The following is a 57359-nucleotide window of genomic DNA, read 5'->3' as shown; positions in this document are numbered from 1 at the left end:
GGCGGCGAGTGCCTGGATGCCGTCGATCATCTGCGTGCCGACGGTCAGGGCGTTCTCCTGCAGGCGCTCCGTCTTGATGACGCGCAGCACGGCATGCGCCACGGCGCAGGACACCGGGTTGCCGCCGAAGGTGTTGAAATAGCGCTGGCTGCGGCCGAACGCCTCGATCACCTCCGGGCGGAAGATGGCGCCGGCCACCGGGTGGCCGTTGCCCATCGGCTTGCCCACCGTCACGATGTCGGGCACCAGCCCGTGGCGCGCGAAGCCCCACATGTGGGTGCCGAGCCGGCCGAAGCCGGGCTGTACCTCGTCGGCGATGAAGATGCCGCCGGCCTTGCGCATGACCTCGACCGCCGGGGCCAGGAAGCCGGCCGGATCGGTGAAGACGCCGCTGCTGGAGAAGATGGTGTCGACCAGCAGCGCCGCCGGGGCGATGCCCTTCTCGCGCAGGTCGGCGATGGCCTCCTCGACGGACCGGGCGAAGGCGGCGCCGACCTCCGCGGCCGGAATGCGGTAGCTGTCGGGCGACGGCACGACGCGGACATGGTCGCCCAGCTTCACCGCGGCGCCCAGCGAGGGCGACATCTCCGCCAGCGCCGAGGTGACGCCGTGATAGGCGTTGTGGGCGATGACGACGCCGGTGCCGCCGGTGTGGACGCGGGCGACGCGCAGCGCCAGATCGTTCGCCTCGCTGCCGGTGCAGGTCATCATCAAGTGCGACAGCTCGGCCGGGAATTCCGCCAGGAAGGCTTCGGCGAACTCGACGATGCCGTCCGTCAGGTAGCGCGTGTGGGTGTTCAGCACCGCCGCCTGCTTGGCCATCGCCTCCACCACCTCGGGCCGCGAGTGGCCGACCGAGGCGACGTTGTTGTAGGCGTCGAGATAGCGGTTGCCGTCGGCGTCATAGAGGGAGGAGCCCTCGCCGCGCACGACATGGATCGGATCGGCGTAGAACAGGCGGTAGGCCGGGCCGAGCAGCCTTTCGCGGCGGGCGATCAGGGCGCGCTCGCGCTCCGGCAGGGAACCGGCGGCGTCGGGGGCGTAGGCGTTGATCATGGTCATGGCGGGTCACACTTCCTGGCAGGCGAGGTGGAGCAGAGTGCGTGCGGTGGCGGCCTCCTCGCCGGTCAGCTTTTCCAGCCCGGCGAAGGCACGTTCGGCATTCCGCAGGATGTAGGCGGCGTTTTCGGGATATTCGGCCGCCCGCCAGCCGGTGATGGAGATGGTCAGGGCGAGGCGGGCGGCGATCAGGTCGGGCAGCAACTCCGTCTCATCCGCCGTCAGCGGCAGCACGGCGTTGTAGGCGCGGGTCATCTCGACGATGGAGCCGAAGGGCGTCTCGCCGCTGGTGACGTGGTAGGCGAGCGCCGTCGCCAGATCGTTGATCAGCGGCGCCTTCAGCGCGTCGCCGAAATCGATGATGCCGGTGACCGCCTGATGCCCGGCCGGATCGACCACCGCATTGTGCGGGTTGAGGTCGTTGTGGATCACCTGATGGCGCAGGGCGGGCAGGCGCGGGGCGACCCGGTCGGCGAAACGGGCGATGAAGCGCTCCACCATCCGGCGGCGCGGACCGTCGGCCAGATAATACAGCTTGTCGGCGACGCTGGCGGTGCGCGTGATGTCCCACAGCAGGTCGCGCTGCGAGCCCGGATGCTCGCAGTCGGCCAGCGCGAGGTCGAGCCGGGCCAGCGTCGTTCCCAGCGCCCGCATCAGTCCCGGTGAGGCCGGTGCCGCATGGAGCGGCGTGCCGTCGAGATAGGTCAGCAGCCGCAGGATCATCGGATGGCCGTCGATCAGGACCGTCGTCTGCGCCTCGCCCTCCCGGGTCGGCACGACGCGCGGCACCGGCAGGGACGGGTCGCGGGAGGCCACATGCTGCATGGCGCCGGTCTGGAAGGCGGTGACCGGTTGCGGTTCGGCCGGGTTGGTGAACTTCAGCACATAGCCCCGCCCGTCGGGCGTGGTGATGTGGAAGTTGCGGTCGCGCTCGCTGCTCAGTTCACGGACGTCGCCGGTCAGCCCGAAATGCCGCAGCATCATGGCGCCTGCCTCGTTCCCGGAGATCGGCGGCGCGACCGTGGTCAGTACGTTACCCTGTGTCATGGCCGCGCTCTCCTCGTCAGTCGAAACGTCAATGTTTGATGCATCATCGTCATGCGGGGGCCCGGCTTCGGGTGCCGGTGGAATGTATCAGGAAACCAGGGGTCCCGGTTGGGCTTGCGGTTGGGCGTCCCGGCGCTCGGCATCGATCCTTTCCAGGATCGGTCCGCTGGCCAGTTGGATGTCGTCCTGGATGGCGCGGGCGGCGGCCGGGCCGTCATGACGGCGGATGGCATCCATCAGCGGGTAGTGATGGTCGATCATCGTGCGGCCGGCTCCGCCATAGACGTCGGCGATCAACGGCCCCATCTGGAGCCAGAGCCGCCGCAGAATGTCGCCCAGCACCGGCATGTCGGCGATTTCCGCCAGCTTGAAATGGAAGATCTGGTTGAGTTCGGTCGCCAGCGCGGTGTTGCCGGCGGCCATCGCCTCCTCGTTGTGCGTCAGCAGCGCTTCCAACTGCTCGATCTCGGCGGGTGTAGCCCGCTCGGCGGCGCGGGCGGCGGCCAGCCCTTCCAGATTGACGCGGATGTCCCGGATTTCCAGATAGGCGGCGCGGGTCAGCATCGGGACGCGGATGTCGCGCGGCGAGCGCAGCACCAGCGCCTGATCCTGCACCAGCCGCAGGATGGCGTCGCGCACCGGGGTGACGCTGGTCCCCAGCCGTTCGGCCAGATCGCGGATCTTCAGCCGGTCGTTCGGCTTGAACACGCCCCGCATCAGCGCCTCGCACAATTTCTGGTAAATTGTGCTGCCGAGATTGTCGTGTTCAAGAAGGCTGAGGTCGAACCCGCTCATCGTCTGCCCGCCACCCGGCCATCTTGTGTTGCTGTATGATGCATCATATTGACCCGGTCGCGGAGGAAGGTCAAGCTGTCCCTGCCGCGCGCCTCCGTGCCCGGCCGTCTTTTCGATCCTTTTGCACAGGAGTGCTCTCGCAATGCCGCCACCTCCGCCGTCCGCCACGCCCGTTGCCGTGCTTGGCTGCGGGTTGATCGGCGAAAGCTGGTCGGCTCTGTTCCTGGCCCACGGGCTGGACGTGGTCGCCTGGGACCCCGACGGGTCCGTGCTGGCCGCCTTGCCGCAGCGCGTGGAGCGGCTGCTCGGCCAGTTACAGGCGCTGGGGGCCGCCGCCGCTCAATCCGGCCGCCTGTCCGTCGCGCCGTCGGTTGCGGCGGCGGTCGGCGATGCCGGCTGGATTCAGGAGAACGCGCCGGAAAAGACCGCGGTCAAGCACAGCCTCTATGCCGAGGTGGAGGCGGCGGCAAGGCCGGATGCGGTGATCGCCAGCAGCACCTCCTCGCTGACCTGGAGCGATCTGGCGGCGGGCGTGGTGCGGCGCGAGCGCCTCATCACCGCCCACCCCTTCAATCCGCCGCACCTGATGCCGCTGGTCGAGCTGTTCGCCGCCGATGCGCAGGTTCTGGCGCGGGCCGAGGCCTTCTATCGCGGTCTCGGTCGCGAGACGGTGGCGTTGAAGAAGGATGCGGTCGGCCACATCGCCAACCGGCTGGCGTCCGCCCTGTGGCGCGAGGCGGTCAACATCGTGGCGGAGGGCATTGCCGATGTCGCCGACGTCGATGCGGCGCTGGTCCATGGTCCGGGATTGCGCTGGTCGGTGATCGGCGCCCATATGGCCTATCATCTGGGCGGCGGCCCCGGCGGCATCGCCCATTACCTCGACCATCTCGGACCGAGCCAGGAGCGGCGCTGGGCGACGCTCGGCAGCCCCAGCCTGACGCCGGAGGTCCGCCAATTGCTGGTCGATGGAATCGCAGAGGAAGCCGCCGGCCGCTCCATCGCCGCGCTGGAGGCCGAACGGGACCGCGGGCTGATGCTGGCCCTGGCCGCCCGACAGACCGCAAAGCAGGGAGAGGATGCATGATCGCCGAAACGGGTGCCGTCATGCCGGGGCCGCGCATCGCGCTCATTCATGCGCTGGAGGAATTGGTGGCGCCGGCGCGGGCCGCTTTCCGGGCGCATTGGCCGGAGGCGCGGATTTTCGACCTGCTCGACACCTCGCTGGCCGTCGATCTGGCGGAGGCCGGCCGGCTCGACGAGGCGATGATGGGGCGGTTCCGGACGCTGGCCGACTATGCCGCCGGCACGGTGGGCGCGAGTGGACGCACGGCGGGCATCCTGTTCACCTGTTCCGCCTTCGCGCCGGCCATCGACGCGGTCAAGCGGCAGCTGCCGATCCCGGTGCTGCGGCCCAACGAATCCGCCTTCGAGGCGGCGATGGCGGTCGGCGACCGGATCGGCATCGTCGTCAGCTTCGGCCCGTCCGCCTTGTCCCTGCGCACCGAGCTGCTGGCGATGGCCGCCGCTGCCGGCCGCCGGATCGAGGTGACCGTCGCGGTTGCCGACGGCGCGCTGGCGGCGCTCAAGAGCGGGGACGGCGAGGGCCACGACGAGCGCGTCGCAGGGACCGTGGAGCAGCTGCGCGGCTGCGATGTCGTCATTCTCGGCCAGTTCTCGATGGCGCGGGCGCAGCCGAGGCTTCAGCCCCTGCTGTCCGTCCCGGTGCTCACCACGCCCGCGGCGGCGGTGGAGGCGCTGCGCCGCCTGACGCAGCCGGCCGGCGGCGTCCCGTAACCGGTATGGCCTCAGCGCAGGCCGATGGCGCGGTCGCGGGCGCTGAGGATGTGGGTGCCGATGGCATCCTTGGCCCGCTCCGGGTCGCGGGCCTGGATGGCGTGGATGATGGCCAGATGCTCGCGCATGGTCGGCACCAGCACGGCGGTGTTCAGCCTGGTCTTCGACTGCTTGATCAGCCGGATCTTGATCTGGTTGACCCGGTAGGCGTCGGAAATGATGGCGTTGCCCAGCGCGTCGATGATCGTCAGGTGCAGCGCCCAGTCGATGTCCTGCGCCTCCTGCAACAGGGCCGGCCGGATGCCGCCGGCGCCCAAGTCGGCTTCCGCTTCGGCGCAGGCGGCGATGATGCGCTCGTGATCGTCCAGCAGCGCGCGGACCGTCGCCTCCGGCGCCTCCCGGGCGAAGACCGCCACCGCTTCGCGTTCCAGGAACAGGCGGAACTGGAAGGCGTCGCGGATGAGGTTCAGGTCGACATGGGCGACCTGCATCCCCCGCTGCGGCACGGTCTTCACCAGCCCTTCGGCCTCAAGCCGGGGGATCAGTTCGCGGATCGCCCCCAGCGGCAGTTCGGTCAACTCGACCAGCTCGCGCTGCGAGATGAACTGCCCGGGGCGGATCTCGTCCGCCAGCAGCCGCTGCGTGAAGCTCTCGTAAGCCCGGCTGCGCAGGTTGACCGAGTCCCGGTCTCGCTTGGCCAGATCCGGTTTGGCCCGGTCGCTGTTGGCGGAGGTCGTCATCCGTGTGCTGTCCCGTCAGGAGGGCCCCATCAGGCGGCCCTATCCGCGAACACCCGGTCGAAGAGATGCCCGAGCGTCGCGATGTCCGCCACCGACATAGGCAGCAAAGGCGCCCTCACCGTCAACCATGCGCTGTCGCCGGTGGCGTGCGACACCAGCGCCTTGACCGCCGGGGTGACTGGGTAGCGCAGCACGGCGTCCACCAGCTCGACCAATGCGGCGTCGTCGCGGCCCTGATGGACCACCGTCCGCAGCCGTCCCGGCACCAGATTGGCCATGCCGGAAATGGCGCCCTGGCCGCCGTCGCGCACCGCCTGGGCCAGCACCCGCTCGTCGCCGATCAGCACGGCGAGATCGTCGCGGTGGGCGGCGAGAAGCTGCTGGCTGTAACCCCAGTCGCCGGCCGAATCCTTCACCCCGGTGATCGCCTCGGGGAAGGCGGCCTTCAGCCGGCCGATCAACTCGATCGACAGCGGAACCGCGGTGACCGACGGGATGTGGTAGAGGATGATGTCGCGCGCCCGGTCGCCCAGCTTGGCGATGAAGCTGGAGAACCACGCGAACAGCCCGTCGTCCGACACGCCCTTGAAGTAGAAGGGTGGGGCGACCAGCAGCGCCCGCGCGTCCGCATCGAGCAGCTGGTTGGCCTGGGCCAGCGCGTCGTGCAGCGACGCGGCGATGACGCCGCCGACCACATGGCTGCGGAAATCTATGCCGGCGCCTTTCAGCGCGCCGATCATCTGCTCGCGCGCCACATGGCCGAGCAGCGGACCCTCTCCCGTGGTGCCGAACAGGGTCACCGAGTCGCAGCCGCTGGCGAGGCACCAGGCGACATGCCGGGTCAGGCGGGCCAGATCCACGCTGCCGTCCTCATGGTAGGGCGTGGTCAGCGCGCAGGACAGACCGAAGCGGCCAGTGGATTGATTCACTTTGCATTTCTCCCAGGGGCGGCTGGACGGACGGCCGAACGGCCACCGCGTTACGACTAACATGTTACTAGGATGTTTTTCGTTTGCAAGGGGGCTGCCCTGGATTTATACGTTGACCAAGCAATCAAATCGGTGGCGGCGCGGATCCGTGTCGCTCACAGTATCCGCCGGTCAGGACAAGGCCGGGCATCAAAGGCCCGGGCGATAACGGGGAGGAGTGCATGTCGATGTCGAACGGAATGTCTTTGTCGCGCCGCCGGCTTCTGGCGTCGGGCGCCGCGGCCGGTGCGCTGGGCCTCAGCGGTATCGGCTTGCCCGCCTTCGCCCAGACCGGCGGGGTCAACTGGCGCAAATATGCCGGCACCAAGATCGAGGTGAACCTGATCAAGAGCCCGCGCGGCGACACGCTGACCAAGTACCAGAAGGAATTCGAGGAGCTGACCGGCATCACTGTGGTGTCGGAACAGACCCCGGAGCAGCAGCAGCGCCAAAAGGCGGTGATCGAGCTGACCTCCGGACGGCCGAGCTTCGACGTCGTGCACATCAGCTACCATGTCCAGAAGCGCCAGTTCGAGAAGGGCAAGTGGCTTGCCGACCTGACGCCCTTCATCAAGGACCCGGCGCTGACCGACGCCGGCTTCCTCGACGACTTCTCCGAAGCCGGCGTGACCTTCGCCCGCAATCCGGAAGGCGGGATCGGTGCCTTGCCCTTCTCGGTCGATTACTGGATCGTCTATTGGAACAAGGACCTCTTCGCCAAGAAGAACCTGTCCTTCCCCAAGACCTTCGACGAGATGGTGGCCGCCGCCGCGGCACTGACCGACCCGTCGAGCCAGACCTACGGCTTCGTCGCCCGCGGCATGAAGAACGCCAACACGCCGGTGTGGACCAGCCTGCTGCTGGGTTACGACCAGTACAGCGTCGACGCCAACCGCAACCTGCTGACCGACACGCCGGAGGCCATCGAGGCGGCGAAGCTCTACCAGACGCTGATGACCAAGTCGGCGCCGCCGGGCGTCACCGGCTTCAACTGGGCGGAATGCCAGTCGGCCTTCCTCCAGGGCCGCGTCGGCATGTGGTTCGACGGCGTCGGCTTCGCCCCGCCGCTGGAGGATCCGGAGAAGTCGCGCGTCGTCGGCAAGGTCGGTTACGGCCTGATGCCCAAGGGGCCGAAGGCGCATGCCGCCGCCACCACCGGCGACGGCATCGGCGTCACCGCGGCGTCGAAGAACAAGGAAGCCGCCTATCTCTATTGCCAGTGGGCGACCGGCAAGCTGATGGGCGCCCGCCTGTTGCAGGCCGGGGCCGGCGTGCCGTTCCGCACCTCCGTCCTGTCGGACGCCGAGGTGCGCAAGGGCGTCAAGATGCCGGCGGCCTGGGTCGATGCCGTGGTCGAATTGGCCAAGATCAGCCGCCTCGCCTTGCCGGTCATCATCCCGGTCACTGAATTCCGCGACGTGCTGGGCGGGGCGCTGACCAACATGATCTCCGGCAGCGACCCGGCGGCGGAATTGAAGCGCGCCACCGCCGACTTCAAGCCGATCCTCGAGCGTAGCGAGAAGACGTGAGCATCCTGACCTCGTCTGACCGTGTGGTCGGCGCCGCTTCCGTCGGCAGGACGAAGCGGCTCCGGCCTTCCTACTGGCCCTTCGTGGTGCCGGCGCTGATCGTCGTCATCGGGGTCATCGTCTTTCCCTGGGTCTTCACCCTGTGGATGAGCGCCATGGAATGGCGCATCGGCGAGGAACAGCGCTTCGTCGGTTTACAGAACTATGCCCGGCTGTTCACCGACGTGCGCTTCCTGGAGGCGATGCTCCACACGCTGGTCTACACCGCGCTGTCGGTCCTGGCCCCGCTGGTGCTCGGCACCGCGGCGGCGCTGGCCTTCAACACCAAGCTGCCGGCGAGAGGCCTGCTGCGCGGCATCTTCGTCATGCCGATGATGGCGACCCCGGTCGCCATCGCGCTGGTGTGGACGATGATGTTCCACCCGCAGCTGGGCGTGCTGAACTACCTGCTGTCTCTGGTCGGAATCGGACCGCTGCAATGGGTCTACCACCCCAGCACGGTGATCCTGTCGCTGGTGCTGGTGGAAACCTGGCAATGGACGCCGCTGGTGATGCTGATCGTGCTGGGCGGTCTGGCGGCGCTGCCGACCGAGCCGTACGAGAGCGCGCAGATCGACGGCGCCACCGCCTGGCAGCGCTTCCGCTATCTGACCCTGCCGATGATCAAGCCCTTCCTGATGGTGGCGGTCATCATCCGCACCATCGACGCGCTGAAGAGCTTCGACATCCTCTACACCATCACCCAGGGCGGGCCGGGCACGGCGTCGGAGACGATCAACCTGTATCTCTACAGCGTCGCCTTCACCTATTACGACATCGGCTACGGCTCGGCCATCGCGGTGGTGTTCTTCGTGCTGATCATCCTGCTGTCGCTGATCCTGCTGTACCTGCGCCAGCGCAGCGCCTGGAATACGGGAGACGGGCAATGAGCCGGCCGCTGAGGAAGCTTCTGGACAAGGCCGGCATGGCCGTCTGCGTCCTGCTGCTGGTGTCGCCGGCGCTGCTGTTCTTCATCTGGATGCTGTCGCTGTCGCTGAAGTTCGAGATCGACAACGGCGCCTACCCGCCGATCCTAATCCCGGAGCGCTTCGCCTGGAAGAACTACGCAACGATCTTCGAGGGCAACAGCTTCCTGCTCTATTTCTGGAACAGCCTGATCGTCACCGGGGCGGCCACCCTGTTCGCGTTGCTGGTCGGCGTGCCGGCCGGCTACGGCATCGCCCGGATGCGCGCGCACAAGTCGGCGGTGGTCATCATGATCGCCCGCATGACGCCCGGCCTGTCCTTCCTGATCCCGCTGTTCCTGCTGTTCCAGTGGCTGGGCTTGCTCGGCACGCTGTGGCCGCAGATCATCATCCATCTGGTCGTCACCGTGCCCATCGTGATCTGGATCATGATCGGCTATTTCGAGACGACGCCGATGGAGCTGGAGGAGGCGGCGATGGTCGACGGTGCGACGCGCTGGCAGATCTTCGCCAAGGTGGCGCTGCCGATCGCCAAGCCCGGCATCGTCGTCGCCTTCATCCTGTCGGTGATCTTCTCCTGGAACAACTTCGTCTTCGGCATCGTGCTGGCCAGCCGCGAGACGCGGACCCTGCCGGTCGCCGTCTACAACATGCTGTCCTTCGAGCAGGTGAGCTGGGGCCCGCTGGCCGCCGCAGCCCTGGTGGTGACGCTGCCGGTGCTGATCCTGACCGTGGCCGCCCAGCGCCAGATCGTGGCGGGCCTGACCGCCGGCGCCGTCAAGGGCGGCTGATCCATCCCAAGAAAGAGACGACCCCATGGCCTCCGTCAGCATTCGGAACGTCCGCAAATCCTACGGTCCGGTCGAGATCATCAAGGGCGTATCCATCGACATCCAGGACGGCGAGTTCGTCATCCTCGTCGGCCCGTCGGGCTGCGGCAAATCCACCCTGCTGCGCATGATCGCCGGGCTGGAGGAGATCAGCGGCGGCACCGTCGCCATCGACGACCGCGTCGTCAACGACGTGCCGCCGAAGGACCGCGACATCGCGATGGTGTTCCAGAACTATGCGCTCTACCCGCACATGACCATCGCCGACAACATGAGCTTCGCGCTGCGGCTGAAGAACACCGCCAAGAGCGAGATCGCGGCCAAGGTTGAGCGGGCGGCCGGCATCCTCGGCCTCGGGCCGCTGCTCGGCCGCTTCCCGCGCCAGCTCTCCGGCGGCCAGCGCCAGCGCGTGGCGATGGGGCGCGCCATTGTCCGCGACCCCAAGGTCTTCCTGTTCGACGAGCCGCTGTCCAACCTCGACGCCAAGCTGCGCGTGCAGATGCGCACCGAGATCAAGGAGATGCACCAGCGGCTGAAGACCACCACCGTCTATGTCACCCACGACCAGATCGAAGCCATGACCATGGCCGACAAGATCGTGGTGATGCATGACGGCATCATCGAACAGATCGGCGCACCCCTCGACCTCTACGACAATCCGGCCAACATGTTCGTCGCCGGCTTCATCGGTTCGCCGGCGATGAACTTCATCCCCGGCAGCATCGGCGGCGACGGCTTCACCACCGACGGCGGCGACCGCCTGCCGCTTGCGGGCCGCGTGCCGGCGGCGTCGGACGGGCGACCTGCGGTCTATGGCGTGCGGCCGGAGCATTTCCGCCTCGCCGACGAAGGGATGGCCGCCGAGGTGGTGGTGGTCGAGCCGACCGGGTCGGAAACCCAGATGGTGCTGCGCCCGCTGGGAGGGAAGGCCGGTCAGGTGGGAGTAGGCCGGGAGGATCGCAAGCGCGAGCTGACCTGGGTCCTGCGCGAGCGCACCGGCGCCAAGCCCGGCGAGGTGGTGCGCATCGCCCCCGATCCGGCGCTGGCCCATCTGTTCAACCCCGACACCGGGCTGCGCCTGTGATGACACCGATAGCAGAATCCTTGCCAACCAGAGCCCTGGGCCGCACCGGCATCGCCGTCTCGGAGATCGGCTTCGGCGCCGCGCCGCTGGGCGACCTGTACGGCCGTCTCGACGAGGCCGTCGCGGTCGGCACCGCGGTCGCCGCGCTGTCGGCGGGCGTCACGCTGCTCGACACCTCGCCGCTCTACGGCCACGGGCTGGCGGAGGCGCGTTGCGGTGCCGCCTTGCGTCAGGCCGGGCGCGACGGCGTCGTGCTCTGCACCAAGGTCGGGCGCTGGATGGACCCGCGGCAGGGCCGGGGCGACGGGTCGGGCTATGCCGGCGGACTGCCGCACCGGGCGGTGATCGACTATTCCCATGACGGCACGATGCGGTCGGTGGAGCAGTCGCTGCTGCGGCTGGGCACCGACCGCATCGACGTGCTTCTGATCCATGACGTCGATGTCTGGACGCACGGCGCCGACCGCATCGAGGCCCGCTTCGCCGAGGCGATGAACGGCGCCTATCGCGCGCTCGACCGGCTGCGGGCCGACGGCACGGTCAAGGCCATCGGCGTCGGCGTCAACGAGGCGGAGATGTGCGTCCGCTTCGCTCACGCCGGCGATTTCGACGCCATGCTGCTGGCCGGACGCTATTCGCTGTTGGAGCAGCCGGCGTTGGACGAGTTCCTGCCGCTGGCCGAGGCCAGGGGCATCGGCGTGATGCTCGGCGGCGTCTTCAATTCCGGCATCCTCGCCAGCGGTGCGGTTCCTGGCGCCAAGTACAATTACGGTCCGGCGCCGGTCCATATTCTGGAGCGGGTGGAGCGGATCGAGGCGGTCTGCCGGGTCCATGGCGTGCCGCTCGCCACCGCGGCGCTGCATTTTGCCCTGGGGCATCCGGCGGTGTCGTCGGTGGTGCTGGGGGCGGTGACGGCCGGGGAGGTGAGCCGCAACCTCGCCGCCATGGCGGCGGTTGTGCCGGCTGCGCTGTGGTCTGATCTGAAGGGCGAAGGGCTGCTGGCGGCGGACGTGCCGGTGCCGGCCTGAACCGATAAGGATAAGAGCCATGCTGAAAGGACTCGACCCGCTTCTGTCCCCCGACCTGCTGTGGGTGCTGGCCGCCATGGGTCACGGCGACGATCTGGCGCTGGTCGATGCCAACCACCCGGCGGAGACCATCGCCCGCGCCACCATCTCGGGCCGGCTGATCGTGCTGCCGGGGGTGACGATGGCGCGCGCCGCCCGCGGCATCCTCAGCGTCTTCCCGCTCGACGGCTTCGTGCCCGACCCGGTGCGCCGGATGGAGGTGGTGGGCGATCCCTCCGCAATCCCCATCGTGCAAGAAGAGGTGCAGGCGGAGATCGACCGCGCCGAGGGCCGTCCGCAGCCCTTGCGGGGGATCGAGCGGTTCGCCTTCTACGACGCCGCCCGCCGTGCCTTCGCCGTCGTGCAGGTCGGCGATCCACGGCCCTATGGCTGTTTCCTGCTGCGCAAGGGCGTCATCGCCGGCGACGTGCCGTAACCCGACCCAATTTCAAGATTCGGACTCCGACATGACCCAGTTCCCCGTGGATGTGACCCGCTCCCTTCCCAACGACGGCTATGCCGGCACCCTGGCCGGGCGGGTCTGGCGGCCGGGCACCGGCCCGTCGGTGGTGGCGGTGCGCGCCGACGGCGTGTACGACGTGACCGCGACCTTCCCGACCATGAGCGAACTGGCCGCCCGGCCCGATCCGGCGGCGGAGCTTGCCGCGGCGGCGGGGGAGCGCATCGGCGCGCTGGCCGACATCCTCGCCAACACGCCGCCGGACAGCCGTAACACCGACGCTCCCTGGCTGCTGGCGCCGACCGACCTGCAGGTCTTGAAGGCGGCCGGCGTCACCTTCGCCGTGTCGATGCTGGAGCGGGTGATCGAGGAGCGCGCCCGCGGCAACCCCGACGCCGCCGAGGCGATCCGCGCCGAGGTGCAGCGGCTGGTCGGCGACGATCTGGCGGCGCTGAAGCCCGGTTCCGAGGCGGCGATGAGCCTGAAGGAGGTGCTGATCGCCCAGGGCGCCTGGAGCCAGTATCTGGAGGTCGGCATCGGCCCGGATGCGGAGGTCTTCACCAAGGCGCCCGTCCTGTCGTCGGTCGGCACGCTGATGGACGCCGGGCTGCACCCCAAATCGACCTGGAACAACCCGGAGCCGGAGGTGGTGCTGATCGTCGCCCCCGATGGCCGCATCACCGGGGCGACGCTGGGCAACGACGTCAATCTGCGCGATTTCGAAGGCCGGTCGGCCCTGCTGCTGTCGAAGGCGAAGGACAACAACGCATCCTGCGCCATCGGTCCCTTCATCCGCTTCTTTGACCAAACCTTCACGCTGGACGATGTGCGGAGCACCGACGTCGCCCTGACGGTCGAGGGGCCGGAGGGCTTCCAACTGGCCGGCCTGTCCTCGATCTCGCGGATCAGCCGCGATCCGGAGGATCTCGTCGCCCAGACGGTCGGGCCGGTCCATCAGTATCCCGACGGCTTCGCCCTCTTCCTCGGCACCATGTTCGCGCCGACCCAGGACCGCGACAACCCCGGCGGCGGTTTCACCCACAAGGAGGGCGACATCGTCACCATCGCCGCCCCCAAGCTTGGCGCGCTGGTCAACCGCATGCGGCCGAGCGACGCCTGCGAACCCTGGACCATCGGCATCGCCGACCTGATGCGTTCGCTGGCACGGCGGGGGGCGCTGAAAGGCTGAGCAGCGCCCCCGGTCGAGCGCCGTCACATGACGGCGCCGATCTGCCAGGGCACGAACTCGTTGTCGCCGATGCCGTTCTCCTCGCTGCGGGTGCGGTGGCCCGACGCGGTGTCCAGCATCAGGCGGAACAGGGCAGCCCCCGCCTCCGCCACGCTGGTGCCGCCGTCCAGCACGGCGCCGCCGTTGAAGTCCATGTCGTCGCCCATGCGGGCATAGAGCGCGCTGTTGGTGGCGATCTTCAGCGACGGCGTCGGCTTGCAGCCGTAGGTCGATCCGCGGCCGGTGGTGAAGGCGATCAGGTTGGCGCCGCCCGCCACCTGTCCGGTCGCCGACACCGGGTCGTAGCCGGGTGTGTCCATGAAGACGAGGCCGTGGTCGGTCACCGGCTCGGCGTAATCGACCACCGCGTTCAGACGGGTGCCGCCGCCCTTGGCGACCGCACCCAGCGATTTCTCCAGGATGGTGGTGATGCCGCCGGCCTTGTTGCCGGGCGACGGGTTGTTGTTCATGTCGCCCTTGTGCAGGCGGGTGTAGTCCTCCCACCAGCGGATGCGGTCCATCAGCCTGTCGGCGACGGCCGGGGAGGCGGCGCGGGCGGTGAGCAGATGCTCGGCGCCGTAGATCTCCGGCGTCTCGGACAGGATGGCGGTGCCGCCATGGGCGACCAGCAGATCGACCGCGGCACCCAGCACCGGGTTCGCGGTGATGCCGGAATAGCCGTCGGAGCCGCCGCATTGCAGACCGACCGTCAAATAACTGGCCGGCACCGGCTCGCGCCGGACATCGTTGGCGATGGGAAGCATGGCGCGGACCAGGGCGACGCCGCGGTCGATGGTCTCGCGGGTGCCGCCTTCCTCCTGGATGGTCAGGGTGGCGATCAGCCCGTTCGGGCGCGGCGCCAGGGTCTGGGCCAGCGGTGCGATCTGGTTCATCTCGCAGCCCAGCCCGACCAGCAGAAGCCCGGCGAAATTGGCGTGGTCGGCATAGCCGCGCAGCGTGCGGCGCAGGATCGCCATGCCCTCGCCGGTGCCGTTCATGCCGCAGCCGCTGCCGTGGACGATGGCGACCACCCCGTCGACGTTCGGATAGTCGGCCAGCGCGTTGCCAGTGAAGGCATCGGCGATGCGTTTGCAGACGGTGGCGGAGCAGTTCACGCTGGCGATGACGCCGATGTAGTTGCGGGTGGCGACCTGCCCCGACGGCCGGCGGATGCCGAGGAAGGTCGCCTCCTCCGCGCCGCGGTCGGCCTCGACGATGCGGGTGGCGCCGTGGTCCAACCGGGCCTCGCCCATGCCGAGATTGTGGACGTGGACATGCTGGCCGGGTTCGATGGGCTGGGTGGCTGTGCCGATCACCTGCCCGTACTTGACCACCGGCTCGCCCAGCGCCACGGCGCGGATGGCGATCTTGTGGCCGCTGGGGATGGTGGCGGCGGCGGTGCCGGCGAAGCCGCCGACGGCGACCGGGCTGCCCGCCGGGATTTCACGGGTGGCGACCGCGACGCTGTCCGACGGGTTCAGCAGGAGAAGTTCGGGAACGGAAGACGGCATCGGTCTGGTCCTTGAGGATAGAATGGGACGGCGGACGTGGGATCAGCCCAGCCGGTAGAAGGTTGCGGCATTGCCGCCGAACACCGCGTCATGCGCCGCTGCGGGGACCAGCTGGCGGCACATCTCCAGCCAGCCGGGATAGTCGCCGGCCAGCCGCAGGACCGGCCAGTCGCTGCCCCAGAGCAGCCGGTCGGTGCCGAACAGGGCGATCAGGCGGTCCACATAGGGCCGGATGTCGTCGATCCCGGTGCGCTCGCCCGCTTCGGTCAGCAGGCCGGACAGCTTGCACCGGACATTGGGCAAGGCGGCGAGGGCGGCCATGTCCTCCGCCCAGCCGGGAGTGCCGCCGTGGGCAATCTCCGGCTTGGCGGCGTGATCGATGACGATGGACAGGGCCGGATGCCGACGGGCGAAGCGCAGCAGCGACGGCAGGTGAGGCGGCAGGACCAGCGCGTCGAAGCTCAGTCCCCCTTCGGCCATCGCGGTGGCGGCCGGATCGATGGCCGGATTGTCCAGCCAGTCGGCGGCCTCGGTCTGCACCATCGGCCGCAGGCCCTTCAGCTTGGGATGGGCGGCCAGCGCCTGCACCCGCTGCGGGGCGTCCGGTGCCTTCAGGTCGGTCCAGCCGACGACGCCGCGGATGAAGCTGTGCTTTGCGGCGAGGTCGAGCATGAACAGGGTGTCGGCCTCGCTGGACAGGGTCTGCACCAGGACGGTGCCGTCGATGCCGTTTTCCAGCAGCAGCGGCAGCAGGTCGGGCGGCAGGAAGTCGCAGTAAATGGGACCGAGCTCCGGCGGCGGCCATTCGCCCTGGCGGGCGGCCATCAGCCAGAAATGCTGGTGGGCGTCGATGCGCATCGCTTACCCCTCCACCGGAACAGGCGCCACTTCATTCAGCAGTCCGCGCGCCTTCAATGCCTGCCGGAAGGCGGCGGGGATCGGTGCCTGCAGCAAAACGAGGTTGGTCGCCAGTTCGCCAGCGTTGCGCACCCCGGTGACGCAGGAGGCCACCGCCGGATGGGCGAGCGGGAATTGCAGGGCGGCGACGAGGCGGTTGGCCTCGGCCGGATCGGTCGGGCGGTAGAGCCCGCCAAGCTGCGCGCAGCCCAGCCCGATCATCGGAAGCGACAGGCCGGAGCGTGGCAGGGTGCGGCGGTCGGTCAGGTTCATGCGGGACGCCTCGACTGCGGAAACCAACTGTGAAAACTCGATGGCGAAGAAAATGGCGCGCGCGGCGAGGGACCGGGCGCCGTGCACGCCCAAGGTCAGGAGAAGGGGGCGCTGCTCAGTACAGAACGTTCTGCGCCTCCGGCGTCGCCAGATTGGCCTTGGTCACCAGCACCACGCCGGTGTCGAGCGCCTTTTCGACCTTCTCGCGCTTGGTCAGCTTGACCGCCGTCTGCACCCCCAGATAGCCCATCTGGTAGGAGCCCTGGACGGCGATGGCCTCCAGCGTGCCGTCCTTGACGAAGCCCTGCAGATCCTGGTTGCCGTCGAAGCCGACCGCGGCGATGTGGCCAGCCTTGCCGCTCTGGGCCAGCGCGCGGCCCATGCCGATGGCGGTCGGCTCGTTGGCGCCGAAGATGCCCTTCAAATCGGGATTGGCGGCCAGCACGTCGGTGGTCTGGTTCAGCGCGGTCGCCATCTGCGACTGGGAATAGAAGGGACCGACGATCTCCAGCTTGGAATGGTCCTTGATGTATTTGGTGAAGCCGCCGACCCGGCCGATCTCCGAACCCGCACCGGCGACATAGGACATGACGGCGATCTTGCCGCTGGTGCCGACCTTGTCGATCAGCGCCTTGGCGCACAGTTCGCCCGCCTTGACGTTGTCGGTGGACAGCATGGCCTGGTAATACTGCTTGCCGGCGTCCGAGACGGGTGAGTCGATCAGCACCACCGGGATCTTGGCCTCCCACGCCTTTTTCAGCACCGGGACCAGCGCGTCGGGGTCGGAGGGAGCCAGCACGATGCCGGCGACCTTCCGGTTCACCGCGTTCTCCACCATGTTGACCTGATCGGCGATGGCCGATTCCGCCGCCGGACCCTGGAAGGTCATGGTGTAGCCGTCCGCCTCCTTCTGAGCGGTGGCGGCTCCCTTCTGCACATTCTGCCAGAAGGTGGAGTTCACCGTCTTCACCACCACGGCGATTTCCTTATCCGCGGCGAGTGCCGAACCGGCTGCGAGAGCGATGGCGGACGCCAGACAGGCCGAAACGAAGCGCTTCATGGTTTCACTCCCTGTTGGATTATTGGGGTTGGTTTGTTTGCTTTTCGGAAAACGCCGGTCAGCGCCGGTTGCGGATCTGGTCGATCCAGACGGTCAGCAGGATGACCAAGCCGATGATGATCTGCTGGGTGAAGGCCGACACGCCGTTCATGTTCAGCCCGTTGCGCAGGATGCCGATCACGAAGGCGCCGATGGCGGTGCCGGAGATCGTCCCCACCCCGCCGATCAGCGAGGTGCCGCCGATGACGGCGCTGGCGATGGCGTCCAACTCGTACATCACGCCTTCGTTGGGCTGGGCAGTGACGAGGCGGGACATCAGGACGCAGCCGGTCAGCCCGGCCAGCGTGCCGGACAGGACATAGGTGAACAGGGTGACGCCGGCGACATTGACGCCGGATAGCCGTGCCGCTTCCGCGTTCGATCCCACGGCATAGATGTGGCGGCCCAGCGTGGTGCGGCTCAGCATGATCGCCACGGCGATGGCGATCACCACCATCAGCACCACCGGATAGGGAATGCCGGGGAAGACCACGTCGGGGAAACCGTCCTCGCCGATGCGCACGATGCGGAACATCGCGCCGTTGCCAAGCTCGCCGAAGGAGTCGCCCAGGCCCGACACGGCGCGCGCGCCGGTGATCTGCAAGGCGACGCCGCGCGCCACCATCATCATGCCCAGCGTGGCGATGAAGGGCGGCAGCTTCAGCCGCGTCACGCACAGCCCGTTCAGCAGGCCGCAGAAGGCGCCGACCAGGATGCCCAGCCCCATGCCGAGCGGCACCGGCGCGCCGGCCTTGACCGCCAGCGCCGCCACCACGCCGGACAGCGCCAGGACGGAGCCGACCGACAGGTCGATGCCGCCGGTGATGATGACGCAGGTCGCGGCGATGCCGAGATAGGCGATGGAGGTCACCTGCAAGGCGATGGTCATGCCGTTGCCGACGCTGAGGAAGGCGTCGCTGGTCGCGGAGAAGACGGCGACCAACACCAGCAGCCCGGCGAGTGCCGCGAATTTCTGGATCAGATCTTTGCGCCGGTCGTTCATCACCCGGTTGTTCATGGTTTGTGGACCGTCGCTCACCAGCTGGCGCGGTGCGGCGGACGGCGCGGCGTCGAGGGTCTTGGTGGTGGGATTGCTCATGGCGTTCCGGCTCCCGGCGCCGCCGGGCGGCCATGGCCCGAGGCGAAATGCATGATCTCTTCCTGGCTGGTCGCGCGCGTGTTCAGAACGGCGGTGATCCGGCCTTCATGGAAGACGGCGACGCGGTCGGTCAGGCCGAGGATCTCCGGCAGTTCGGAGCTGATCAGCACCACTCCGATCCCCTCGGCGGCCAGCCGGTCGAGAAGCTGGTAGATCGCGAACTTGGCGCCGACGTCGATGCCGCGCGTCGGCTCGTCGAAGAACAGGATGCGCGACTGGCGGAACAGCCACTTGGCGATGACGATCTTCTGCTGGTTGCCGCCCGACAGCAGGCGCGCCACCTGATGCGGCGACGGCGTGCGGATCGACAGCATCTGGATGTAGCGCCAGGCCGCCTGCTCCTCCGCCTTGCGGTCGATGAAGCCCAGCGCGCTGGACACCGCCCCCATGTTGGCGAGCGTCAGGTTCTGGCTGACCGACATCTTGACCGCCAGCCCGTGGCTCTTGCGGTCCTCCGACAGATAGGCGATGCCGTGGGCGATGGCGTCGCGCGGGGTCTTCACCGCGATCTCGCCGTCGCCGAGCCGGATGGTTCCGGCATCCAGCGGGTCGGCGCCGAAGATCGCCCGCGCCACCTCGGTGCGGCCGGCGCCCATCAGTCCGGCGAAGCCCAGGATCTCGCCGCGCCGCAGTTCGAAGCCGACATCGTGGAAGACGCCGCGGCGGGTCAGGCCGCGCACCTCCATCAGCACGTCGGCGGTGGGAACGGAGGTGCGCTCCGGGAATTTGTCGTCCAGCGAGCGGCCGACCATCAGCGCGACGATCTCGTCCACGCAGGTGTCGGCGAAGGCGCGGGTGTCGACGTAACGCCCGTCGCGCAGCACCGTCACCCGGTCGACGATCAGCGCCATCTCGTCCAGCCGGTGGGAGATGTAGACGATCCCCACCCCCTGCTCCTTCAACTCCCGGATCACCTGGAACAGAAGGGCGGTTTCGGATTCGGTGAGGGACGAGGTCGGCTCGTCCATGATGACGATCTCGGCGTTCAGCGACAGCGCCTTGGCGATCTCCACCATCTGGCACTGGGCAACCGACAGGGATTTGACCTGCGCGTCGGGGCGGATGTCGACGCCGAGACGATCAAGGCAGGCCTGGGCCTGCCGGCGCAATGCGCTGCGGTCGATGAACCAGGCGCGCTTCGGCTCCCGCGCCAGGAAGATGTTCTCGGCCACGCTCAGATGTGGGACGAGGTTCAGTTCCTGGTGGATGATGGCGATGCCGGCCCGTTCGGCGTCGAGCGAGGAGGCGAAGCGCCGCATCTCGCCCTTGTAGGCGATGCTGCCCTCGTCGGGCTTGTACTGGCCGCTGATGATCTTCATCAGGGTCGATTTGCCGGCCCCGTTCTCGCCGCACAGCGCATGGACCTCGCCGCGGCGCAGGTCGAAGCCGACGCCGTCCAGCGCCAGCACGCCGGGGAACCGCTTGGTGATGCCGTCCAGCCGCAGCAGCTCGGCCCCCGCCACCGCTGCGGGGAACCGGCCGGGGGCCGTGTCGAGCGACGCTTGCTGCATGGCGCCTCCCCATCCGGTGCGGTCCCTCGTTCCAGGGCGCGCCGTTTGGCTGCTTTGTCGAGCAAACCGCTGCCTATCCCGGCCGTGCCGTTGTTCGGGGCACGACCGGGGAAGGCGTTACTCTGCCGCGTACACCTGCTGGCGCTGGCGGCCGAGGCCCTGGATCTCCAGCTCGATCCGGTCGCCGGGCTTCAGATAGGTCGGCGGCTTCAGCCCCAGCCCGACGCCCGGCGGCGTGCCGGTGGAGATGACGTCGCCGGGATGCAGGCTCATGAACTGCGACAGGTAGGAGACGATGTGGGCGACGCCATAGACCATCGTCCGGGTCGAGCCGTTCTGGTAACGGTGGCCGTTGACCTCCAGCCACATGTCGAGCGCCTGCGGGTCGGGAACCTCGTCCTTGGTCACCAGCCAGGGGCCGATGGGTCCGAAGGTGTCGCAGCTCTTGCCCTTGGTCCACTGGCCCTGGCGTTCGATCTGGAATTCGCGTTCCGACAGGTCGTTGACGACGCAATAGCCGGCGACATGGTCCAGCGCCTCGGCCTCCGACACATATTTCGCCGTCTTGCCTATGACGACGCCCAGTTCGACCTCCCAGTCGGTCTTGGTCGAGCCGCGCGGGATTTCCACCGGGTCGTCCGGCCCTTGGATGGTGGAGGTCGCCTTCATGAAGATCACCGGCTCCGACGGGACGACCGCCCCGGTTTCCGCCGCATGGTCGGAATAGTTGAGGCCGATGCAGACGAACTTGCCGGTGCCGGCCACGCAAGGACCCAGCCGGGTCGAGGCGTCGACCTGCGACAGGCTGTCCACCGGCAAGGCCGCGATCTCCGCCAGCCCTTCCGGCAGCAGCCAGCGGCCGGCGATGTCGTCGACATGGGCGGACAGGTCGCGGATACGCCCTTGGGCATCCAGCAATCCCGGCTTCTCGGCCCCTCGCGGGCCATGGCGCAGAAGCTTCATCGAGCGTTTCCCCAGATCTAGGCGTTTCTTGTCGTTTCCGCGGCCCGGCCAAAGGGGCCGTTGCCGGTCGGAGCCTTGGCGGTCAGGTATTCGTCCAGCCGCCGTCGATGGCGATCGCCTGTCCGGTCATGAAGGAGGACTCGTCCGACGCGAGGTAGACGGCGAGCTTCGCCACCTCCTCCGCCGTGCCCAGCCGGCCCATTGGCTGGCGCGCGATGAAGGCGGCGCGCGCGGTGTCGTAATCGCCGAGCGCCCGCATGCGGTCGTGCAGCGATGGGCTGTCCACCGTGCCGGGGCAGATGGCGTTGACGCGGATGCCGCGGGTGACGTAGTCGGCTGCGACCGACTTGGTCAGGCCGATCACCGCGGCCTTGGTGGTGCCGTAGATGAAGCGGTTCGGCGCCCCGATGATCGACGAGGCGACGGACGACATATTGACGATGGAGCCGCCGCCGGCCTCCAGCATTCCTGGCAGCAAGGCGCGGATCATCCGGTACATCGACCGGACATTCAGCGTAACGGCGAAGTCGAAGGCGTCTTCGTCGCACTCCAGCACCGTGCCGGCATGAACGAAGCCGGCGCAGTTGAACAGAACCGACGGAGCCGGCACCTCGGCGGCAAAGGCGCGGATCGCCGCCGGATCGCAGACGTCCAGGCGGCGGGTGACGATGCCGGGTATCCCCGACAGCTCCGCCAGCAGCCCGTCATTGATGTCCGTCGCCACCACGCTGGCGCCTTCCTCCGCGAAGGCGAGGGCGGCGGCACGGCCCATTCCCTGTGCCGCAGCGGTGACGATGGCGGTCTTGCCCTGCAATCTGCCGGTCATGGCGGTGTGTTCTCCCCAGGCGTTGTTCCCCAGGCGCGATGTCCGGTGCGGTTGCCGATCCGCCGGTTGCATCGCCGTTGCCACAATCCGCAGCGCGGATCGTATATTTTATATACACATCGCCATTGCGCCTGTAAATCGATCCGTCAGTCCAACGAAAAGATTTCCGATATACGCCGGCTGGCTTCGTCGAGCGCGGCCAGGATTTCCGCCGGTTCCTTGGGAACCTGCCGGGTGCGCAGATAGGGACAGGTCAGGGCGGCGACGGCGCCGCCTTCCCGCCGGTCGATCACGGGACAGGAGAGATCCACAACCGCTTCGGTGATGCCGCTGGGGCGGGCGACATGGCCGGCGGCGCGGACGGCATCCAGGTTGCGGTCCAGCGCATCCAGGTCGATCCACGGATCCTCCCGCCGCAACTCCTCATACAGGCCATGGCGGCGGCGGGCGCCGATGAAGGCCATCAGGCAGTGGCCGGACCCGGTCAGCACCAGGGGCTGGCGGTAGCCGATGCGGACGGTGAAGCCGATGTGGCTGGTGCTTTCCACCCGCGCCACCACCGCGATCTGCGTGCCCGACATCACGGCGAGATGGCAGGAATAGCCGGTCTTCTCGGCGAAGGCGTTCATGAAGGGCAGGGCGATTTCGATCAGGGAGCGGTTGACCGGCCGGTTCATCCCCAGGCGGAACAGCCGGTCGGTGACGCGGAAACGGTCGTCGCCCTCCAGCCGCTCGATGTAGCCGCGCTGTGCCAGCACCGAAACCATGCGGAAGATCTCGCCCTTGGTCCGTCCCACCCCGTCGCCGATCTGCTGCAACGACTGGGGATCGCGGCACTCGGACAGGAATTCCAGGATGTCCAACCCCTTTTCCAGCGCCGGGGCGGAGTATCGCCGCTCGCGGTCCGGTGTGTCCGGCAGATCGGCGGACAGGTCGGTCGGGTCGGCGTCGGTTCCGGTCATGGTGGCGTGCCCTCTTTTGCCGGTGCGGCTTCGTTTTATATATGATTCTCCCACTTCACCGGAAAAACAATGGAGGAGTTGGTCGCCGGCGCCATACTCTAGAAGCAACGGGAGCCTCGGGTCTCCGAGGCTCCCGTCTTGCCTGACCGGTGCTCCGTTCCCTTATTTGACGGTGGTGTTGGACACCTTGACCGCTGTCGGCTGTGCCGCCGAAGGCTTGGCCAGATCCTGGCGCAGATCGCTGGGCTTCAGCGGTTCGCCCTTGCGCCAGGAAATGTGGTAGTAAAGGCTCGCGACCTCCGGGTAGGTTTCGAAATTGTCGAGGTTTGCGCGGGCCTTCGTCTGGTTGCGCTGGGCGCACACCACGTCCCCCCGCTCCGTGCACAGTTCGGCACGCAGCGACGGCACCAGGGCGCTGGTCGGATCCCAATATTCGGCATCGTCGAGCGCCGTGATCGCCTGATCGTAGCGGCCCGTTGCCATGAAGGCGCCGGCCCGCACCAGATCCCCGGCGGCGAGCAGCGTGTAGGCGCGCTGATAGCGGGCGGACTCCATCGCCGGCTTCAGATAGGTTTCCACCGACTTCTCATCGTCCTTCACCAGCATGACGAAGGCGCGGTTCACGCGGGGGAACAGCAGGGCCGGGTCGGTCTGGTCGGCTTCCTCGAACAGGCGGGCGGCCTCGTCGGGCTTCTGTTTGTGAAGGGCGACGATGCCCGCCATGTTCAGAATGCTGGCCCGCTCCCTGTAGTAGGTCTTCGAGGCGTAGGTCTTCAGCTCGCGGGCGATCAGCTCGTCGACCTCGGTGTAGTCGTGCTGGCGGTCGGCGCTCTGGAGCGCGTAGACCACCGTCACATAGGGGGCGAGATGCTCCATCACCTCCTGTGCCGCGCGGCCCATCATGTCGGGCAGCGACTCGCCGTCCTTGCGCTTGACGATCACCGGGAAGGGCGGCTCGTCCGGGTCGCGCACCATGGCGACGAGCTGGAGCTTGCCCTCCTTCTCGTCCTTGGCAAAGCTGCCGTTCACCGTCGCCGTCTTCATGCCGAAGGTGTGCTGAACGGCGGCGGTCATATCCTCCAGCTTCAGCGTCTTGGCCAGGACCGCCCCCATGGTCTTGGCCTTGGTCGAGCGCACGCTCGGGCTGCCGAAATAGGACTTGGTGTCGCCGATCTCCTGCATCTTGGCGATGAACATGTCCTCCATCACGTCGCCCTTGGCGGTTCCCTTGGACAACTCGTCGGGCATGTACAGGCTGACGGAGACGCTGTCGGCATGCAGGACGGCATCGGTCGAGATGATGCCGAAGGCGGCCATGAAGGCGACCGCGAGCGAAATGGGATCCATGGTGTCACCTCTTCCTTGGCGTTTTCGTTGAAATTGTCCGGCGGTGCCGGGTGTCGGTGGTGTCGGCCGGTGTTCGTCAGCCGGTGTTCGCGACCGGGCCGATGGTTGAGCCCTGCCGTCCGACAGGGGCGGGAAACAGGTGCCGCATCTGCCGCAGGGTGTCGGCGACCCGTTCCTCATCCTCGGTGGAGCGGTTGGCGGAACCGGCGACGAGGTTGCGGGCCACGCGCTCCATCGCGCCGGCACCGGCGCCGAACTCCATTCCGCCGGCACCGGCGCCGAACAGGGATTGCAGGGCGTCGGGGCCGAATTCGCACAGCAGGACCGCCGTGCGGCAGCGCACGGTGCTGCCATGGGCTTCGCCGCGCAGGATGGCGGGATCGAACAGGTCGCCGGGGCGCAGCGTCGCCGGCAGCGGATCGCGGACCGACCGGCGCCCGGCATCCGCCGACAACAGCCCCTCCAGCACGAGATAGAGCGAGGTCCCGGCCTCTCCCGCCTGGATCGCCACCTGACCGGCCGGCAGTTCCCGCATCGCCGCGTGGGAGGCCAGCAGGCGCAGCGGCGCATCCCCCACCCCGCGGAAGAGGGCGGTGGCGCGCAGCAGGGCGGTCAAGGCCGCCGTATCGGGGCCGGCGCCCCCCGCCTGCCGGAGCGTGCCGTCCGCAGCGGATGGGCCGTCCGTCAGGACGGTCGCGGTCTCCAGCCCGGCGAAGGCGAGATGGGTCAGCACCGTCTGCAGGATCGTCGGCGATGCGTTGCCCAGATGACGCCATTCCGCCTTGTAGAAGATGGCGTACTCGACGCCTTCCAGCCGGATCGCCTTGACCTCGACCCAGGGGACCGGTGTGTCGGGGCCGGCAAGTCCGGTCATCGCCTCCAGCGCCGCCGCCTGGAGGATGCGGGTGGCGCGGGCGAGCGGGACGCGCGCGTCGAGAGTCAGGGTCACGAAGCGGAAGCTGTTGGCCTCCGGCTGGCTGAAGTTGGTGATGGTGAAGGCGCTGAACTTGCTGTTGGGGAAGATCACCAGATCGCCCATGAAATCGCGCACGCGGGTGGTGCGCCAGCTGATCTCCAGCACCTGGCCGCTGATCTTGCTGTCGCCCGACCGGTGGATCTGGATGTATTCGCCGATGCGGATCGCACGGTCGATGTTGAGCGCGATGCCGGCGAACACGTCCTGCAGCAGCTCGCGCAGGGCCATGCCGAGCACGAGGCCGGCCACGCCGGACGCGGCCCACAGCACCGTCAGATCCTGTTCGAACACGATGCCGGCGCAGGCGGACACGGCGATGCCGAAGATCACCAGACCGGACATCTGGCTCAGCAGCTTCGGCACCGGCGACCCGGTGGCGGACGCGACGATGCCGTCGAAGATCACATACTGGACGATCCGCTGCACCAGCACGGCCAGCGACAGGAAGGCGGCAACGCCGAGCACGTATTTCAGCACGCGGCGCGTGCTGTCCATCGCGGCCAGCCCGAACCCCTGGAAGCTGTCGCCGCCGAGATAGAAGCCGAACAACACCACCAGCGTGATGACGAACGGCGCGGTCAGTTTGCCGGCCGCACGGCGCAACCCTTCCTTCATGGCGTTCCTGTTGCCTCCTCTCCGGTGCGGCTGTGGTCAGGCGGTGCGGATGCGGGCGGTTTCCGCCTTCAGGCGCTGCGCCATGTCGGTCAGCGCGGCCATGGTCGCGGAGATCTCCTCCGCAGCGCCGGCCGTTGCCTGCCCGGTCATGGAGAGCTGCTCGACCCGGTCCTTCAGCAGGCTGGCCATGGCGTTCTGCTCGTCGATGGCGGCGGCGATGGACTGGGCGGTGAAACCGCTGTCGCGCGACGCCTCGACGATGCGTCCGATCGCGTCCGCCGCTTCGCCGGCGGCCCGCACACCGGTTTCCACCCCCGCCGACGCCTCGCGCACCAGCGTGCCGATGTCGCGGGTGGCGGCGGTGACGTCCTCGGCCAGCGACGAGATCTTGGCGGCGATCAGGCCGAAGCCGCGGCCGCTCTCTCCCGCCCGGACCGCTTCCAGCCCGGCGTTGAGCGCCAGCACATAGGTCTTGTCGGCGATCCCGGCGATGAGCGCGCTGATCCGTTCGATCCCCGCCGTCCGTTCGGCGATTCCGTCGACCGCCCGGCTGAGCGAGATCAGCGTCCGCTGCCCATCCTCGGCAAGGTCGGCCGTGCCGCGCGCCAGGGTGCTGCCGCGTTCGGCGTTGCGGGCGATCTCGCCGATGGCACCGGCGGTCTGCTCGATGGCGCCCGATACGTCCGCCAGCGTCATCATCTGGCCGGCCGCCTGGCGCGACACGTCGATGGCCGCCGCCGCCGTCTCCGTCGCCGACGTGGCAACCTGCTCGGTGGAGCCGTTCACCGCGCGCAGCACGGCGGCGAGCTGCTCGACCGCGCGGTTCAGGTTGTTCTTGATGGCCGCGAAGTCGCCCTGGTGCGCACCGTCGACGGTCCGGGTCACATCGCCCTGGGCCAGCGCCCCGGCGAAGCCCGAGATCTCGTCGAGCAGCAGGGCCAGCGCGTCGATGCTGCGGTTGACGTTGCCCTTCAGCGCCCGCAGGTCGCCTTCATAGGAGCCGGTCATGCGGCCGCGGATGTCGCCGGAGGACAGCCGCGCCATCACCGACGCCACCTCGAACAGCGGGGTGGTCAGCACCTCCACCAGTTCGTTGGCGCCGCGCACCAGAACGGCGAATTCACCGGCATGGCGTTCCGGCTCCACCCGCACGGACAAAGCACCGCCGCGGGCCGCCTCGATCAGGTCGCGCAGGTCGCCGGCCACCGCCTTCAGCGTCGCGGCGATGCCGGCGGTGGCGCGCAGCATATGGCCGATCTCGTCCCGGCGGCCGTCGTCGGCGACGGTGACGGTCAGATCGCCCCGCGCCATGCGGTCGATCACATCGCGGGCCTGGCCGAGCGGCACGGTGATCGAGCGGATGATCGCCACCCCGAGCGCCACCCCGACCAGCACCGCACCGATCAGCAGCCCGATGGTCCGGTGGACCGTGAGGTCGTACAGGGCGTCGTTCTGCTGGTAAACCGACTTGGCGACCGTCAGCTGCAACTCGATCAGGGCCGACATCGCGTCGGAGACCGGCTCGATTGCCGGATACAGCTCGTCGATGACGAAGCGGTCGAGCCGTTCGGAACGGCCGGCGGCGAGGATCCCGCGCAGCCGGTCGGCGGCGCGGTCGGCGTCGGCCATCAGCGGTTCGGCCTTCGCCACCAGCGTCTTTTCCTCGTCGACAAGATATGTGGCCAGATAGGCGCGCCATTTTTCGCGGATCCCGGTGCGGGCGGCGTCGATGGCGGCGAGCGCGGCATCGGTTTGCACATTGCCGTTGCGGGCCTTGTGCGCCATATCGACGATGTTGACCGCATAGAGGTCGGCGATCACCTTCAGATCGCGCAGCGGCACCACCCGGTCATTGTAAACCGTGTCGAGCGCGTCGTTTCCCATCTTCATGCCATGCAGGGCGATGAGGCCGATGATGGCGGTGAAGGCATTGAGGACGACCACCAGGACCGCCAGCTTCTTGCCGATTTTCAGGTTCTTGAACATTGCGCCAGGGCACTCCTGCAGGGTCCGCTCACCAATTTGAAAGCCAGCCGGCGAATGACGCCCGCATGGCCGTCCGCACGACATCTCCGGGGTCCGCCCGCCACGGACGGCGGAAGGCGTCGGGCCGCACCAGACATTCCAGGACCGGCCTGTCGTTACCCAACTTTCCGGTCGCCGGACGGACCGCCCCGGCCAGCACGGCCATCGCATGCGGCAGCGGCGGCGGCGCATACCAGCCGAAGCCGCCATCCGCCGCTTCGATCCGTCCCGTCAGCAGGGCGATGGGGCGCCGGCCGTTGCGCTTCAGCACAACGCAGCCGGCCGGACCGGCCGTGCCGCCGAACGCCGCGTCGATGTCGAAGGCGGGGATCGATCCGACGCGGCGCGCCCGGTGGAGGTCGCCGGGGCTGGGCGTCCCCCTCACCTCCTGCACCATGGCGGCCGGTGCGGCCAGGATCACGGGGCCCGCCGCCATGGCGACATGGGTATGGCCCGCCGAAGGCGCGGGCAGGGGCCGGACTGCCGTGCAGGCCGCGTCGCGCGCCGCCGGCCGGTCTATCGGCAGGAGCCCGCCCGCCCCCGGATGCAGGACCTGGATCGGGCGGTTGCCCGCATCGTCCCGCCACCACAGGGAGGTTTCGCCGTCGGCATCGACGGCGACCAGATCCCGGCGTGGCAGGCTGTGCAGACCGAACAGTTCGGCGACCGTCAGGGCGATGGTCCCGTCGGCCGTATGCAGTCGCAATGCCCAGCTGTCATCTTCCGGCGACCCGCCCCCGACCCAGGAGGCAAGGGAGCGGGCCGGCAGCAGGTCGCCGTCCAGCATCACCATCTGACGGGGCACGCTGCCATGTGCGGTCAGAAAGCCATCCGGACGGCCGACGCTGTCGACCAGCGTCGCAGGGATGGCGACACGGTGTCCGCCACCGGCGACCAGCAGTACGTCCAGCTCTTCGGTCGCCCGGTCCATATGATCCGGTGCCGGTTGTGCCGGCTGCGGCCCGCAGGGGGCGAGCCCGTCGAGCAGAGCGTCCGGATCGATGGGCAGGGCCGGGCCGGGGGCCGGTTCCGCCATGTTCGCGTCGGCGGTCTTCACCTCCTCGACCCGCAGCGACAGCGGCCCCGCCGCGTGGTCCAGTTGCAGGCTCCATCGCCCGGCACCCGGTTGCCCGCCGTTCCGGACCCCCAGATCGATCTGCGCCGCGGCCACCCCGTGGCCGAAGACCACGCCTTCATAGCCGGGCGGAGCGAACGCCACCGGTGCGGCGGGGACCGCCAGATCGACGGCCGCCACCTGGCTTGCCGGCACTGCGACATGCCGCCCGGCGACGAGAACGGTCACCGTCGCCGGGCGGGCGACCGGCGGCAGCGCCGTCGGGCCGGCAATCGGGAGCGGGGCGGTCATGGTCGTCTCCACCGTTCCATCAGGCAGCCGAGGCGACGGCGTAGCCGTTGACGCCGATGTATCCGGCGAAGGTCGCCAGACACAGCAACAGGTTGGCGATGCGGGCGAAGCGCGGAGCACGCTTGTGTGTCAACTGCATCAGGACGACGGCAAGCGCCGCCAGCAGGATGGAGGCGAAGGTCGTGCTGACGATCACATCGGCGAGCGTGAAGGTGGAGGCGGGCGGCAGATAGCCGTCCAGCGCGTATTTGTTGCCGACCGCCGCGAAAACCGCTGCGGCGCACAGGCCGATCCGCGATCCCGCCATCGAGTCGAAATCGAGGAAGAAGGTGAGCAGGGCCAGCAGGAACGCGACGCCGAAGCCGACGAACAGGCTGCACAGCAGGCGGATGCCCTGGCGCTTCACCGTGATGGTTGCCACCACCCGCGAATAGACGCTGTCCTCCGACAGGGTGGGGTCGCCGTAGGAGGTGTTGTAGGTCACGTCCTGGGCCGAGAGGTCGAAGCCCTCGATTGTCCAGCCCGGCACGGTTGCGGCCGGATCGATGCGGCTGTTCTTGCTGTCTGCGACGAAGCGGATGCGGCCGGTGTCGGACTGGCCGTCCTCGACCATGATGACCAGTTTCTGCCGGTCGAACGGGAAGCGGGTGATTTCCCAATCCTCCGCCAGCACCGCGCCGTGCTTTTCCTGATGCCAGCGGATTCCCTTGCTGGTGTCGAACGAGGCGAATTTCACGCTGTCCGACTTCGCGTTCGCGACTTCGACCGTCGCATGCGGATCGTAATCGGGGTTGTCGTGCAGGTACCAAAGCCAGAACGAGGCGTAGTAGGACCGCTTCGACATGTCGAAATCGAGCAGCTGGGTCAGGTACATGCCCACCTTAACCTCCGTCGGCCCGTCCGGTCGTGCCGGTGCGGCGGCGGGCGGCGTTGTGCCATCGGAGGCCGGCGGCGGCGAGGCGGTGCCGGGTGGGGTGGCTGTGCCGGCGGGAGCTGCTTCGGTTGCCGCCCAGGACGGCATGGCGAATTGGGCGAGGGCGACGATCAGCAGCACGGTCAGAATCGCACCGGCCAGTCCGTTCCGCCGGCCGCATGTCTGACCGCGTCTGCGGTCGCGGCATCGACCGTTCCGACCCGGTTCCGTCATTGTTGGGTCTGTCACAGCGCTTCCTCTCCCTCAGGACATCTTTTCAGCGTGCGGGGAAATTTTTGAATGAGATCGCCGATAACAAATTGCGATCTGAAAGAGATAATATTCAGTCCAAACGAAGATCTTCGGCGGTATTCATTCTTCTGCTGTAAAAATGCTTAAGTGATTAAATCACTATTGGTAGAATTTTATTTATAAAGGAGAGGTTAAGTCAATTCGGACAACCCCTATCAGGCTTCCAATCTTCAGTTTTAAATAACATAAAAAGCACAATTTTTGAATTGATCTTTTTGAAAAGGTGCAGAATCACAGGTTATTTCAAATAATGATGCGGGTATTTGCCGATACGGGCAACGATCGTTGAGTATAGTTTTGTGAAGTATTTAGGAAAACTTCTATGGCTGATGGGGAAGTCTTTCAGGATTTGATCGACCTTGCCGCCTTGGAAAGCGGAGCAACCTGTCGGGAGGGAGGCGGAAGAGCGGTGGGACGGTTGCTCTTCGACGCGCGCAACCGCTTATTGGGCGGCGACCGCGTACGCCCGCTGCACGGAAAGTCCTTTGCGAGGACCTGGGCGGTCGTCTTCCGGGAAGGCCATCTCTGGCGACGAGCGGCCCCGGCCCGGTGGCGTCCGGTCGAGCGCGGGGGGAGCGGAAACCGGCCCCTTGGCGGGCGGTGTCTCGATCGGCTGGGCGCAGCGTTCCCGCCGTTGCTTCAAATAGGCCGTGCGGGTGGCATCGTAGTCCGGCAGGCGGATGTTCTTCGCTTCGATGTCGAATTGCCGGGTCGCGGTGATGTCCGCCACCACCTCGACCGATTCGGCGATGACGATGGTCTGCAAGCTGGCGCCGGTGCCGGCCGCCACCCCGGCGAAGGTCCAAAGCACGGCGTTCATCAGGACGATGTCGGCGATTGCGTCGCGACCGGTGCGCGGACCGATGAAGGGCAGGACCACATACCCCATCTCACCCACGCCGGAGCGGCACAGGCTGAGGCCGAGGTCGGTGTGGGTCGGGGTGAATCCCCATTGGCTCGCGGTGTCGTAATAGCCGAGAACGCCCACCGTGCTGTTGATGCCGAAGCGTTCCACCGACCGCCATGCGTTGCCGAACTCGCCGATCATCGTGCTGGTGACGGCGGTCAGCGGCTCGTTCACCAGGTTGGTGACGACGTTCTGAACGCTTCCGGCCGCCGGATCCGGCGGTGCGGCGGGCGCCCCGCCCCGCATCCAGCCGCCGACCGCATCGATGCCGTCGTAAAGATGCCGATTGAAATCGAAGACGGCGCGGCTGTAGCTGTCGAGCCAGCCACCTTGTTCAGCAGCATCCTTTGCCGGACCCGCCGGAGCCGCGGTGGCCGGCGCGGCGGTGCCCTGGGGCGACGCCGCCGTCGGGGGGCTGGCGCAGGCGGCCGAAGCGGTCCAGAGCGACGCGGCGATCACCGAGCCGAGCAGGCGAGACACGAGAAGGTCGCAACTCATCCAGCCATACCTTGCCAGCCATATTTTGCCAGTTGGACCCTGACGCCCGGAGCGTGAAACCACCGCCCGAGCATGGGCCCCGCACGGATCCCGATGCAGTCCTGTCAGGATTTCGGAGACATCCGCCCGGCCGCCGTCACCACCATCTCGGCGATGCGGTCGACCGCCTGGTTCGCCGCGATCCGCGCCCGTGCATCCTCCATCCAGGCCCGGGCCGGAGAGGTGGAGCCGAGGTCGATGGCGCTCAACTGCGCCATGGCGGCCGGCAGATTGCCTTCGGCCAGCAGCGCCTGGGCCTGTTCGGCAATCGTCACCGGCCGGATCGCCTCCGGTTCGACCGCGACCGGCGTCCAGCCGGTGACGTTGGACAGCCATTTGATCGGCGTCGGCCGGGGGTCGGTGCGGCCCGCAGCCTCGGTGACCGCCGCGAAATCCTGCCGGAGCTGGCTTTCCACCGGAATGCCGTTTGCGGCATAGGCCTCCACCGCGGCCAGCAGCGGCTCCAACTCCTCCATCTTGCCACCCAGGGCACGGACTGCCTTCAGCTCCGCATCGAAGGGAACCGGCCGGCGCAAGGTCGCGCGCAGCTGCAGAAGCGCCACCATCCGGAGCCTGGCATCGGCGTTGGCAAGCACCGCATTGGCCGACATGCCCTGTTCGGTCGTCCTGACCAGTGTCGCCGACAGATCGCTGACCTTGCGGTCCAGCTCCGCGACGGACCGGGCGAGGCGGCCGGTTTCGACCTCCTGCCGCGCCTGCCATTCCAGTCCGGCCGGCTGAAGCCGGAGAAGCCGGTAGAGCGGCGGCGACCAGTAGGGGGCCGACACCGTGGCGACGAGCGCTGCGACGGACAGGATCAGCGGCAGCGACGAGTTCCGCCCGTCCGAAGCCGGCGCCTTCAAGGGCGGCAGGTCGGGCGGGGGCGCCGGCGGAATCGCCTGGCCGGAGGATTGCCAGGGTTCCGGTTGGCTTCCCGCGGCCTTGGCATCCTGTGCCGCGGCCCGCTGTTCGATGTCCGCATCCGTGATCATGATCCGCTTCCCCGTTTCACGGCGTCCATTCACCGCAATGTTACCCCAAAAGAGTTCCCGCGCTATCGGGAAATATCCGAAGGGGAGATGTGTCAGAGTGTCAGAATTGAAATGACGGCGTGGACCAGCAGGGTCAGAGTCACCCCGACAATGATCGAACGCGCAATCGCTGCGTTTATTTCAAGAACCGATTCTTTCTTTCCACAGCCGATAACGATCGCTGCGCCGCCGGCAAGCAGTGAACTGAGCGCCACCTTCAAAAGAACCCAGACCATGCTGAAGGCGGGATGCAGGCCGTCGGGCAGCAGCTTGCGGAAGAAATGGCTGCGCCACAGCTCGAAGCTCTGCATCGGAAACTGGATATGCCAGGTCTGCATCGACGCCCAGCTCGCCATTCCCAGCGAGATGACCAGCAGGATCAGCGACCCGACCACCATGTTGATGAGGATGGCCGAAAAGATGTAGCCGCGCGCGGTGATGCGCAGGTTCTGCATGGCGCTGAACTGCGACGACAGGACCCTGTTGCCGATGTCGGCGGCGATGATGGCGTTGTTGCGCGCCACGAACAGGATGCTGCTGATCAGCGGAACCGCCACGGTGCCCTGGACCAGCCCCAGCCCGACCAGCGTCTCGTCGTGCAAAAGGGATTTCAGGTAGCCGCCGAAGGAGTTGTAGTGGAAGCCGAACCACATCGACACGAAGCCCATGATCAGGGCGCCGGCTCCCATATAGATCAGCATCAGCGGCGAGACGCACAGTTCCCAGAAATATTCGGCGAGATAGCGCAGGAACCAGTGGAAGCGGGAGCGGTGGCCGATCTCCTGCCGCCAGTCCCGACCCTTGCCGGCGCCTGGAAGAATTCCGGTTTCGGCCAAGCCGGTTTCTGTAAGCCCGGCAGCCCGCCCGCCTGGAAGGGCGCTGTCGTCCAAGGCCAGCAGGGCCGCCTCGATGGCATCGGCGTCGCGCGGCACCTCGACCAGCCGGTGGTTGCGCGTATCGAACAGCAGCACACGGTCGGCCACCGGAAGCAAATCCTTGACGTGGTGGGCCACCACCAGCGCCGGCTTGTTCATCGACCGGCACAGGTCGCGGATCAGCTCGCCCAGCCGCCGCGCCATCGCGACGTCCAGACCCGAGTTCGGCTCGTCGAACAGCAGGACCGGCCGGTCGGCCAGCAGGGTCCGGGCGATGGCCAGGCGCTGGCGCTGCCCGCCGCTGCAGGAACTGACGGTCTGGGTCGGGTCGATGCCGTCCAGCAGGGCGGTGGCGCCGTCGATCAGCACGGCATCCGGCGGGTGCGCCGCATGGTCGGCGGCGATCCGCAGATTCTCGACGGCGCTCAGATCGTTGAACAGCGCATGGTCCTGGAAGACGATGCCGCCGACCGGACTGCGCTCCGTCGCCAGATCCATCGGCTGTCCGCCGCAATGCAGGCGTCCGGACACCCGCCACTCCCCCGGGCCGTTCTCCAGAAGACCGCCGAGCAGCTTGACGATGGTGGATTTGCCGGACCCGCTCGGCCCGACCAGCAGGACGACCTCCGCCGGGTCGATGGCAAAGCTGGTGTGGCGCAGCAGCGGCTGGCCGTTCGGCCGGTCGATGGTCAAGCCATCGATGACGAGGGCATGGGATGTCTGGGTCATTGCGGCACGGCATGCAGGAGGATGCGGGGCGAGTAGCGGTCGAGCGTGAGGATGTCCTCGCGCTGGCGGGCGCTCATCATGACGATGAGCGGGCCGCCGCGGCCGGTCAGGAAGCCTTGGAAGGTGTGGGCGGCAAGCGCGTTGAGATCGGCGCCGGCCTGGACGCCGAACAGCAGGTCTGGAGCGAGCCGGGCCAGATCGCCGGCCGGGCCGGAAACCGGCTTCAGATAGGCGCCCAGCCGGGGATCGTTCACCATCCGGCCGGCGACGTCGCGCAGGCGCTGCTGATGGGCCAGCGCATCGACGACATTTCCGGCGAAGGTCTTCAGGAAGGCCTTCGCCTGCCAGCTGTCGGCAAGCTGCCGTGCCGCGCGGTTGACCAGCCCGGCCTCCCGCGCTTCGCGCAGGATGGCGTCGACGGCCTGATCGACGGGGCCTAGATCCCAGGACTGGCTGCGGAACGGGTCGAGCGCCATGCCGACATTGGCACCGATCAGGTTCCACACCAGCGGCTCGACCTGCTTCATCGCGATGGCCTTCAGGTCGCGGCCGACGGTGTCGTGCAGCATCGGTTCGGCGCTGCGCAGGAACTCCTCGTAGGTGGCGCGGGTCGACGGAGCCCGCCAGGCCTCCTCGATCGCCATCCGGCCGATCTCCTGCAGGGCGTCGCGGTATTCCCCGGTGAATTCCGGGGATTCGAGGATGCCGTCCATGGCGGTGCGCAGCCCGCGCCCGACCTCCTCGATGCCGCGCCACAGCCGGGCCCGCTCCTCGTCGGTGGCGAGCAGCCAGAGGACGCGGAACTCGGTGTTGAACAACAGGGCCTCGCTGCCGTGGATCAGCCGCGGGTCGGACGGATCGAACAGCGTGATGTCGACCCGCCCGTCCGGCCGCAGCAGGCCGGTGCCGCTGCGCATGGTCGCGTGGTCGGGCTGCATCAGGAAGACCGGCACCGGAATGGGCGTTGCGGCAGGCGCCGCAGCGGAGGCCGCCGGCGTTCCGTCCATCGGTGCGGCGAGCTGATAGCTGACGGTGGCGGCGGCATGGCGGGTCGGCAGCGTCGCCCAGCCCGCCGACAGGAAGAGGGCGCCGAGAGCCAGGCTTGCGGCGACGGCGGCGGGCTTGCCGAAAAGGGCGTTCACGGGCGTCATCTCAGCCGATCCATCGCGATGCGTCATTCCGGCACAGGGAGCGGGATGGGGAAACGGTGCGGCAATTGCGGGATCTTCCCGACATTGACCGGGCAAGGGGGGCGGCGTACGGTTTCCGGACGGGAAAAACCGAAAATTTGTGCAGAGCCGCCGCCATGATGACGACAGCGGGTTTCATCGTCCGGATCATCTTCGCGGTCCTGCTGGTCTTCGGCATCTACAACCCGTCCGGCTATTCCTATTACGACTGGCTCGTCGGCGATCAGGGGCACTGGACGGTCAAGCTGTTCGGCGCGTCGGTGCTGGCTTTCCTGCTGTTCATCCATGCGCAGGCCACGTGGCGTTCGATGAAGCTGATCGGCATTCTGCTGGTGCTTTCGGTCGTGTCGTCGTTCGGCTGGGTCCTGTGGGATTTCGGCGTGATCGATCTGGCCGATCCCACCACCCGTTCGCTTGGCCTGCTTGGCACCGTCGCCATCGTGCTGGGGGCCGGGCAATCCTGGTCGCTCGTGCGCTATCGCCTGAGCGGTCAGGTCGATTCCCAGAACCTGATCGCCTGATCGCCTGATCGGCCGGATGACGCCATGAAGAGCTTCGGTTATCTGATCCGCACCGTAACCTGCTTCCTCCTGCTGTTCGCCACCTGGAACCCGACCGGCTATTCCTATGCCGCCTGGCTCGGCACCGACGACGGCAGCCGCCTGTCGGTGAAGATCGCCGTCGGCCTGCTGCTCCTCGCCCTCTATGCCGCCTATCTGCGGATCGCCTGGGTCGCGCTGCGCCTGCCGGGGGTCCTCACCGCGGTGACGATCCTCTACAGCGGCTACCTGTCGCTGCGGCACCTCGGCGTCGTCGATGTCGACGCACCGTTGTGGAGCAGCTATCTGGCGCTGGTGCTGGCGGGGCTGGTGCTGGCGTCCGGTGTGTGCTGGTCGCATTTCAAACGCCGAATTTCCGGCCAGTCGCACGTCCTGACCCCTCCGCCCTGACCCGTTTCCGCCGGCTGTTGCCGGTCTCGCCGCTGACCGGCGCGCCCAGCGGCAGCATCGATTTGGGCGCGCGGAAATGGCGCTGCTTCTGGAAGAGGCCCAGCGTGTTGTAGCGGTACTCCTGCATGACCAGCACCGCGACCGCCAGGGCCCAGAAATTCAGGCGGTTGAGCAGCCAGAGTCCGAGAAGCATGGCGTAGAGCGTCGCGACCGACGCCAGCGCCGCCAGCGTCAGATCCATCGCCAGGGTCAGCAGGGCCACGCGCCAATAGGTCCGGTAGAAGCCCCAGGCCCCCCGCCCGGCCAGCAAGGCAAAGGCGAAACCGACGACCAGGGTCAGGTTGAGGCGGTCGTCCCGCTCGGCCAGCCACGCCGCCAGCCGGTCCGGAGCCTCGGCCAGCGTGTCGAGGACCAGGGCCTCGAACGCCGGAGGATCGAGATCCCAGGGGCCGCCGACGCCGAACAGCAGATCGGCATTCAGGCCCCCGCCCGGAAGCGGCGTGGTCAGGATGAAGCAGATGCCGATCAGGAACCCGCACAGTTCGACGATGCCGGCGCGGCCGGCGCCGTACGCATGCCAATGCCGCGCGGTGTCGAACAGCGCCCGGTAGACGATCAGCGGTGCCGCGATCAGAAGTGTCCCGATGAGGATGACGGTTCCCGACGCGAACAGCTCTAGGATATCCATGGGCGTCGCTCCCCGTCGCGGGCCTCGGCCTTGCAGGTGTCAGGGCAGGTGTCAGGTTTCGATCTTGCGATACCAGCGCTTGGTCGGGATCAGGCCGGCCCGCTTCGGCTGCCATCCGTTGTCGGTCATGATGCGCTTGATGTGGCGCCGCGCCTCTTCCTCGCTGATGCTGTCGTTGGAGAAATCGCGCAGGATCGATGCAGTCTGGTTGAACTGCTTCTTGCCGATCTTTCCCTTCTTCCCGGCGTGCTTGTCCAGCACCTGCCGGATCCGACGATCGGTTTCGCTTTCGAAAACGAGATCGTAATCGTCGGCAATGCAACGCATGACACCGCGTGCTTCCTCCAGCGTCAGGCCGCAACGGACAACCCCATCCTCCAGGATCCGCCGCTCGGTGTCGCGCTCGATATACTTGCTTGAAATCCCATTCAGCTTGACCAGATCGGCGAATTTACGGCGGCAATCCTCGACTGCTTCGGTCATTTGAAATCCAACCCATTGCGTTGCCAAGTCTACATCGCACCCTGCGAACGAACAGCGCGTCCGCCTGTCCCCACGGTCCCATCCGGCCTTCCCGCCATGCGCAGAGAGCGCATCGAGCGGCAATTTTTGCGTACCTCTTCAGGAAAGCGCGTGCAACATAGTCTCACCGTCTGATTCTTTCCACAATAGACACGCTATATCCATCGGGAACACTCCTACTGGTTTCAGCCGCGCCTTGACTGGAAAAAGGGTTGGTTTATGTTATCCCTGCCAATAACAAATTACCGAATCGGAGAAATGTTTAGATTCCAGACTTTTTGATTTGTTTCAAAGAGAGGTTGCGGCATTCATTAAGAATCTAACACTTAAAGCTGAGAAGGTAGGCATAATCAGAGATTTCCCGGACTTGACCGCGCGCGCCGCGCGTAAGGCTTGATCCTTGCCGGGCCGTCGGGCCTACTGGACCTGCGTAGATCGCCGTCGTCCGGCGCCTGAGCGCCGCCTTCCTGCCGCCTTCCCGCCGAAGTGGAGTCCTGGGGTTGCCCTACCGATGCGCTTGATCGCCATTCTCCTGTTTTTGGCGGCATTGCTTGCCGGAGGATTGGCGGTGCCATCGCTGACGTCGCGATCCGCAATTCGGGAAACTGCCGGCACGGTCCGCATCGCCTATGCCGGAAACCTGTCGGAAGGCGGCCAGGACATCGTAAAAGCGTTGGGGCTTCTGGCGGACGGCATCAACGCCGCCGGCGGAATCGACGGGTTGCAGCTTCAGTTCGTGCCGTTCGACGATCACGGCGTTTCCCCCAGCGCCCGCAAGGTCGCGGCGGAGATCGTGGAGGACGACAGCATTCTGGCGGTGATCGGCCACGACAGCTCCGCCACCTCCCTTGCGGCCGCCCCGATCTATGCCGCCGCCGGCATTCCCGCCCTGTCACCGATGGCAAGCGAGACCAGCCTGACGCGGAACAATGCGTGGTATTTCCGCATCGGGCATTCGGACGAGCGGGAGGCCGCCTTCATGGCCGATTACGTCCGGCTGGGATTGCTTGCCGACTCTGTGGCGCTGCTGCGCACGCCGCAGACGGTCACGGAGCGGCTCGCGGGCCCCCTGCGCGACGTCATGCCGCAGCGTGGTGTCGGGTTGCGGCTGGATGCGGCGATCAGTCCGGCGGCGAGCGGCTTCGCCCGCGACATCGCCGATTTCGTCGGCACTCTGCGCGGGCTGCCTCCCGAGACCGTCGTCGTCCTTCTGGCGACGGAGGAACCGGCGGTCATGCTGATCCAGGCGCTGCGCGACGCGGGTGTGACCAATCGCATTCTCGGTCCCAACTGGCTGGGAGCGCCCTCATTCGGCAAGCAGCTGTCGCGTCTGCCGCGCGAATCGTCTCATCCCGGCCTCTACACCGGCAAGCTCTTCGTCATCAGCTCCTTCCTGCCGGACATCGCCAACCAGCAGGCGAACCGCCTGCTCGCGGCTTACGATGCGCGGTTCGGACCGCTCGGCAACTGGGCGGCGCTCTACGCCTACGACGCCGGGCAGCTTCTGATCGCCGCCGTGCGGCGGGCGGGGCTGGCGGGCAGCTGGAGCACGCGCGCATCGGCGCGGCGCATGGTGCGCGACCAGCTCGCCGCCATCCGTTCGGTGCTGCATGCCGTGCCCGGCGTCACCGGGCCGCTGTATTTCGGCGAGGACGGAACGCCGGAACGGGCGCTCGGCATCGGCCAGTTCACCACCGGCGCCGGGCCGGAGGACGGGCTGACCACGGCGCTGACCCAGCTGCGCTATGCGGCCGATGCGGACGGAAACGGCAACCGCGGCGCGATGAGGCCGCTGTCGGTGGTTCATGTCGGCATGTCGGTCAGCCGCATCTCCGACATCGATCCCGTCAACCGTTCGGCGCGGATCGAGTTCGACCTGTGGTTCCGCTACCGCAACGTTCCCGGCAGTCCGCCGCCGGAAGCGGTCACCGACATCCAGTTCCTCGACACCGTGGAGCCGGTGATCCTGGGCGTTCCCGTCGAACAGGTGCGCAATGGTGACGAGGACTACCGGCTCTACCATGTCACCGGCCGTTTCCTGATGGATGCGTGGCAGGACGCCCGTCCGCCGCTGGGCGGACATCGGGTCGGCCTGCGGTTCCGCAGCCGCGACCTCAATCATGAGCGGATGATCTTCGCCGCCGACGAAGGCGACGGCTCCGCCCACCGCGACCTCGCGCGTGTGCTCGCCGGGCGCAAGGTGGCCGGGGCCGGCTGGGCGGTGACGGACGCGGTTCTCACCGCCGACATCCCGGCGGCGGTGCCCGGAGCCCAGCTCCGGCCCGAGGAGCGGCGCGCCGGGCGCGATGCCCCGACGGTCCGCTTTGAATTGTCGATCGAACCGCAGGATCGCGGGTTGCGCCGGCAGATCGGCGGGCTTCCGGCGCTCATCGGGGTGTGGGGCGCCTGTCTGCTGCTGCTGGCCTTGCGCGGGGCCGAGGCATGGCAGTCCGACCGCCGCTTCCCCCGCCTGTTCCTGCTGGCCGAGTCGGCGGCGACCGGGGTCGGCCTGCTTGCCGCCGAATCGGCACTGATCGACGGCTTCGCGCGGATCGATGCCGAACGGGCGATGGCCGCCACCGTCACCGTGTTCGACGTGGCATGGTGGCTTGTCCCCGCCCTGTTCATCAATCTGGCCCTTCACCGCTTCGCCTGGGACCCGCTGGAGGCGTCCAGCGAGCGGGCGATCCCGCAGGTGGTCAAGAGCACGGTGTCGCTGCTGATCCTGATCCTGGCGGTCTTCGGCGTGATCGCGCAGGTCTTCCAGAAGGACCTGACCAGCCTGCTCGCCACCTCCGGCGTGCTGGCGATGATCATCGGCCTGTCGCTGCAGAGCAACCTGTCCAACATCTTCTCCGGCATGGTGCTGAACCTGGAGCGGCCGTTCCGCCGCGGCGACTGGATCAAGGTGGGGGACGCGCCCATCGGTCAGGTGATCGACATCTCCTGGCGTTCGACCAAGATCCAAACCTTCAACAACACGGTGGTCAGCATTCCGAATGCGGTCGCGGCGGGGACGCGGATCGAAAACTGCTCGCACCCCAACAACCGCTTCATCGCCCAGATGCTGCTGCATGTGACGCTGGGCCACGATCCCGACCGGATCGTCAACCTGCTGACCGACGCGCTGCGGCTGGTGAAGAGCGTCGACGGGCGCAAGCATCTCGGCCTGGTCTGGGTGAAGTTCAACGGCATCGACGAATTCGGGATGCGCTTCCTGGTTTCGTTCGACCTGACGGACCGCTCGCTGCTGCAATCGCAGGAACATGCGGTTCTGATCAGCATCCATTCCGTTTTCCGCCATGCCGGGGTGACGCTGGCGCAGCGCCACGCCAACATCCGGCTGGTGGAGGGAGGAACCGACGCGGCCGACGCCCATCCGGACGCGGCATCGCTGATTGCCGCCGCTCCCCTGTTCCAGCCGCTGGACAATCTGGCCCGCGAGCGGCTGGCTGCCGGCGCCCGGCCGCAGCGGGTCGCCATCGGCACGCCGCTGTACCGCCAGGGCGATGCCGGGCGGTCGCTGTTCCTGGTGGCGGAGGGCATCGTGGCGCTCAGCACCACCGGCCTGGACGGCACCGAGATCGAGCTGTCCCGGCTTGGACCGGGTGCCTTGTTTGGGGAGGGCGCCCTGCTGGACGGGGCCGCGAGGACGAGTTCGGCGCGGACCCTGGGCCCGGCGCTGCTGTACGAGATCGACGAGACGGTGCTGGCACAGGCGCTGGACGGCCAGCCGTCGCTGCGCGACCTGCTGGGCCGCATCGCATCCACCCGCTCGGCGGACGGGCACAACGGCGGCCGCCCGGACGAGGACGACCGTCAGCGCGGGCAGGGGACCGGCATGCTCGCCCGGCTGCGCGACGCCTTCGGCTTCAGCGATGTCAACGCGTGACGATGTGACCGAGAAGTCTATCCCGACCGCGTCCGCGCCCTGATGCGGTCGACGAGGCAGCCGGGAACCGGGGGGGCGAAGTGGACATGGCCGGCCGCGGCACCTTGCGGCCAGCCGATCCATCCCCGCGCCATCAACTCCAGCTGACGCGGCAGGTCCATCAGCGCCACCATCTCTCCGCCATCGGGAATCTCGCCGTCGCCCGGCGTGATGCGGAACAGGGTATGGCGCAAGTGGCCGTCAAATTTGGGAGCGGCCCAGACCATGGCGAAGCCGCAGGCCAGCATGCTGCGCAGGCTGGGCGGATTGTCGGCGCGCACGGTGACGAAGCCGTAGTCGTGCGGGGACTGAGGGAACAGCCGCCAGTCGACCGCCGCGACCAACCGCTGCTGCAACCGCTGCCCCCGGAAGGCGGGATCGACGATCACCGCGGTCCAGTGGACCACCGCGTCCAGCTCCTCCTCCACAAGCCCGAAGGGAAGGCCCATCAACTCGGGCTGCCGGCCGGGAAACAGCAGCGAGAAGAAGCCGACCAGCCGGTCGCCGGCCAACGCCCCCACCGTCAGGCCGCGGGGGCCGAGCATCTCGGCGATCTGGCCGCCGTTGACCGGATACATGCGGTCGCCGATAGCCGCATCCTGCAACGCGGCGATGGCCGGCGCCCAGCTGCCGTCGAGAACCGCCAGGCGCAGCGGACTGCCCTCTGTCCGTGCCTGTGCCGCCATCTCCCTCATGCCGTCTTGGCCATGAACGGGCGCCGGCGCAGGGCCAGGACGGACAGTCCCAGATGAAGCAGCAGCGCCGCCGCCAGCCCCAGGCCGATCAGAGTCGCGCCCGCCCCGCCGGCGACCGCGGCGGCACTGAACAGCATCGGGCCGATGACCTGACCGATCTTCCGGGCGTTCAGATGATAGGATTGCGGAACCGCGAGCCCATGGGTGCCCACGACAGGCAGCCGCTCGAGATAGCGCTGCTGCGCGGTCAGACCGAAACTGTCGCTGAGGCCGAGAAGCAGGATCGCCAGGAACGCCCCGACCAGGCTTCCGGTCAGCGCGAAGGTCGTCAGCCCCGCCGCCATGATGAGGCCGGAGGCGAGGACCGGCAGGCCGGGTGCGACGTTGCTCGACCGCATCAGGCGCGACAGCAGCGGACCGAGATAGACGATGCACAGGCCGTAGAGCAGGAAGGCCTGCCCGACCGTGGAGGCCGGCTGTCCCAACCCGCTGGCGAACAGGGGGAAATAATAGATCAGGAACATGCTGCAGGCGGAGGTCGGAACCGACACCAGCAGCAGGAAGGCGAGGAAGGACCCGTCGCTCCACACCCGCCGTGCGGGAGCCGTGTCGCCGTCCGGCTTCGCCACGGCGGGGGCGGCGGCAGCGATGGCGGCCGCTCCCGCCGGTTCGGGCGTCAGCAGCAGCAACTGCGCGATGCCCAGCGTCAGCACGACGGCGGCGATCAGGAAAACCGCGTGGGGGCCGATCGCGTCCGCCAGCAGGCTGCCGACGACCGCGCCGCAATTGACGCCGACATACATGCCGGAGAACAGGTCGGAATAGGCTCCCGTCGCCGGATCGATCCGGCGGATGCGGTCGATCAGGCGATACAGCCCCATCAGTGCCGTCATCGTTCCGGCACCCACCAGACCGCGCGCCACGATGAACAGGACCGGGTCGCCGGTCACCCCGGAGATCAGGGCGCCCAGCACGGCGACTGCCAGACCGGCGGCGGTCATCGTCCGCCAGGGCAGCCGCGCGCCGATCCGTCCCGCCAGCAGGATCGCCAGCGCGCCGCACAGCATCTCCACCGACACCGGAATCGCCGCCGCCTGGGGCGGGGCCAATCCGAACAGGCCGCGGTCGAAGGTCTGCATGATGACCGGCACGAAGGAGGCCGACAGGAACATGCCGAAATAGAGCATGAAGGTGAGGAAGCGGAGTCCGGCCAGGGACCGGCCGGTCGCGGCGGCGGCAGCGGCGCCCTCTACCACTGCCTCTGTCTCGGCTACCGTCTCCACCGTCGGCCGCATCCGCCGGCTGACGAAGGCGTGCAGTTCATAGATGAACATCAGCGAGATGATCAGGATCGTCACGTTGTTGGCGACGACCTCCAGCATGTTGCGCTGGATGAAGTCGCTGTCGATGACGATGCGCAGGGTCGGCGTCAGGAAGTCCGCGTCGGTCGCCAGCGCCCGTCCTGTCACCAGATCCCCCTTGGCCGCCGGTTGGCCGAAGCCGAGCGAGCCCGACAATCCGCCCCCTCGGGGACAGCCAGCGACATGCCCTTGAAGTGGGGAACGATGGCGACGATCTCGCGGAAGTAATCGTCGATGCCTGAGAAGGAGCGGTAGGTCGCCCCGCGCCCGATGACGGAGCCGATGTCGGTCGCCACGATGTTCTCGACGATCCCGGTGGTGTTCTCCACGGTGCGCAGATAGGCCTCGCTGAAGGCGCCGTAGCCGGTCACGCCGACCGCGATCTGCACCAGCGCCGCCACTGTGAGCGCCGCTCGCCCGGAGCGGGGCCGTCCGAGCCCGCCGCGCCTGCGTTCCGGCAGCAGGGCAAGGCCGCCCAGCAGGAGGATCGCGACCCCACCCAGCGCGCCGACGAGGATCAGCGTGTGCCGTTCAAAGGCGCGGACGTAATCGTCGATCACCGAATCGCTGGCCGCGATCATCAGGGTGCCGATCCAGCGCCCATCGCTGGGATCGCGGATCGCCAGATACAGTTCGTACGACCGGTTGTCGGTATCGTGATAATTGAATGAGGTGTTGCGCTTGAATTCCTCCGCTGACCGGCGCTGTTCATAGCCGGTCAGCCGGTCGCCGACGCGATCCTTGAAGCCGTAGGTGCCGATGGCGTAGGCGACCTGTCCGCTCGGCAGTGCCACCGCGACCCCGTCCGCCTGCGGCAGATAGGTCCTCAACTGGTTGAGCGCCCGCTCCATGCCGAAGAAATTGTCGATGGTCTTGCCGTACTTCACCGCATATTCGATGCTGGTGACCACCTTTCGGCCGGCAACGCTGAAGGTGGAGAACAGCGCATCGCCGCAATCCCGCCGGAAGGTGCCGAGATTGACGCCGGCGCTGAAGACCAGCGCCGCCACGATCAGCAGCACGGATGGCAGGAAGGTCGCCAGGAAACGGCCGGTCTTGCGTTGCACGGTGCGGGTCCTCTCGGCTGATGGCGGGCCGCTCAAGGCATGGCGCCGAGGCTGGTGTAGATGTTGTCGGCGGCCAGCAGCGCCGACATCGCCGGGCGGTAGCCCATCCGGTTCGCAACCGCCAGGTTCCAGGCGATGGTCGGGGTGTCGAAATAGATCTGGCGCATCTCCGCCAGCCTCTCGCCATTGGCCAGCCGGGCGATCACCGACGCGCCGAACTGGCCGATTCCGTCGAAATCGCTACGGGCGACGCTCATCAGGGCGCCCTGCGCCACCTCCTCCGGCCCAAGCTGCGAGAAGGTTGGGATGCCGCGCTCCTGGAAGATGCGGACCAGGGCCGGAAAGCGTTCCAGGCTCCAGCGGCCGAAGGTGATGTACATCGCGTCGACCTGCCGGGAGAGGTCGCCCCAGGCCGCGGCGAGGTCGGCGTAATAGCGTTCCTGATCGTCGGGCCCGGCGGGCGCCTGGACATGGCGCGCCACAAGCTCGAACCCCAGCTGTCCCGCCATCGCCTCGATGTCGGCGATGGAGGCGATGGCACGGCCGGCCGGGCTGTTCTCGTAGGCGATCCCCAGCCGGCGGAAGCCGAAGGTCTCGTGGAAGATGCGGATCTGGCGGTGATAGCGCTCGGGATCGACATGGGCCCAGACATGATTGCGGCCGGAGCGCTCCGCGGCGGTGACGATGCCGGCGGCGACCGCATTGGTCGTGGAGAACACCAGCGTCGGAACGGCGTGGCGGTCCAGCGCCAGCTTCCGCCCGGCGATGGTGCCCATGACGATCATCAGGTCGATGTCGCTGCCGCTTTCCAGCCGCTGGAGGATCGGTTCCGCCGACGCCTGATCCAGCCCGCCGTACCAGCCGTCGGGGACGAAGCGGATGCGCGGCCCCAGATCGCGCGCCGACAGCCAGCGCCACAGCGCCTCGCTGTCGCTCTGGCCGGCGTCATAGGGCATGCGTGCCGCTCCGTTCAGCCAGGACAGGGCGTCTAGCCCCTTCACGATGCTGGCCAGGGTGCCCGCATAATTGCCGTAGGGCATCGTTTCGGCATAGCCGATGCGCCAGTGCCGCCCGTCGGTCAGCTTCGGCAGCAATGCGTTGTCGGTCGCGCGGCCTGCATGCGCGCCACGCGGAAGAAGGGCGCTCATGACCGCTGTGCCGGCACCGGCGATCACTTGGCGCCGGTTCGGCATCTGTCCGCATCGGCTCATTCCACGCCCCCCACCAGTTCCCCAACCTCGCCGGCGAAGCGGCGCGCCACGCGCGGTCCCAGCATCAGAACGGCCGACGGGCGGATGCCGTTGGCCTTGCCGATGTCCTCCACCGTGATCGTCTCGATGCCCTGCGCCCCGACGAACACCGCCTCGTCGCCCAGTGCGGCGTCCGGGATGTCGGTGACATCCGCCAGGACCTTGCCCATGAAGGCTTCACCGATCAGCGGAGCCCGCCGCCCGCGGATCAGCACGGCGCTGTCGCGGAAGCGCAGCAGATAGGGGAGGTCGGCATAGCCCACCGGGATCATCGCGGCCCGTCCTCCGGTTCCGGCCGGCCCCCCACGTCGTCCATCGCTCCGTCGCCGGGCGGCCGGGCCGTATCCGATGTCGTCGCCCGGCTCCAGCCGGCAGAGATGCGCGACGCGGGAGACCAGCTCCATCACCGGCCGGAACGGGAAGGGCGCGCCGCCGGCCTCGACCATGCGGATGCCGTAGAGCACGGCACCCAGCCGGACCATGTCGAAGCGGGCGTCGGGGGCGTTGAACAGGCCGGGGCTGGTGACGGCATGGACGAGCGGTGGCCTCGGCAAGTCGGCCGGCAGCCGGTCGATCAGAGTGCGGAAGCCCGCGACCTCCCGCCCGATCTGGGCGGTATCGTCCCGGTAGGGACCGATCATGTGGGTGAACAACCCCTCCACCCGCAGATTGGCAAGGCTGCGCAACGCGCGCAGGAGGGAGACCACCGCGTCCCCGTCCGCGCCCAGCCCGGCGCAGTCGGATCTGGCCCTGACATGAATGTCCGCCGGGCGTCCGGCCCGGCGGGCGGCGGCTTGCAGCGCTTCGGCCGCTTCGACATCGCTGACGGTCGCCGTCAGGCCGAACCCGATCATGGCGGACGCGTCGCCGGGGCAAAGCGGGTTCATCACCAGGATCGGCGATGCGACCCCCGCCTGCCGCAGCTCGATTCCTTCATCCGGGCTGTCGACGGCGAAACCGTCGATGCCTGCACGTTCGAGCGCCCGGGACACGGCAAGGGCGCCATGACCATAGGCGTTGGCCTTGACCACGCCCAGGATGCGGGCGCCACGGTCCAGCATCGATCTGGCCATCGCGAGATTGGACGTCAGCCGGTCGATATGAAGGACGGTGTGGCAGCCTGCGACATCAACGGTCATGACGACCGGCCCGTACCGCTGTTTTCGGTTGCTTGCATCGTCTCCGCTCTGGAAATCCGACCGGAACCCGCGGGCCCCGGACCAACCACACTCAATCGCTCGCCATCAATGGGCCGCTGCCGGGATGATCCCGGCGTCGGCCGGGCCATGGGCTCCGGCCGGGTCGGGGCCGTGTCCCGTTCCATGGTCGGCACCATGACCTGCCCCATGCCCACCGCCATGGCCGCCTCCGAAGATCGAGGCGATCGGGCTGGAATGCCCGCCGCCGTGATCCCCGCCATGGTCGTTGCTGACGCCAAGCAGGCCGTAGATCACCAGCAGCAGGACGCTGGTGCTGTGGCCGCCGCCATGGTCGTCATCGTGGCTTTCGCCATGGCCCTTGCCCTTGCTGCGGTGCGCCGACGCATGCTTGACCTCGGCATGGACCGGCACCGCATGGCGGACCTGACGGCCACCGTGCCCGCTGCCGCCGCCATGCCCACCCGCGGCCACGGCCGGAGCCGCCGCGACCAGGATGGCCATAGCCGCGGCCGCCGCGGCCATGGTTGTGGAGTGTGCGCTCCGCCTCATGCTTCGGCCCCCCTCCGTCATGTCGTCAGTTCATGCTGGCGGTGGCCGGCACGTTCTGGACGGTGCCGATCAGGTTTTCGGTGTAGACGACTTCCTTGGGCGCCAGCTTCAGCGCCTTGGCGGTCATCCGCTCCGCCTCCTCGCGGCGTCCCTGGGCGCTCAGCACCTCCGCCCAGCTCGAATAGACGTCGGAGAAATTCTGATCGGCCCGGCTGGCCTCGTCGAACTTGGCATAGGCCTCGTCGATCCGGCCGGTCAGGGCCAGGGTGAAGCCCCATTCGCTCAGCGCCGCCGCCTTCACCGCCGGGCTCTGCGCCACGTTGGGGTGCTGCACCACCGCGGTGAAGTTCCGCACCGCCAACTCGTATTCGCCGAGCCGGGCATTGACGACGCCCAGGTTCAGGCGCGGCGACAGGAAGTTCGGGTCGAGATGCACCGCCTCCTCGAACTGGTGGATGGCGCCGTGGCGGTCGTTCTGCTGGTACAGAACCATGCCCCACAGATTGTGCAGCCAGGGGGCGTAGCGCGAGTCGTGCCCTTCCAGCTCCCGGCGCAGGATTTCCAGGGTCGGGGTGAAGTCGCGCGACAGCCGGTCGCGCTTGAACTGGTAGGCGGCCAGAATGTAGGGGTTCACCACGCGCATCGCCTCATAGGCGGCGCCGTGGATCAGGCCCTTCATGTCGTCGACCGAGCCGTTGCGCGAGATCCGCGTCTTGTTGTGGTGGCTGTCGTAGCTGCGCAGGATGAATTCGACCTGCTGGTCGTGGCGCACGATTTCCCCGGAGAAGGTGAAGGGGATCATGTGCGCCGATTCCTGCACCACGCGGATCAGCGGGGTGACGCCGAGATATTCGCCCAGCACCGAGGTGGCGCTCTGGTCGGCATGCAGTTCGACCTGACGGGCTTCGGCCTTGGTGAAGGCCTGCCGCTCGATCTCCTGCATGTCGTCGGCCAGCTTGGTGATCACCACCGCCGGCGTCAGCCCGGTTTCCTGGGAGATCGAGTCGGGCACGTCGACATAGTCGAAATGGATGGTCTGGGTATCGGTGAACACGGCGAAGCCGAAGGCCATCGCCAGTGTCACCAGCGGAATGGTGAGAAGGCCGAAATCCATGTGTTTCCCCCTGTCGCTTTGCTTTCGCTGTGTCGTCTGTCTGCTGTCAGGCTGCCGTGGTCGCCGTGGCGGCGGTCACGAGGCGGCCTTTTCGGCGAAGGACAGGAAGCGGCTGGGATGGACGTCGCGCACGTTGTAGACCCAGCCCTTGATCTGCTGGCTGACCAGCGATTTGGTGGAGAAGTGGTAGATCGGGATGACCGGGTCGTCGTCGATCATCGCCTTCTCGGCCTGGCCGAGCAGGGAGGAACGCTGGGCCGCATCCTCGCTGGCCGCCGCCTTGGCGAGCAGATCGTCATACTTGCGGCTGCGGTATCCGGGATCGTTGCGCGGCGGCAGGGCGGTGGACAGCATCAGGTTCAGGAAGACGGTGGGGTCGGCGTAATCGCCGATCCAGGCGGCGCGGACGATCTGGAAATCGCGCCGCGCGCGGCGCTTCAGGTAATCGGTGCGTTCGACGCTGACCGGCTTGACCTGGATGCCCTTGCCGAATGCGTCCTGCCACATGGAAATGACGGCGTCGGCGATGACGCGGTTGTTTTCCGACTGGTTGTAGAGGATCTCGACCGCCAGCGGCTGCATCGGGCTGAAGCCCGCGGCCGAGAACAGGCGGCGCGCCTCGCGCAGGCGGTTGTCCATCGGCTCGGCGATGAAGTCGGCGGTCTGGCGGCGATAGTTGGGGACGATCGGCGGCACCAGCCCATAGGCGGGCGTCTCGCCGGCGCGGGTGACCTTGTCGACGATGTTCTCGCGGTTGACCGCAAGCGACAGCGCGCGGCGCAGGTCGCGGTTGCTCTTGAACGGCTCGACCGTCAGGTTGAAGGCGTAATAGTAGGTGGCCAGGAAGGGCCTGTTCCAGAACACCTTCGGTTCGGTCAGAGAGATCCACTTCACCCGGTCCTGCGGCACCTCGTAGGTGAGGTGGAGGGTGCCGGCCTTGAAGCGGTCGACCTCCTCGGCGGCGTCGTCGATGGGGAAGAAGTTGACCTTGTCGATCGAGACGCCGCTGCGGCCGTGGAAATTGGCGTTCCTGCCCAGGCCGATCTGCTGGCGGGCCCGCCATTCCTCAAGCACATAGGCGCCGTTGGTCACCATCTTGCCGGGATCGGTCCAGCGCTCGCGCTGCAACTCGACGGTGCCGCGATGCACGGGCAGGGCGCTGTTGTCGGCGGCGATCAGGTCGAGGAAATAGGGAGTGGCCGCTTCCAGCGCGATGGTCACGGTGCGCGGGTTCGGCGCCGCGACGCCCAGCGTGTCGGCCGGCTTGGTGCCGTCGATGACGGCGGCGGCACCCTTGATGACGCGCATGTTGGAGGAGGGCTGGATGCCGTCCTTGGGCGTCAGGGCGCGGCGCAGGCTGTAGACGAAATCCTCGGCCGTCACCGCGTCGCCGTTGGACCAGCGGGCGTCGGCACGGAGCTGGAAGCTGTAGAGCTTGCCGTCCTCCGACACCTGCCAGCTTTCGGCGACGCCCGGCAGGATGCGGCCGTCAGGGCCATACACCACCAGCCCCTCGAACAGGTCGCGCAGGATGTTCGATTCGATGCGTCCGTCCGTGCGGTGCGGGTCCAGCGTCGACGGCTCGCCACCGTTGCCGCGGTTCAGCACCGTTGCCGCCTGCGCCGCCGTCCCGGCGAAAAGCGCAAGCCCGGCGGCAACCATCACCGCCGATACCTTTTTCTTTAGCTCTGTCACCGGTAGCCTCGCAGTCTGGCGGTGGAATCGGAAAATGATCGGTGTCCGGCCCACCGGTCCGGGGCCGCAGGCCGCCAAGCGGCCGGACGCGCATCCCGGCAGCGGGCCGACTTCCTTATTGGGTGCCGGCGGCGCTCCAGCTGCGGATCCTGGTTTCCAGGAGGGCGCCGGTCCGCTCCGCGGCCAGCCGGGCGCGGGCGTCGGCCAGCCAGGGTGCCGCCACCGGTGCGGCAACGCCGTCGAGCGACGCCATGACATCGATGGCCGCCGCGAGTTCTCCGGCTTCGAGCCGGGCCGCCGTGGCCGCCAGCAGCGCCGGAGTCCTGCTTTCCGCCGCTTGCGGAGCCGCCGGTTGCGGGGCTGTCGGATCGGCGGCCTGCGGCGGCGAGTCGGACGCCGATGCCAGGATGACGGTCGAGAGGCCGGTCATCCAGCCCCAGACGGTTTCGCGCAGTCCGCCCGCACCGTCCTGCACCTCCGCCTGGAGAGCGGACGGCACAAGCAGCCCGAAGGACGCATAGAGCTGGGTCCGGGTCGGCACGCCCTTGGCCGCGTAGCCCGACACCGAATCGAGAGCCTTCGACAGTTCGGCGTCCGTCGCGGCGGAGAGGCGCATCAGCGCGAGGTCGTCGGCGAAGGGGTCGGACTTGCCGAGCGACTCCTTCAGCAGGCGTGCCGCGATCACCGAAACCGCACGGCCGGTGACGGCCTGCTGGTCGGTTCGCTTGCCGGCCGCCGCGACCGCCTGTTCCAGCGCCGTCAGCTTCTCCGGCATCGCCGTCAGCCCCGCGACGGTCCGCTCCAGCGTATCGAGTTTCAGCTGGCTGCGGCTCGGAGACAGGAAGGACGAGCGCAGGTCGTCGGAATAGAGAACGGTGCCGCACACCGCTGCCGCCGCCAGCAGGATGGTCAGGACGACCGGACCGTTGCTGCGGCCGGGCTGCACGATGGCGGGCGCGGTCTGGGGGCCGGGCGTGGCCGTTTCGGACGCCTGCCGGTCGATGCCGGATCGGCTGCCGGTTTCTTCGGTGGATTGGACGTCTTGCATACGGTCACGCTCCGCTCGGGTTTGGCATGGGCTGCTGCGGTCCACAAGTCACTGTCGACGACCGGTTTCCAAGCCGGCGACAGGGGCGGCGCCGACGGTGCCGGGGGCATCGTCTTCCTGCAGCGTCGGCATGTGAAAAGGCGGTTCTTGATTCGAGTGTCCAGTAGTCCGCATATCTCATATCGGACAGGCTACCTCAATCAGGGTAAACGGAAAAGCGTTCACGGGAAATTTGCAGACTTGATCAGTGTTGAAACTTTTCGTTCTGAGTCAGAGTCTTATTGTTGTCTATCCGAGAAATTTTCATCAAAGGATGCGCTGGCTTATCAGTGGCAACATGTTAGGTTGAAAATGTAATCAGCGGTGATAACAAGGATTTTTGCGACTGATTCCTTGGAAAGTTACGGCTCTTAACAGTCTTCGCAGGGAAAGCCCTTCTCAAAGATTGCGCAGAATCATTGCTTATATTTCAGAACGTCGTATCCCAACATGGTCATTCATAATTCGTTAGGCTTCCTCGGGTCCAATGACGGCAGGCGAGGTTTGCGCGCCGGCCGGGGGAAGCTGGGTCCATATCCGGGACGGTCGTGCGTTCGCTGCTTCGTCGACCGGAACGGGCATCATCGAACGCCGGAATCTACATGCCGAATGTGTTTGGAACGGTGGATCGCACCATGGCGGGCCAAGACCAGCCTCATGTCGTCGGCTCCGCAAGGCTGGCGAAGGGACCCCGGCAGCGGGGCCGGAAGCGGCTCGGCCAGCCGGTAGCGCTCTTGCGGAGCGTGGGGCTGTCCCGCGCGGTGTCCTCTGCGGTTTCCGCCGCAATTCTTCTGGCATCGATGTCGGCGGCATCCGCCGCGGCCTGGAGCCGTCACGGAACGGAAGCGGAGGACGAGGCTGCCGTCAGGGTGCGGCGCCCGTCCGCCGCTCCGACCGCCGCCTCGTCCGCCGCTCCATCCGCTGATGGGGCTTGGCTTTCCGGCACCGGCCAATGGATCGGCTCGACCGCCTGCTCGGCGGCAAGCGCGGTGGTGAACACGGCAACCGCACCGGTCGCGGCGGTCGGCAGCTATATTTCCAGCGGATCGACCGCTCTCGGCCAATTCAGCTGGGAAGTAGCGTATATGTTCGGGGTCAACCGCACCCCGGTCAGCCAGGTCCATGTCGCGGACGCCGCGATGCCGGCGGCATCGGCGCAGGATCCTTCGGCACGGGAGGCTGGCCAGACCGCTCCCGCCGCGTCGCCATCCGTCCTGAATGCCGCGTTTCCGGCCGGCACCGTTGCTCCGCCCCCATCGCAACCGCTGTCGTCTGAACCGGTGCCGGACGCTGTCCCGCCGAAGCCCCCGGCCGCAACATCCGAACCGGCAACGCCGCCGGTGGCCGCCGTGGCCGACGCGGTGCCCACCGCGCCGCAACCTCGCGCGACGGACGCGAAGCTGCTGGCGTCGCTGGCGGTCGACAAGCCTCAGCGCAGGCCGGACGGCTCCTACTTCGTGCCGAAGCCGCTGCAACGGATGTTCGACATCCGCACGCACAGGGCCGACAGCGTGCGCACGCCGCTGACGGTCAAGCTGCCCGGCCGGATCGTTCCGGACCCGAACGCCCATGGTGATGTCGAGGCAAGCCTGCTCGGCCGCATCGAACCGCCGAAGACCGGCATGCCGGTCCTGGGGGAAACGGTGCGCAAGGGGCAGATCCTCGGCTATGTCGCGCCGGCCATCGGCGTCGTCGACCGCAGCCAGGTCCGGCGCGAGGTGGCACGGCTGACCAACGAGATCCGGATCACCGCCGAAAGCGTCGAGATCCTGAAGCAGTTCTGGTTCGTGCCCTTCCGCGACGGCAAGGTGATGCAGGCGGAGGTCCGGCTGGAAGGTCTGCGCCGCGAGCGGGAGGCCCTGCTGCCGATGCTTCAGACCCAGGAGGTGCTGCGGGCGGCCATCGACGGCGTGATCAGCGCGTCGACCGCCATCAACGGCCGCATCGTCCATCCCGGCGAAAAGATTTTTGAGATCGTCAACCCGCAGCGCCTGTGGATCGAGGCGGTCGCCGCCGACCCGGAGGTCGCCCGCGGCACGCAGCTGGTCCGCAATGCCAGCGCGGTGACGCCGGAGGGCGACGCGCTCGACCTGACCTTCATCGGCAGCGGGCTGGCGTTGCAGCAGCAGTCGGTGCCCCTGATGTTCCGGATCGAGAATCCGATGGAGGGTCTTCGGGTCGGCCGTCCGGTGACCGTCACGATTCGCAACGAGTCGAAGATGCGTGACGGTATCCCCATCGCCCGCGAGGCGGTGGTCAACGATTCGGGCGGGGCCGAGCAGGTCTGGGAACTGGTCGAGCCGGAGGTCTTCATGCCGCACACGGTCAAGACCGAGATGATCGATGGCCGCAGCGTGCTGATCTCCGCGGGATTGGAGCCGGGCGCCCGGATCGTCACCCATGGCGCCCGGCTGCTGTCGCAGTTCCAGTAGCGCCGCCTTTCCGCGTCCGCCCGGCGAAAGCCGCCTGGCCAAGACGATGCCCGGCCAAAACAATGAAAGCAGATACAGTGGAGGACGCCATGGAGTTTCGCAGCAGGACGGCAGACTGGCTCCGTTGCGCCGCCGCCGGCGCGGTGTCCGCCGTGCTGGCGGTGTGCCTTGCGGCGGGGATGACTGCCGGTTCCGCCGGGCGGGCGCTGGCCGACGAAGCGGGGGCGGCCGGGATCGCCGCGTCTCCGCGCGTCGCGATGGTCATGGATCTGGCCCGGACGACGGTGAGGGGGGCAGCCGCGGAACCGGTCAGCGTCGTGGTGATCGCCAACCAGAAGCGGCTGTTCGCCTTCGTCGACCGCTATGACAGCAGCGAGGCTTTGAGCGGAGCCGACCTGCGGATCGACACCCCGCGGCAAACGCTGGAGCTGAGCGAGGTTTCTCCCGGCATCTACCGCTCCGAACCCTACCTGCCGCCGGCCAGCGTCACGCCGCTGACGGTGAGGATGGCGCTGGCCGGGGCGACCGCGACCGGGGCCGCCGACCTGCTGTTGCCGCGACTGGCGGACACCGTCCCCGGCGCCGCATCCGCCCACCGGCCGATCGTCTGGGCGGGAGTGGCGGTCGCCCTGATCGTGGCCCTCCTGTGGATGTGGCAGCATCCGGTGGCCATCCGCCGCCGCTGGCCCGGCAAGGCAGCCTGACCCTTCGCAACCTCCAGCCTTCCGGCCGCCTTCGGAGACGCCCGTCGTCATGTTCACCTTTCTCGTCGGACTCAGCCTGCGCCAACGCCCCCTCGTCCTGATCGCGGCGCTGCTGATCACCGGCTGGGGCGTTCTGATCGCGCGGGACATGCCGATCGACCTGCTTCCCGACCTGCATCCGCCGATGGTGACGATCGTCACCGAGGCCGGCGGCTATGCGCCCGAGGAGGTCGAACAGCTCATCACCTATCCGATGGAGCTGGTGCTGAACGGCATGCCGGGGGTGTCGCGCATCCGCAGTTCGTCGAGCCCCGGCTTCTCGCTGATCTATGTCGAGTTCGTCTGGGGCACCGACCCCAACCGCAACCGGCAGCAGGTGACGGAACGGATCGGCATGGTGCGCGAGCGGCTGCCGGCCGGCGTCGTCCCGCATCTGGCGCCGATGTCGTCGGTGATGGGGCTGGCGATGCAGCTGGTGGTGCAGGCTCCCGGCATGGATCCGATGGCCCTGCGCGAGGTGGCCGACTGGACCGTCCGGCCCCGGCTGATGGCGGTGGAGGGGGTGTCGCAGGTCTATGTCGTCGGCGGCGACGTCCGGCAGTTCCGCTTCACCCCGAATCCGGTCGCCATGAACATGCTGGGGATCACGCTGACCCAGGTGGAACAGGCGCTGACCGCCTTCGGCGGCAACAGCAGCGGCGGCTTCAACGACCTCTACAACACCGAATTCATCATCCGCAACGTCGCCCGCAGCCGCAGCCTGGACGATCTGCGCAGCCTCGTGGTTGCCTTCCGCGACGGCCGCCCGGTGCTGCTGAGCCAGATCGGCGAGGTGAATTTCGCCGCTAAGGTGAAGCGCGGCGAGGGCAGCTTCAACGGCGAGCCGGCCGTGCTGATGGCGATCCTCAAGCACCCGAGCGCCAACAGCGTGGCGCTGGCGGAGCGGGTGGAGAACATGCTGGCGGAGCTGACGCCCTCGTTGCCCCGTGGTGTGCAGGCCGACCGCATCTCCTACAGCCAGGCCGACCTGATCAGCGCCTCCGTCGACAATGTCGAGGATGTGCTGCGCGACGCCATCGTCATCGTCGCCGTCGTGCTGGCCGCCTTCCTGTGGAGCGCGCGCACCACCGCCATCTCGCTGCTGGCGATTCCGGTGTCGCTGATTCTCACCATCATCACGCTGAAGCTGATGGGGTCCACCATCAACACGATGACGCTGGGCGGCATCGCCATCGGCATCGGCCAGCTGGTGGACGATTCGGTGGTCTATGTCGAGAACACGCTGCGGCGGCTGGGCGACAACCGGCGGCGCCACCGGCCGCTGGAGGTGATCGAGGTCATCATGCGCGCCTCGCAGGAGGTGCGGTCGGGCATCATCTACGCCACCGCGATTATCCTGCTGGTCTTCCTGCCGCTGTTCGCCCTGCCGGGGGAGCAGGGGCGGCTGTTCGGCCCGCTCGGCATCGCCTACATCGTGTCCATCTTCGCCAGCCTCCTGGTGTCGCTGACGGTGACGCCGGCGCTCTGCGCCTATCTGCTGCCCAACATGAAGCATCTGGAGGAGTCGCATGACGGCCGGCTGATCCGCTGGCTGAAGCGGCTGAACGGCCGGGCGCTCGGCTGGGCGCTCGACAATCCCCGGGCGCTGCTGGCCGCCGCCGCCGGGCTGGTGGTGCTGTCGGCGCTGGTCCTGCCGCTGCTGCCGCGCTCCTTCCTTCCTCCCTTCAACGAGGGAACGCTGTATGTCCAGCTGTTGAACCGGCCCGGCATCTCGCTTGCCGAATCGAGCCGGGTCGGGGCGATGGCGGAACAGATCATCCTGCAGGTGCCCGAGGTGGTGAGCGTCGCCCGCCGCACCGGCCGCAACGAGGATGACGAGGACGCCGATCCCGTGAACAGCAGCGAGTTCCCGATCCGCGTCCGGCTGGATGGCCGCAGCCGCGCTGAGGTGATCGAGGATCTGCGCGACCGCCTGTCGGTGCTGCCGGTCGATCTGACCGTGACACAGTTCCTGACCTCGCGCATGGAGGTGGCGCAGAACGGCGTGCGCGGCGCCATCGTCATGAAGATCTTCGGCGAGGATCTGGCCACGCTGCGCATGCTGGCGGGCCGCTTCCGGGAGAAGTTCGACGGGATTCCGGGGCTGCGCGACCTGCTGGTCGAGCAGCAGGTCCAGGTTCCCCAGATCCGCATCACGCTGGATTACGAGCGGGCCAAGCTGTTCGGCGTGACGCCGGCACAGCTGGCGCAGGCGCTGGAAAGCCTGTCGAACGGCCGGACGGTGTCGCAGGTGATCGACGGCGGCAAGCGCTTCGACGTGGTGCTGCGCCTGTCGGATGCCGACCGCACGCCGGAAACCCTGGCCCAGATGCGGATGGAAACCCCGGCCGGCTATGTGCCGCTGTCCTCCGTCGCCACCATCGTGAACGCCGCCGGACCCAACCAGATCATGCGCGAAGCGGGCATGCGCCGGATCGTGCTGACCGCCAACACCGACGGGTCCGACATGTCGGCCATCGTCGCGCAGATGCGGGCGACGATCGCCGCCACACCCTTGCCGT

At 67.8% G+C, this 57359-nt stretch carries 50 protein-coding genes (2 of these 50 running past the window's edge); 15 read left to right on the top strand and 35 right to left on the bottom strand.

The window, feature by feature from the left end:
• From ACWPN8_RS20350 to ACWPN8_RS20340, 3 genes are all read right to left on the bottom strand, one after another.
• Nucleotides 1-1062, bottom strand: partial view of an aspartate aminotransferase family protein gene (locus tag ACWPN8_RS20350; protein ID WP_492242041.1) — the 5' portion only. It extends 255 nt beyond the left edge of the window; 1062 of the gene's 1317 nt are visible here — the first part of the coding sequence; the start codon lies at nt 1060-1062; its stop codon lies off the left edge, out of view.
• Nucleotides 1063-1068: 6 nt separating this feature from the next.
• Nucleotides 1069-2106 (bottom strand): phosphotransferase, encoded by a 1038-nt coding sequence (locus ACWPN8_RS20345; RefSeq protein ID WP_492242040.1) that lies wholly within the window; start codon nt 2104-2106, stop codon nt 1069-1071.
• Nucleotides 2107-2193: 87 nt separating this feature from the next.
• The gene (locus ACWPN8_RS20340) at nt 2194-2901 is read right to left on the bottom strand and encodes a GntR family transcriptional regulator (RefSeq protein WP_492242039.1); all 708 of its coding nucleotides are present in this window, start codon (nt 2899-2901) and stop codon (nt 2194-2196) included.
• Nucleotides 2902-3043: 142 nt separating this feature from the next.
• Here ACWPN8_RS20340 and ACWPN8_RS20335 point away from each other — a divergent pair, with 142 nt between their 5' ends.
• Both ACWPN8_RS20335 and ACWPN8_RS20330 read left to right on the top strand, forming a co-directional pair.
• Nucleotides 3044-3988, top strand: coding sequence for a 3-hydroxyacyl-CoA dehydrogenase NAD-binding domain-containing protein (locus ACWPN8_RS20335; RefSeq protein ID WP_492242038.1), 945 nt, complete (start codon nt 3044-3046; stop codon nt 3986-3988).
• Entirely contained in the window at nt 3985-4698 is a 714-nt protein-coding gene (locus ACWPN8_RS20330) for an aspartate/glutamate racemase family protein (RefSeq protein ID WP_492242037.1), read from the top strand. The genes ACWPN8_RS20335 and ACWPN8_RS20330 overlap by 4 nt, the downstream gene beginning before the upstream one ends.
• 11 nt (nt 4699-4709) lie before the next feature.
• On the opposite strand, the gene ACWPN8_RS20325 is transcribed toward ACWPN8_RS20330, so the two are convergent.
• Nucleotides 4710-5438: a GntR family transcriptional regulator gene (locus ACWPN8_RS20325; RefSeq protein ID WP_109451554.1), complete on the bottom strand. Its 729-nt coding sequence runs from the start codon at nt 5436-5438 to the stop codon at nt 4710-4712.
• 29 nt (nt 5439-5467) lie between these two features.
• Nucleotides 5468-6367, bottom strand: a complete 900-nt coding sequence (locus tag ACWPN8_RS20320) for a dihydrodipicolinate synthase family protein (RefSeq protein ID WP_492242036.1) — start codon at nt 6365-6367, stop codon at nt 5468-5470.
• Between the two features lie 227 nt (nt 6368-6594).
• Between ACWPN8_RS20320 and ACWPN8_RS20315 the strand changes: the two genes are divergently transcribed.
• Genes ACWPN8_RS20315 through ACWPN8_RS20285 form a run of 7 tightly spaced genes read left to right on the top strand, consistent with a single transcriptional unit; the run spans nt 6595 to nt 13530 of the window.
• A complete protein-coding gene (locus ACWPN8_RS20315; protein ID WP_492242035.1) occupies nt 6595-7935 on the top strand; it encodes an ABC transporter substrate-binding protein in 1341 nt (446 codons plus the stop codon).
• A complete protein-coding gene (locus ACWPN8_RS20310) occupies nt 7932-8864 on the top strand; it encodes a carbohydrate ABC transporter permease (RefSeq protein WP_109451558.1) in 933 nt (310 codons plus the stop codon). The genes ACWPN8_RS20315 and ACWPN8_RS20310 overlap by 4 nt, the downstream gene beginning before the upstream one ends.
• Nucleotides 8861-9691, top strand: a complete 831-nt coding sequence (locus ACWPN8_RS20305; RefSeq protein WP_492242034.1) for a carbohydrate ABC transporter permease — start codon at nt 8861-8863, stop codon at nt 9689-9691. Before ACWPN8_RS20310 ends, ACWPN8_RS20305 begins: the two co-directional genes overlap by 4 nt.
• A gap of 25 nt (nt 9692-9716) precedes the next feature.
• Nucleotides 9717-10814 (top strand): ABC transporter ATP-binding protein, encoded by a 1098-nt coding sequence (locus ACWPN8_RS20300; protein ID WP_492242033.1) that lies wholly within the window; start codon nt 9717-9719, stop codon nt 10812-10814.
• Between the two features lie 20 nt (nt 10815-10834).
• Entirely contained in the window at nt 10835-11842 is a 1008-nt protein-coding gene (locus ACWPN8_RS20295) for an aldo/keto reductase (RefSeq protein WP_492242032.1), read from the top strand.
• A 19-nt stretch (nt 11843-11861) separates the two neighbouring features.
• The gene (locus ACWPN8_RS20290; protein ID WP_492242031.1) at nt 11862-12317 is read left to right on the top strand and encodes an RbsD/FucU family protein; all 456 of its coding nucleotides are present in this window, start codon (nt 11862-11864) and stop codon (nt 12315-12317) included.
• 31 nt (nt 12318-12348) lie between these two features.
• Complete coding sequence (locus tag ACWPN8_RS20285) at nt 12349-13530, top strand: fumarylacetoacetate hydrolase family protein (RefSeq protein WP_492242030.1); 1182 nt, start codon at nt 12349-12351, stop codon at nt 13528-13530.
• Nucleotides 13531-13553: 23 nt separating this feature from the next.
• Here the strand turns inward: ACWPN8_RS20285 and ACWPN8_RS20280 are convergent, their stop codons facing one another.
• From ACWPN8_RS20280 to ACWPN8_RS20195, 18 genes are all read right to left on the bottom strand, one after another.
• The gene (locus ACWPN8_RS20280; protein ID WP_109451569.1) at nt 13554-15080 is read right to left on the bottom strand and encodes a UxaA family hydrolase; all 1527 of its coding nucleotides are present in this window, start codon (nt 15078-15080) and stop codon (nt 13554-13556) included.
• Nucleotides 15081-15122: 42 nt separating this feature from the next.
• The gene (locus ACWPN8_RS20275) at nt 15123-15938 is read right to left on the bottom strand and encodes an amidohydrolase family protein (protein ID WP_492242029.1); all 816 of its coding nucleotides are present in this window, start codon (nt 15936-15938) and stop codon (nt 15123-15125) included.
• A gap of 3 nt (nt 15939-15941) precedes the next feature.
• Nucleotides 15942-16250, bottom strand: a complete 309-nt coding sequence (locus ACWPN8_RS20270; RefSeq protein WP_492242028.1) for a hypothetical protein — start codon at nt 16248-16250, stop codon at nt 15942-15944.
• 115 nt (nt 16251-16365) lie between these two features.
• On the bottom strand, nt 16366-17310 hold the full coding sequence (locus ACWPN8_RS20265) for an ABC transporter substrate-binding protein (protein ID WP_098738257.1): 945 nt from the start codon (nt 17308-17310) through the stop codon (nt 16366-16368).
• 58 nt (nt 17311-17368) lie between these two features.
• Nucleotides 17369-18448: an ABC transporter permease gene (locus ACWPN8_RS20260; RefSeq protein WP_492242027.1), complete on the bottom strand. Its 1080-nt coding sequence runs from the start codon at nt 18446-18448 to the stop codon at nt 17369-17371.
• Nucleotides 18445-20019 carry a sugar ABC transporter ATP-binding protein gene (locus tag ACWPN8_RS20255; RefSeq protein WP_492242026.1) on the bottom strand — a complete coding sequence of 525 codons (1575 nt, stop codon included), beginning with the start codon at nt 20017-20019 and terminating at the stop codon, nt 18445-18447. Before ACWPN8_RS20255 ends, ACWPN8_RS20260 begins: the two co-directional genes overlap by 4 nt.
• 117 nt (nt 20020-20136) lie before the next feature.
• Complete coding sequence (locus ACWPN8_RS20250) at nt 20137-20982, bottom strand: fumarylacetoacetate hydrolase family protein (protein ID WP_492242025.1); 846 nt, start codon at nt 20980-20982, stop codon at nt 20137-20139.
• Nucleotides 20983-21064: 82 nt separating this feature from the next.
• A complete protein-coding gene (locus ACWPN8_RS20245; protein WP_109451580.1) occupies nt 21065-21808 on the bottom strand; it encodes an SDR family oxidoreductase in 744 nt (247 codons plus the stop codon).
• Between the two features lie 146 nt (nt 21809-21954).
• Nucleotides 21955-22770 carry an IclR family transcriptional regulator gene (locus ACWPN8_RS20240; protein WP_492242024.1) on the bottom strand — a complete coding sequence of 272 codons (816 nt, stop codon included), beginning with the start codon at nt 22768-22770 and terminating at the stop codon, nt 21955-21957.
• Between the two features lie 162 nt (nt 22771-22932).
• Nucleotides 22933-24117, bottom strand: coding sequence for a tetratricopeptide repeat protein (locus ACWPN8_RS20235; protein ID WP_109451584.1), 1185 nt, complete (start codon nt 24115-24117; stop codon nt 22933-22935).
• Between the two features lie 76 nt (nt 24118-24193).
• Nucleotides 24194-25708, bottom strand: coding sequence for a mechanosensitive ion channel family protein (locus ACWPN8_RS20230; protein ID WP_492242023.1), 1515 nt, complete (start codon nt 25706-25708; stop codon nt 24194-24196).
• Nucleotides 25709-25744: 36 nt separating this feature from the next.
• Nucleotides 25745-27694 (bottom strand): HAMP domain-containing methyl-accepting chemotaxis protein, encoded by a 1950-nt coding sequence (locus ACWPN8_RS20225; protein ID WP_492242022.1) that lies wholly within the window; start codon nt 27692-27694, stop codon nt 25745-25747.
• Nucleotides 27695-27722: 28 nt separating this feature from the next.
• Nucleotides 27723-29099: a chemotaxis protein CheW gene (locus ACWPN8_RS20220; RefSeq protein ID WP_492242021.1), complete on the bottom strand. Its 1377-nt coding sequence runs from the start codon at nt 29097-29099 to the stop codon at nt 27723-27725.
• A 19-nt stretch (nt 29100-29118) separates the two neighbouring features.
• On the bottom strand, nt 29119-30153 hold the full coding sequence (locus ACWPN8_RS20215; protein ID WP_492242020.1) for a ligand-gated ion channel: 1035 nt from the start codon (nt 30151-30153) through the stop codon (nt 29119-29121).
• A gap of 613 nt (nt 30154-30766) precedes the next feature.
• Entirely contained in the window at nt 30767-31729 is a 963-nt protein-coding gene (locus ACWPN8_RS20210; RefSeq protein WP_109451593.1) for an MlaA family lipoprotein, read from the bottom strand.
• Nucleotides 31730-31833: 104 nt separating this feature from the next.
• Nucleotides 31834-32760, bottom strand: coding sequence for a COG4223 family protein (locus ACWPN8_RS20205; protein ID WP_247873294.1), 927 nt, complete (start codon nt 32758-32760; stop codon nt 31834-31836).
• Nucleotides 32761-32852: 92 nt separating this feature from the next.
• Nucleotides 32853-34403: an ATP-binding cassette domain-containing protein gene (locus ACWPN8_RS20200; protein ID WP_492242019.1), complete on the bottom strand. Its 1551-nt coding sequence runs from the start codon at nt 34401-34403 to the stop codon at nt 32853-32855.
• Nucleotides 34400-35554, bottom strand: coding sequence for a hypothetical protein (locus ACWPN8_RS20195; protein ID WP_109451598.1), 1155 nt, complete (start codon nt 35552-35554; stop codon nt 34400-34402). The genes ACWPN8_RS20200 and ACWPN8_RS20195 overlap by 4 nt, the downstream gene beginning before the upstream one ends.
• 155 nt (nt 35555-35709) lie before the next feature.
• Here ACWPN8_RS20195 and ACWPN8_RS20190 point away from each other — a divergent pair, with 155 nt between their 5' ends.
• The gene (locus ACWPN8_RS20190) at nt 35710-36114 is read left to right on the top strand and encodes a DUF6524 family protein (protein ID WP_109451600.1); all 405 of its coding nucleotides are present in this window, start codon (nt 35710-35712) and stop codon (nt 36112-36114) included.
• A gap of 24 nt (nt 36115-36138) precedes the next feature.
• Nucleotides 36139-36543, top strand: coding sequence for a DUF6524 family protein (locus ACWPN8_RS20185; protein ID WP_492242018.1), 405 nt, complete (start codon nt 36139-36141; stop codon nt 36541-36543).
• Here ACWPN8_RS20185 and ACWPN8_RS20180 read toward each other — a convergent pair.
• Nucleotides 36494-37231, bottom strand: coding sequence for a hypothetical protein (locus ACWPN8_RS20180; protein ID WP_492242017.1), 738 nt, complete (start codon nt 37229-37231; stop codon nt 36494-36496). The two genes, ACWPN8_RS20185 and ACWPN8_RS20180, sit on opposite strands and share 50 nt — an antisense overlap.
• 51 nt (nt 37232-37282) lie before the next feature.
• On the bottom strand, nt 37283-37837 hold the full coding sequence (locus ACWPN8_RS20175; RefSeq protein WP_492242016.1) for a hypothetical protein: 555 nt from the start codon (nt 37835-37837) through the stop codon (nt 37283-37285).
• A 484-nt stretch (nt 37838-38321) separates the two neighbouring features.
• Here ACWPN8_RS20175 and ACWPN8_RS20170 point away from each other — a divergent pair, with 484 nt between their 5' ends.
• Nucleotides 38322-41645: an ABC transporter substrate-binding protein gene (locus ACWPN8_RS20170; protein ID WP_247873296.1), complete on the top strand. Its 3324-nt coding sequence runs from the start codon at nt 38322-38324 to the stop codon at nt 41643-41645.
• Nucleotides 41646-41662: 17 nt separating this feature from the next.
• Here the strand turns inward: ACWPN8_RS20170 and ACWPN8_RS20165 are convergent, their stop codons facing one another.
• The 10 genes from ACWPN8_RS20165 to ACWPN8_RS20120 form a co-directional block, all read right to left on the bottom strand.
• Nucleotides 41663-42370, bottom strand: a complete 708-nt coding sequence (locus ACWPN8_RS20165; protein WP_492242015.1) for a GNAT family N-acetyltransferase — start codon at nt 42368-42370, stop codon at nt 41663-41665.
• A gap of 5 nt (nt 42371-42375) precedes the next feature.
• A complete protein-coding gene (locus ACWPN8_RS20160) occupies nt 42376-43896 on the bottom strand; it encodes an MFS transporter (RefSeq protein ID WP_492242014.1) in 1521 nt (506 codons plus the stop codon).
• Nucleotides 43845-44807, bottom strand: a complete 963-nt coding sequence (locus ACWPN8_RS20155; RefSeq protein ID WP_492242013.1) for a hypothetical protein — start codon at nt 44805-44807, stop codon at nt 43845-43847. The genes ACWPN8_RS20160 and ACWPN8_RS20155 overlap by 52 nt, the downstream gene beginning before the upstream one ends.
• Nucleotides 44808-44839: 32 nt before the next feature.
• Complete coding sequence (locus tag ACWPN8_RS20150; protein ID WP_492242012.1) at nt 44840-45955, bottom strand: ABC transporter substrate binding protein; 1116 nt, start codon at nt 45953-45955, stop codon at nt 44840-44842.
• A 59-nt stretch (nt 45956-46014) separates the two neighbouring features.
• A complete protein-coding gene (gene alr, locus ACWPN8_RS20145; RefSeq protein WP_492242011.1) occupies nt 46015-47196 on the bottom strand; it encodes an alanine racemase in 1182 nt (393 codons plus the stop codon).
• Nucleotides 47197-47301: 105 nt separating this feature from the next.
• A complete protein-coding gene (locus ACWPN8_RS20140) occupies nt 47302-47718 on the bottom strand; it encodes a hypothetical protein (protein WP_492242010.1) in 417 nt (138 codons plus the stop codon).
• Between the two features lie 73 nt (nt 47719-47791).
• Nucleotides 47792-48880, bottom strand: coding sequence for a tetratricopeptide repeat protein (locus ACWPN8_RS20135; protein ID WP_492242009.1), 1089 nt, complete (start codon nt 48878-48880; stop codon nt 47792-47794).
• 75 nt (nt 48881-48955) lie between these two features.
• Complete coding sequence (locus ACWPN8_RS20130) at nt 48956-50542, bottom strand: peptide ABC transporter substrate-binding protein (RefSeq protein ID WP_492242103.1); 1587 nt, start codon at nt 50540-50542, stop codon at nt 48956-48958.
• Between the two features lie 148 nt (nt 50543-50690).
• Nucleotides 50691-51623, bottom strand: a complete 933-nt coding sequence (locus ACWPN8_RS20125) for a mitofilin family membrane protein (RefSeq protein WP_492242008.1) — start codon at nt 51621-51623, stop codon at nt 50691-50693.
• A gap of 871 nt (nt 51624-52494) precedes the next feature.
• On the bottom strand, nt 52495-52662 hold the full coding sequence (locus ACWPN8_RS20120; protein ID WP_492242007.1) for a hypothetical protein: 168 nt from the start codon (nt 52660-52662) through the stop codon (nt 52495-52497).
• 85 nt (nt 52663-52747) lie between these two features.
• Here ACWPN8_RS20120 and ACWPN8_RS20115 point away from each other — a divergent pair, with 85 nt between their 5' ends.
• The 3 genes from ACWPN8_RS20115 to ACWPN8_RS20105 all read left to right on the top strand — a co-directional run.
• The gene (locus ACWPN8_RS20115; protein ID WP_492242006.1) at nt 52748-54094 is read left to right on the top strand and encodes an efflux RND transporter periplasmic adaptor subunit; all 1347 of its coding nucleotides are present in this window, start codon (nt 52748-52750) and stop codon (nt 54092-54094) included.
• Nucleotides 54095-54183: 89 nt separating this feature from the next.
• Nucleotides 54184-54798, top strand: a complete 615-nt coding sequence (locus tag ACWPN8_RS20110; RefSeq protein WP_492242005.1) for a hypothetical protein — start codon at nt 54184-54186, stop codon at nt 54796-54798.
• A 49-nt stretch (nt 54799-54847) separates the two neighbouring features.
• Nucleotides 54848-57359 carry the 5' portion of an efflux RND transporter permease subunit gene (locus ACWPN8_RS20105; protein ID WP_492242004.1) on the top strand. Its footprint extends 602 nt past the window's final position, so the window shows 2512 of its 3114 coding nt (coding positions 1-2512); the start codon lies at nt 54848-54850; the stop codon falls past the right edge of the window.

Source organism: Azospirillum sp. UENF 112521 (assembly GCF_058780665.1).
Note: the sequence above shows the minus strand (reverse complement) of the source record. Positions and strands in the feature narration are given on the sequence as shown.

Coding starts and splice junctions, on each gene's coding strand:
- ACWPN8_RS20345 (WP_492242040.1), bottom strand. CDS start 2,106: ATGACACAGGGTAACGTACTGACCACGGTCGCGCCGCCGATCTCCGGG.
- ACWPN8_RS20340 (WP_492242039.1), bottom strand. CDS start 2,901: ATGAGCGGGTTCGACCTCAGCCTTCTTGAACACGACAATCTCGGCAGC.
- ACWPN8_RS20335 (WP_492242038.1), top strand. CDS start 3,044: ATGCCGCCACCTCCGCCGTCCGCCACGCCCGTTGCCGTGCTTGGCTGC.
- ACWPN8_RS20330 (WP_492242037.1), top strand. CDS start 3,985: ATGATCGCCGAAACGGGTGCCGTCATGCCGGGGCCGCGCATCGCGCTC.
- ACWPN8_RS20325 (WP_109451554.1), bottom strand. CDS start 5,438: ATGACGACCTCCGCCAACAGCGACCGGGCCAAACCGGATCTGGCCAAG.
- ACWPN8_RS20315 (WP_492242035.1), top strand. CDS start 6,595: ATGTCGAACGGAATGTCTTTGTCGCGCCGCCGGCTTCTGGCGTCGGGC.
- ACWPN8_RS20305 (WP_492242034.1), top strand. CDS start 8,861: ATGAGCCGGCCGCTGAGGAAGCTTCTGGACAAGGCCGGCATGGCCGTC.
- ACWPN8_RS20300 (WP_492242033.1), top strand. CDS start 9,717: ATGGCCTCCGTCAGCATTCGGAACGTCCGCAAATCCTACGGTCCGGTC.
- ACWPN8_RS20290 (WP_492242031.1), top strand. CDS start 11,862: ATGCTGAAAGGACTCGACCCGCTTCTGTCCCCCGACCTGCTGTGGGTG.
- ACWPN8_RS20285 (WP_492242030.1), top strand. CDS start 12,349: ATGACCCAGTTCCCCGTGGATGTGACCCGCTCCCTTCCCAACGACGGC.
- ACWPN8_RS20280 (WP_109451569.1), bottom strand. CDS start 15,080: ATGCCGTCTTCCGTTCCCGAACTTCTCCTGCTGAACCCGTCGGACAGC.
- ACWPN8_RS20275 (WP_492242029.1), bottom strand. CDS start 15,938: ATGCGCATCGACGCCCACCAGCATTTCTGGCTGATGGCCGCCCGCCAG.
- ACWPN8_RS20270 (WP_492242028.1), bottom strand. CDS start 16,250: ATGAACCTGACCGACCGCCGCACCCTGCCACGCTCCGGCCTGTCGCTT.
- ACWPN8_RS20265 (WP_098738257.1), bottom strand. CDS start 17,310: ATGAAGCGCTTCGTTTCGGCCTGTCTGGCGTCCGCCATCGCTCTCGCA.
- ACWPN8_RS20260 (WP_492242027.1), bottom strand. CDS start 18,448: ATGAGCAATCCCACCACCAAGACCCTCGACGCCGCGCCGTCCGCCGCA.
- ACWPN8_RS20255 (WP_492242026.1), bottom strand. CDS start 20,019: ATGCAGCAAGCGTCGCTCGACACGGCCCCCGGCCGGTTCCCCGCAGCG.
- ACWPN8_RS20250 (WP_492242025.1), bottom strand. CDS start 20,982: ATGAAGCTTCTGCGCCATGGCCCGCGAGGGGCCGAGAAGCCGGGATTG.
- ACWPN8_RS20245 (WP_109451580.1), bottom strand. CDS start 21,808: ATGACCGGCAGATTGCAGGGCAAGACCGCCATCGTCACCGCTGCGGCA.
- ACWPN8_RS20240 (WP_492242024.1), bottom strand. CDS start 22,770: ATGACCGGAACCGACGCCGACCCGACCGACCTGTCCGCCGATCTGCCG.
- ACWPN8_RS20235 (WP_109451584.1), bottom strand. CDS start 24,117: ATGGATCCCATTTCGCTCGCGGTCGCCTTCATGGCCGCCTTCGGCATC.
- ACWPN8_RS20230 (WP_492242023.1), bottom strand. CDS start 25,708: ATGAAGGAAGGGTTGCGCCGTGCGGCCGGCAAACTGACCGCGCCGTTC.
- ACWPN8_RS20225 (WP_492242022.1), bottom strand. CDS start 27,694: ATGTTCAAGAACCTGAAAATCGGCAAGAAGCTGGCGGTCCTGGTGGTC.
- ACWPN8_RS20220 (WP_492242021.1), bottom strand. CDS start 29,099: ATGACCGCCCCGCTCCCGATTGCCGGCCCGACGGCGCTGCCGCCGGTC.
- ACWPN8_RS20210 (WP_109451593.1), bottom strand. CDS start 31,729: ATGAGTTGCGACCTTCTCGTGTCTCGCCTGCTCGGCTCGGTGATCGCC.
- ACWPN8_RS20205 (WP_247873294.1), bottom strand. CDS start 32,760: ATGATCACGGATGCGGACATCGAACAGCGGGCCGCGGCACAGGATGCC.
- ACWPN8_RS20200 (WP_492242019.1), bottom strand. CDS start 34,403: ATGACCCAGACATCCCATGCCCTCGTCATCGATGGCTTGACCATCGAC.
- ACWPN8_RS20195 (WP_109451598.1), bottom strand. CDS start 35,554: ATGACGCCCGTGAACGCCCTTTTCGGCAAGCCCGCCGCCGTCGCCGCA.
- ACWPN8_RS20190 (WP_109451600.1), top strand. CDS start 35,710: ATGATGACGACAGCGGGTTTCATCGTCCGGATCATCTTCGCGGTCCTG.
- ACWPN8_RS20185 (WP_492242018.1), top strand. CDS start 36,139: ATGAAGAGCTTCGGTTATCTGATCCGCACCGTAACCTGCTTCCTCCTG.
- ACWPN8_RS20180 (WP_492242017.1), bottom strand. CDS start 37,231: ATGGATATCCTAGAGCTGTTCGCGTCGGGAACCGTCATCCTCATCGGG.
- ACWPN8_RS20165 (WP_492242015.1), bottom strand. CDS start 42,370: ATGGCGGCACAGGCACGGACAGAGGGCAGTCCGCTGCGCCTGGCGGTT.
- ACWPN8_RS20150 (WP_492242012.1), bottom strand. CDS start 45,955: ATGAGCGCCCTTCTTCCGCGTGGCGCGCATGCAGGCCGCGCGACCGAC.
- alr (WP_492242011.1), bottom strand. CDS start 47,196: ATGACCGTTGATGTCGCAGGCTGCCACACCGTCCTTCATATCGACCGG.
- ACWPN8_RS20140 (WP_492242010.1), bottom strand. CDS start 47,718: ATGGCCATCCTGGTCGCGGCGGCTCCGGCCGTGGCCGCGGGTGGGCAT.
- ACWPN8_RS20135 (WP_492242009.1), bottom strand. CDS start 48,880: ATGGATTTCGGCCTTCTCACCATTCCGCTGGTGACACTGGCGATGGCC.
- ACWPN8_RS20130 (WP_492242103.1), bottom strand. CDS start 50,542: ATGGTTGCCGCCGGGCTTGCGCTTTTCGCCGGGACGGCGGCGCAGGCG.
- ACWPN8_RS20125 (WP_492242008.1), bottom strand. CDS start 51,623: ATGCAAGACGTCCAATCCACCGAAGAAACCGGCAGCCGATCCGGCATC.
- ACWPN8_RS20115 (WP_492242006.1), top strand. CDS start 52,748: ATGTTCGGGGTCAACCGCACCCCGGTCAGCCAGGTCCATGTCGCGGAC.
- ACWPN8_RS20110 (WP_492242005.1), top strand. CDS start 54,184: ATGGAGTTTCGCAGCAGGACGGCAGACTGGCTCCGTTGCGCCGCCGCC.